The organism is Acinetobacter sp. LT1, from assembly GCF_059800965.1.
The window spans coordinates 229122-286322 of sequence record NZ_JBBAXE010000002.1; the positions used below are offsets into that span (position 1 = coordinate 229122).

The window sequence follows — 57201 nt, forward strand, 5'->3', positions numbered from 1 at the left end:
CTATGTGTTCGCGGTTATTCCGTGATGGCTGGTTATTGGGGTGAAGAAGAAAAGACCAAAGAGGTCATTGATGCTGCTGGCTGGATGCATACAGGTGATATTGCCGAAATGGATCAAGACGGTTTTATTAAAATTAAAGGCCGTATTAAAGATGTGGTGATTCGCGGTGGGGAAAATCTCTTTCCAAAAGAAATTGAAGACTTTTTATATACCCATCCCGATGTAAGCGATGTGCAAGTCATTGGCTTACCAGACGCCAGATATGGTGAAGAACTCTGTGCTTGTATTATTTTGCATGAGCATCATCAAATTGACGAAGACAGCATTCGTCAATTCTGCAAAGAGCATATTTCTCATAATAAAGTGCCGCGCTATGTCCGATTCTTTAATGAGTTTCCAATGACAGCTTCAGGCAAAGCGCAAAAGTTTAAATTGCAGGAAATTATGCGAGCTGAACTAAACTTAACTGGAAATGTCTTTGATTAAAGAAGTCGAAAGTTTGGTCAAAGTGCAGCAAACTATAAGTTGAAAGGCAGCTTAAATAGAGGATAAACAAAATGGCAAAAGACTTTAATAGCCCAAAGGTAGTCGAAGGATATGACGAACATATTCGTAAATTAATTCCGGGTTATGAAGTGATCCATCAACAGGTGGATGCCATTTTGCAATCGGTGTTGCCGCCAAATGCTCATATTTTAATTGTGGGTTGTGGCACGGGGTATGAACTCGAATATTTACTTAAACGTCATCCAAACTGGAAATTTACAGCAGTTGATCCATCTTTGACTATGCTGCAAAAAGCTCAGGAACAGGTTGAACTTTTAGATAAATCTTCTCAAGTCATCTTTGTTCACGGTGAAACGTCAGCTTTACCTCTTGAGAATTGCTTTGATGCTGCACTTTCTATTCTCGTGGCTCATTTTATTGTAGATGACATAAAACCTGTTTTTTTTAAGGATATTTATGATCGCTTAAAAGAAAAAGCGATTTTGCTGACCTACGATTTAATGACGTGTGTAAATCCACAGCATCTTCAAGCTTTACGTTATTTATGTTTGGCACAAGGCTTAACAGAAGAACAATGTCAAAAAATGTTAGAGCGTATGGCGCAAGACTTTTTTAGCCTAACCACTGAAGGATATATAAAACTTTTAGAAAAAACTGGTTTTGAAAGTGTGCATCCTTATACGCAAATTTTGACGTATCAAGGGTTTATTGCAAAAAAATAATGGATTTGGGAAAGCGTTAATACGGATATAAAACCTGCATATTCTCAATGAGGAAGAGAATATAAAAACTGAAAAGAATTAGAAGATTTGGCTTTACTTAAAACAAATTAAAAGTGGTTTTCAGGCCGCTTTAGGGAGGTTTTGTCTAAAAAATATGATCGAAGGTTTTTCTTGTGAAAGAAAGACAAATTTTAAGCACCTATTTTAGATGGGTACATAACAAAAAGGATGTTGAGATCTTTAAGTCTGATTAAAGATCAAAAGGAAAATTTCATGATGAAAGTTTTAAATACAACGGTTCAAAAAAGCCTGTTGGCTGTTTCTGTGACCCTGTTTATGTCTTCCGCTTTGGCAGGTCAAACAGATCCTGAAATAGCACAACTTCGCCAAGAAGTGAAAGAACTTCGGGCTATGTTACAAGCCAATATGCAGGCGCAAAAATCTTTATCGCAAGGACGAGTGGAGTTAGCAACTACTGCAACGCCCCAAGCTATTCAGCCTACAAAACAAGGTTTAACCAAGTCTGGTGCAGAATTTAACTTATATGGTTATATACGGGCAGATGCTTCTTATCAAATGAAGGGGGCATCTACGATGTATAACAATATTAGCGGTGTTCCACTTGAAAACACGCCAGAAGAATCTGCACAAAAAGACCAGTTGCACAGTACGGTTAATGTGACACGTTTCGGGTTGAATTTTAAAACCCCAACAGCCGCGGGTGATGTGGGCGGAAAGTTGGAAATGGACTTCTTTGGCGCAGCCACTCGTGATCAGTTTCGCATACGCCATGCTTATTTAACTTTTGATAAATGGCTTATTGGTCAAACGTGGTCAACATTTATCGCACCCGAATATTATCCGGAAACGATTGATGCGGGCACATTTGTAGGCAGTGCATTGTTAAGATCACCGCTAGTTCGCTATAGCGATAACTTAACGGCAAATACAAGCTTTGCAATATCGGTTGAAGATCCGAAATATACTGCGAGCTCAGACCCAGATAATAAAATGCGTTTACCAGCGTTGGTAGGGCGCTTAAATCATAAATTTGCCAATGGCTCGATGTTGTCGGGACGTAGTTTTGTTGCCGAAAAGAGAACTAATCATGATGAGGAAGTCGCTTGGGGCGTAGGCTTGGGCGGTAAATACCAAATTACGCCCGATACATTACTAAAAGCCGATTATTACCATGTCAAAGGAGATGGGCGTTTCCTGCTATGGACTAACAGCGGCTATGCAATAGATGATCAAAACAATATGCATAGCAATGAATTTGATACCGTTTCTTTCGGTATTACTCATCAATTTACGCCACAAATTCGTTCAACCTTAGCTTATGGCTATATGAAAGCCAAAGATGAGAACCGTTTTGCCGAATTACAACGTAATAGCACTACCCAAAATAAAGAGCTTTGGCAGGGCTGGGTGAATGCACTTTATAACCCATACAAACCAATTACCTTGGGCGTCGAATATGTGTATGGCGAACGAGAAACTTTTGATGGACGTAACGGAATTGATAACCGCTTCAATATGATGGCGAGTTATGACTTTTAATTTATTCAACAAAGCCTTGAATAATCTGTTTTTTCTTTAGGGTGCAGTATGTCGTTTTAAAAAATTGAATATGAATTTATCTCACAAAGGAGGTGAGTAAATGACAACATCTAAATTAAATGTAAATGAAGTTATTGATCAGGCCAGATTTACCCCTTTTCACTGGAGTATTTTACTTTGGTGTTTATTAATTATTATTTTTGATGGTTACGATCTGGTGATTTATGGCGTGGTACTGCCTTTGCTAATGCAAGAGTGGTCGTTAACAGCTGTACAAGCGGGGATGTTAGCAAGTACGGCACTATGTGGAATGATGTTTGGGGCAATGTTCTTTGGAACATTGGCAGACAAAATAGGCCGTAAAAAGGTAATTTTAATCTGTGTGACTTTTTTTAGTGGTTTTACCTTTTTAGGTGCTTTTGCATCAAGCCCACTTGAGTTTGGGGTACTTCGGTTCTTGGCGGGATTAGGCATTGGTGGGGTTATGCCTAATTTAGTTGCACTTACATCAGAATATGCACCTAAACGTATAAGAAGTACGCTGGTGGGGAGTATGTTCAGTGGTTATGCAATTGGGGGAATACTTTCAGCATTGATCGGTAGCTATTTGGTTGAAAGTCAGGGGTGGCAAATTATGTTTTTAATTGCCGGTATTCCATTATTTTTATTACCTGTCATTTGGAAGTTTTTACCTGAGTCTTTAACCTTTTTAGTTAAGACGGGTAAGACTGAGCAAGCACAGCGCATTATTCAAAAAATTTCGCCTGAACAAAACCTAACGATTAATACTCACTTAGTGCTTAATGAAGATAATGTTCCAACAGGTAGTTCTGTAAAGGGATTATTTCAACAAGGCCGTGCTTTCAATACACTCATGTTTTGGCTCGTGTTCTTTATGTGCTTACTCATGGTGTATGCCTTAAGTAGCTGGTTACCAAAACTCATGCTGGCAGCAGGGTATTCACTCGGAAAGAGTATTTTATTCTTGCTTGCTCTAAATGTTGGCGCAATGATCGGTTCAATCGGTGGCGGTATTTTGTCTGATAAATTCCATCTAAAACCTGTAATTATGGGAATGCTACTGGCAGGTGTTGTTGCTTTAGTCGGTTTAGGTTTTAAGTCACCAGCCTATGTTTTATATGGTTTGGTGACTGTGGCAGGAGCAGCAACGATTGGTACTTCAATTCTTCTTTATAGCTACGTTGCACAATATTATCCATTAAGTGTGCGTTCTACTGGAATTGGTTGTGCTTCTGGTGTAGGTCGAATTGGGGCTATTGTTGGACCTATCTTAACGGGCCTGTTATTAGGGTTGGAATTACCACATAAAATGAATTTTGTGATGATCGCAATCCCTGCAATTTTGGCGCTTTTCGCCGTCATGGTTTTAAGACGATATGCAGCTGAAAAACAGCCTATTACACCAAAGCTTAACGCCGAGTTAGAGGGGAATTAATCCATATGGATACGGGTAGGAAACAAATTCCTACCTGTATCTAGATGTTTTATTGTTTAACTAATTGGTTTAAATCAACCAGATTTGCCATTTGTTGATTCCCACGATCATTCGGATGTAAATGATCTCCCGAATCATAAATTGGATTTAATCGATCAGGATGTTTAGGGTCTTTTAAACCTTGCTCAAGATCAAGTACACCGTCAAATGTATGACTGGTTCTGATCCAGTGATTAATGCGCTGACGTAATTGGTCTTTATTCGGTTGGTAATAGTTATCAAGAGGAGTATTTGGTAAAGCTCCCGAAAATGGTAATAAGGTTGCTCCAATCACCTGAATACCTTGGCGGTGTGCTTCATCTACAACACGTTTATAACCTTGAGTGAGTGTTTCAAAAGTCGGTATTTGTTGTTTAGGTGCAAATGCGGTACCAGGCCATGAAATATCATTAATACCCACCAGCACAATTAATGTTTTCACACCTGAATATTGAAATACTTCTTTTTGTAAGCGTTCTAAAGCACTGTCACCCATACCGTTTGTAAGTAATCGATTCCCTGAAATTCCACTGTTAATGACCGCGACTTGATGTGGCGATAAGCTCTTAGCTAAAAAGTCGGTCCATCTTGTATTTGCGTCTAGAGTTGCAGTTGCTCCATCGGTAATTGAGTCTCCAATGACAGCAACAACATGGGCTTTACGCTTTGGCTTTACTTCTACAGCCGATAATAATAATCGTGCTGTTGTGGTTTTGGCACTGCTAGGCGTATTTAAGTTCGCAGTCTGGTTGCCCGTAATGAGCCAACTGGTTTGTTTCGCATCCCAATGAAAAGTTTTAAATGTAGTGGGCTTTTCAATAAAGCTATTTACCATTAACTGTGCATGATCTGGAACAGGGAGCTGGATTGGATCACTCATCAGTTGTTTGCCTGGTAAAATTTGTGCTTTAAGCTTTCCAGAGAAATAAACTGGATAAGCACTCTTTGATTTAAGACTTTGTCCTTTGACTAGCCCCACGGTAGTTTTATCAATATAAAGCGGTTGATCACCATATTGATTTGTAAAAACGAGTCTAATAGCTTCACCACCTAAACTAATGTGACTAATTTGTTTAATGGTCTGATTCGAGATTTGATCTGGAATATTTGTCGGGAAAACGAAATCTTTATTCCAGACTTTTTGTGGGCTAGCTGCCCAAGTGGTAACCCACTGGCTCTTTTGTACTTCTGCTTGTGCAAAGCTTGTAAATAAAACAAGAGAGAATAGGGCGGGTTGATAAAGTTTCATCTCGTGAACTCTTTAAAACGAATTAAAGTTATCTTGAAACAAATTGCTGGCTTGTTATAGCGACATAAGCGGAATAAGATTTGTGAATGAAATTCATAAATAGTTTTTGTTATGTCATATTTTGATATTAATCGGTCTGGCGAGTTGGCAATTTTTATTCGAGTGGTCGAGCTTGGAAGTTTCTCTGCCGTTGCAAGAGCTTGTGACATGACGCCGTCTGCGGTGAGTAAGTTAATTTCTCGGTTGGAAAAAAGACTTGGCATTAGGTTGCTTAATCGTTCAACACGCCAGTTTCAGCTTACCAGTGAAGGATGCCAATTTTATGAGCAAGGCATTCAAATACTTAATAATCTGGATGAACTAGAACAATCTATTACTGCAAATCACATGCCGCAAGGGCGTATTAGAATTCATACCAGTCTTTCATATTGGACACACTTTTTATTGCCTTGTATTTCTCTATTTAACGAGTGCTATCCACAAATTGAATTAGAAGCTCATTTGAGTGATGAGGTCATTAATTTAGTTGAGCAAAGAATTGATATCGCAATTCGCACAGGACCTTTGAAAAGCTCAAATTTGGTTGCTCGCTCACTCGGAAGCACTCAGAAACATTATATATGTTCACCTACCTATATTGAAAAGAATGGTTATCCGCAGCAACCAGAAGAGTTATACGAACATCAGCTTTTAGACGTAAGTTACCAACGTCAAAATAAAACGTGGCTTTTTAAAAAAGACGATCAAGAAATCACACTTGCTCCCACTAAGGTTTTAAGAGTAAATCATGGAGAAGCCATCTTACAGTTAGCGCTTGCAGGTGCTGGTATTGCACAGCTTAACCAATTCCAAATCAAAAAAGCTTTAGAACAAAAACAGCTGGTTAAAATCCTTGAAGACTGGAATATCAAGGCTTCAGAAGAATTTCATGCTGTTTGGATAGGACATGATAAATATGTCCCTAAGCGCGTAAGGGCTTTTTTAGATTTCTTGGTAGAGCATGCAAAAGTTAGTTAATGGAGTCTTTTCTGGCGCTTAACTGACATTGGTGCATAGTTTCATTCATAGTTTCCACAAAGTGCATATTCGCATTAATATTTTGTAAGCTTACTTTGGGTAAGTTCTCTACAAACTGCGGCGAATAATGTTTTTCTAAAGAGTTATAAATACAGTTGCATTGTGAAAATGCACGACCTGCCCAAACACAATGTGTATTAAATTCATTTTTACTGATAGACCTGCAACCTAATAAACTTATAGAACTTATTAATAGGGTGCAGATTAAAACAATACGATATAAAAAAAACATCATTATTGCTCTTCATTGGTTGTTGTTATCGTTAAGTCATGTTTATAGAAATTTTCTAGTCTTTATCCAGCGTTAAATATGGAAATATTTACTCTGAAAAGATAGGAAGGCAGAAACATAAAACTGTAGGATATTTTCTTGAAAATAGTTTCAGTTAAGTCGATAACGTGATGAAGAGTAGAAGAAAAAACACGATATAAAATAATAGTCATTAGAGACTCCTTGATGAAAGAAGTTGCGCCCAATCACTGCTATTAATTATGGTGGTGAAACGAAAGAGGGTTAGCAGACTGATACCTAAGAAACCAGCACACCCGAAGGTGTCCCACTCCCGTTCCTCCGTCAAAGGCACGAGGGGCTACACACCAAAAAACTTGTTTTTAGTGCGCTTAGGTAGACGGTCTGCTAAAACCGACTGACAAAATAGGTCAGCCGGAGCATCATAAGCTGAGCCTTAAAGCGGGTCAATTGCAAAAATAAAAGATTGGTTTATATAAACAAATATTAATATTTTTAAATTTTCATTAATAAAATAATGAGTTATTTAGAATTGAAAATATTGAATAATGGTTCAATAGAGGTTAAAAAATAATTTTTAATGTTTATATATCAAATATTTATTAATTGTTTATTTGTATAGTGTTTGCAAGTAATGACTTATTTCAACATAAGTCAAAAAAGAGCGGGAAATTTTGATTTTATGAATATCATGTAATTAAATAAATAGCCGTTGCCAAATTTTAATTAAAATATCAATTGCAAGAAAAGTAATTTTTTAACATTTATATTATTTAGATTTTTACAAAAGCTTGCACAACCTACAAAACTTAAGAGAACCACAGCGGTAGGCCAACATAAGATAATGTTATTCATAAGCCTACATCTTAAGATTTATAAGGGTGACCTCAATGTTAAGAATTTTTTGTGCAGTGAGTATGGTAGTTGCAATCGCAATGGGTATGAGTGCCTGCCAAGATCGAAATTCAACAGATGATGATGGAACACATGGCTCGAATGACCCAGCAACTACTCAACAAATGGAAAAAAACTCATAATTATTTCGCTTAAGAAAACTCACATTTATGTGGGTTTTCTTATCGTTATTTTCTATAAAATATGTAACATAATAAAAAAAGCAATTATATAAAAATATAAAATTAATCAATAAATTAGTGTGTTATAGCCTTTATATTAATTTGTTGTTATTGAATTGTTTTCTCAGTAAATTATAGTTTCAAAAAATTAATAAAATAAACACAATAAATACTTATATTCATCCAAAATTCATTTTAGTGAAAACAATTTTTAAAGGTAAGGATATGCCCCAGTACTTAAAATTAGCTGAGAAAATCTATCAAAATGTTAAGGAAAAAAAAGGGTTTGTAGATGATCCTATGGAAGATCTTAACAATTTAATGATTGAGCTTAGACATGAGATTAAGGGGACAAAACTTAAACTTTTATACAATTATATTGATTTTGCTGAATTGCTGATTAAGCCTCTTCAGGAATCTAAAATTAAATTAGATTTAAGTATTATTCCGAAGAGTAAAAACACACAAGAATTTGTATTGTGGCTTGCAGGTTTTATTGAGCGTATTACCACAGGTGGCCAAGAAAAGTTACCGCCAATTCGCGATAAAGTTGCATTACCTGCCTATGCTTATGAAGAAACATATCATGTTAAAGAAACTCCCGTAAATAACGGGGAAGAAATTATTGAATACTTTAAGAAAAACCAGAACTGATATTTCGTTTGAATCCGACCTAAGTATATTGTCAGGCTTTTGCGTTAAATAAATGGGAAAAACCAGTAACTTTAGTTAAGAGATAAGGTGGCGGTATGTTTGTGTATTTTACTGATGGAACTTGTATTAATGATTCTGAAATTTATGGTGTGAAAGCTAAGCAAGAACGAAACAGATATGTAGTAGAAGTTACGATCAAGCCAACACATACTCTATCTACAACGCCAGATGTACAATTTAAAAAAGAAATTTTTGATGATCCGAACCAAGCCAATCAATATCTTAGTAATAATTTTAATATGCCGCCGTTTTTCTAATTTATATATACTTCAAATAATAAAAAAAGCTTATTTCCCAGGGCCAATAGGAAATAAGCTATATGCTTCGGACCAATTAAGGATGTTACATGTCATCCCATGCATCTTTAATGGCTTGTTTTGCATGTTCCCATTTTAAGCGGGATTCAGCTTTGAGCTCTTCCCACTTTTGTTGCAAGCTACCTTCCATATCTTCAAACTGAGTTCCTTCTTTAGACTCTGAACGGGCACGGTGACCTAGTTCATAAGCTGCAGAAAAATCACGATCATAATCCAGATCGGGCGTAGTTAATTGAGCTTCTTGATAATAAGGTCGAGTAAGATAACTTTCCCGCCAGCGAGAGTCAGAATAATTATGGTCGCCAGCTACTAGTTGAGCATGGTCTGTATTTTGATCTGTCATCAGTTTTTCCTCTTCTCTTATTTAATTTTATGCTTATGTTAAATTTAGGAAGGTGAGGGCACCTTCCTAAATAAAATGAATGACCGCATCAAATGACATTTAAGTCAACAACGGATTAGCGTTGCTGATTGTTGTTATTTGAGTTTTGTTGGCCTGAATCTTTTTGATTAGAGCCTTGTTGTTGGCGGCGGTTGTCATTTTGCTGTTGTTGCTGATTGTTTTGACGCTGTTGATCGTTTTGCTGTTGGTTGCCTTGCTGCTGGTTGTTACGGTTGTCATTTTGCTGTTGTTGTTGCTGTTGATTATCGCGTTGATTGCTTTGATTATTAGTAGTGCTCATCTTTAATTACCTCATATCATTTATGATGTGTGTTTTATCTGAGAGCTTCAGATAGGTTCATTAAAACATGAAAATTTTTAATGTGTAGCATTGGGGTGTTACCCTATATTTAAATGTAAATTTAAAAATTAAATAAAACCTTGATTTCTATAAAATGTAATTTTAATGATTAAACATAATTAATATGAATATAGTTAAAATTACATTTGGGTACATAGAGGTTAAATAAAAACTATGATCATTTCTAAATGTGTATTTGTTATCTTTTATAAAAGAATTCTATTTTTTATTATCTAATATTATGCATTTAATATCTTGTGTAATGTAATAAAGGAGTTGTATAAGTTTAAGGCTAGGAGGTCCTTTAAATATACGTCTAAAATTATAAAAATTATCTTTATAATAAATAGAATAAAAAAAGGTGCCTACAGGCTTTTCTTGAGTTTCAGAGCCTCCTTTTTTTAATAAGCCAGTACAAGCGATATAAAGGTCGGCATGTAAAAGTTCTTTACCTTTTTTGATCATTTCTACAGTGACTTGCATCGACTCAGGTGTATATTTTTCAATGAGTTCAGGTGAAATGTGAAGTGTATTTTCTTTTACACGTAAGTCGTAGCTAACTAAGCTTCCAATAAGAATGTCACCAGAATAGGGACTTAAAGAGAAGCGATAAGCTAAATAGCCCGCTGAAGCACTTTCAAAAAAAGCGATTTTAATTTTTTCTTGTGCTAGTAATTTACAACATGAGTTAAACATTTTTCTCCCTAAAACTGTTTTTAATTTAGTTATAAGATTATTTTTAATTTATTTTTGTTAAGTTTTTAAACTTTATGATTTTAAAGGTAACTCAAGTGTAATTAAAATTTGTAGTTTATATATTTTTTATAAAAACATACAGTTAAATAATTCTAAAGGTGAGAATGTAATTTTGTGTTAATTGCTATCTGTTTGAATTTTAATAATTTAAAAATTATAAGTTATTTCTTAATAACGCAATATAACAAAGATAGGCTGGGATTATAGTTTAGCTGAAGTATGGTAATTTATAGCTCACTAAAGGAGAATAGAAATGCCTGTTGTAGTGAAAGAGAGATTATTAGACTTATTACAAGATAATCAACAGAACTATTACGAATTATTTGTTTTTTTCCTTGATCCTGATATTTCTAGTTTTGAAAAAGAAAATAAAGCCAGAGATTTTCTTAATAAAGAAATAGATAGAATAGATGAAAAGGGAATTGATTTTCCTGCAACTATAAATATGGTTAAAGAATGGTGTCAAAATGACAATAAAGAAAATTGTGAGTTATTTCAGGCTTATTTAAATCGTAGACAAAGTGGGGGTGAGAGAGAATACTTCCAGAATGTTGGTCAGGCATTTGAATTTTTAATTAAGGTCTCTCCAACTAAAAAGGTCGACGGTGCATGGCTCTATAGTTCAGTTCACTACTGGAACGATCCGGTTTTTCATGACCTTATTATTACCTATCTAGAAGAGCTTGGACTCGGTGAGCCGAAAGCAAATCACGTCTGTATCTATGAGGACTTGCTGCGTAGTCTAGGGCTCGATAGTTTTGACCTGCTTTTAGAGGATGAATACTATCATAATGCTGTGATTCAGCTGGCGCTTGGCTATGCTCCACCAGAGTTCATTCCCGAAATTGTCGGCTTCAATTTAGGTTATGAGCAACTGCCACTGCATCTACTCATCAGTAATTATGAACTTGCTGAACTGGGTATTGATTCTAAATATTTTAATTTGCACATCACTATCGATAACATTGATAACGGACATGCAGATAAAGCAATTAAAGTTATAGAAAATATTTATGATAAGTACAGAGATAAAGAAGCTTTCTTTAATAAATTAAAACGTGGTTTTGCTCTTAATAATCATGGTGTTTCTTCTTCAAAAATTATTAAAAATTTAAATCTTGAAGATTTAGTCCTTAAAATTTTAAAAAGAAAAGCGCTCGTGGGGCAGCTTATTCATAACGAAACTAGACAGTTTGGATGTAAAACCATTAACCAATGGTTATCAAACCCAGAAGACGTTAAAGGTTTGGTTACACATCTTATTGATCACAAATGGATTAAATTTAATACCGACCCTGAGCAGAGCGTGTTCTGGCGGATGATTAATGAAGAAAATGGAAAAATGTTTGGGGTATTTAACCCTGTGGAACGTCAAATTATTCATGACTGGATTGCTGGTACTGATCATTCTTCTAACTACTTGGCCTACAGCAGGGAACTTAAGAATAGCCAGCGTATTCAAGATTATCTGTTTAGCTATATTTCTGATGGCGAACTCGATGCACTCCAAGAGCGTATACGTCAGACACCTGATCTTGCCATAAAAATATGCAAGCTGACTCCGTTTTTGGCCCCAGATTCACACCATAAAAGCATTGGTCTTTGGAGTACACGTAAATATGTCGAGCTCCTTTTTCCATATTTAAGTTCCTTTAACAAAACTAACTCTTGAAGTTTTTAATTCACCCCACGTTTAACTTTAAAACATAGGTAATGAACATGACTGATAATGTTAAATCAACAAATAAAACAAGTGAAATGGCTGGTGCTGACGCTGCAAATAAAGCCAATACTACCCAAAAAACTGAACAATTAGACTCAGTCACAGACGATGCAACCAATGAAGCATTAACCACAAATCAAGGGGTTAAAATTGCTGATAACCAGAATAGTTTAAGAGCAGGTATTCGCGGTTCGACACTATTAGAAGATTTTATTTTACGAGAAAAGATTACTCATTTTGACCATGAACGTATTCCTGAGCGTATTGTGCATGCACGTGGCGTGGGTGCTCATGGTTACTTTCAGGCTTATGAAGGAAATGAGCGCTTAACAAAAGCTGGTTTTTTGACTGACCCAACCATTCAAACTCCAATTTTTGTACGCTTCTCAACAGTGCAGGGCCCACGTGGTTCTGCTGATACGGTCCGTGATATTCGTGGTTTTGCCATTAAATTTTATACCCAAGAGGGTAATTTTGATTTAGTCGGCAACAATGCGCCTGTGTTTTTTGTGCAAGATGGGATTAAGTTTCCAGACTTTGTTCATGCAGTAAAACCTGAACCAGATACAGAAATACCAACAGGAGCAACTGCACACGATACTTTTTGGGATTTTGTGTCTTTAGTACCTGAGTCAGCACACGCGGTGATTTGGGCTATGTCAGACCGTGCAATTCCACGTAATTTACGCTCAATCCAAGGGTTTGGGGTTCATACATTCCGACTCATTAATGCCGAAGGAAAATCACATTTTGTGAAATTCCACTGGACCCCTAAACAAGGTTTAAGTGCGTTAGTTTGGGATGAAGCTCAAAAGCTTGCTGGTAAAGATCCAGATTTCCACCGTCGCGATCTTTATGAAGCCATTGAAAATGGGGTTTATCCTGAATGGGAACTCGGTGTACAAATTGTTGAAGAAGAAGACGAGATGAACTTTGACTTCGACTTATTGGACCCGACAAAAATTATTCCTGAAGAATTGGTTCCAGTGACACCAATTGGCCGATTTGTTTTGAACAGAAATGTAGATAATTTCTTTGCAGAAACAGAGCAGGTGGCTTTCTGTCCGGGACATATTGTGCCAGGAATTGACTTTACAAATGACCCGCTTCTACAAGCACGACTATTTTCATATACCGATACACAGTTAAGTCGTTTGGGTGGACCCAACTTCCATCAAATTCCGATCAATAAACCTGTGTGCCCATTCCACAATAATCAACGTGATGGTATTCACCAGCATACGATTCATAAAGGGCAGGCTTCATATCAACCAAACTCAATTGATAATGATTGGCCAGCCGAAACCCCACCTGCTGCTTCAAACGGCGGTTTTGAAAGCTATCCTGAACAGATTAGCGGACACAAACTTCGTCAAAGAAGCGAAACTTTTTCTGATCATTTTTCTCAACCGCGCCTTTACTACAAGAGCCTTGCCCCTCATGAGCAAAAGCATGTGGTCGATGCCTATACTTTTGAATTAAGTAAAGTGCAACGAAAACACATTCGTGAGCGTCAAGTTGAACAAATTTTGGCAAATATTGATCTCGACTTAGCACGACAAGTAGGCGCTAATTTAGGAATTGAAGTGCCTGATTTGACGCTAGATTATAAAAAAACTGCAGTTGAAAAATCGGCTAAATTATCTTTCTTGGCTTTCCCGCCCCAAGATATTCAAGGCCGAAAAGTTGCAGTACTCATCCATAATTTAGTCAAATCTGATTCATTAGAAGCGATGAAAAACTGGGCAATTAAAGAAGGGGTGACTCTTCATTTATTAGCGCCAAGCTTAGCTCCTGTAAAAGACCATAAAGACAACATTATTGTGGCTGATGGCATGCAGATGGCTGAACCGTCAATTGCATATGATGCAGTGATTATTCCTGATGGAGATAACTTAAATGCCGTGCTGCAAGATGGCGTAGCGCGCCATTATCTATTAGAGGCTTACAAGCATTTAAAACCAATTGCGTTTTTAGGTAATAAATCTGATTTACTTGAACCGCTAGGTTTAGTTCCCGATGAAGGCACTCTAGTTGGAGATGAATTCCAGCCGATTGCTGAAAATTTCAAAAACCTGATTATGGCTCATCGTGTTTGGTCACGAGAACAAATAGCTGCTCAGATACCGGCTTAACAAACAAAAAAAGCCCTGAAAGTTTTAACTTTCAGGGCTTTTTTATATATTAGGGATTAACCATTTACGATTTGACCACCATTTACATGAATGACTTGACCTGTAATGTAACTTGCATCATCTGAGGCAAGGAAAAGATAAGCAGGTGCAACTTCACTTGGTTGTCCCATTCTTCCCATTGGGGTGTCTTTACCAAACTCCTTAACGGTTTCTGCATCGAAACTGCTTGGAATTAATGGTGTCCAGATGGGTCCCGGCGCAACACCATTTACTCGAATTCCTTTTTTCTGCTTCATTAAATTGTTCGATAAGCTACGCGTAAAAGTAGTAATCGCGCCTTTAGTACTTGCATAATCAATGAGCTCATCATGGCCTTGATAGCTGGTAATACTGGTCGTATTAATAATACTATCGCCTTCTTCCATATAAGGAATGGCTTCTTTAGTAAGATAAAACATTGGGAAAATATTAGTTTTAAAAGTTTTTTCTAATTGCTCATTACTAATGCTTTCAATTTCTTTTTGTTGATATTGCACACCAGCGTTATTCACTAAAATATTAATTTTACCATAATGTTGTAGAACTTTATCAATATCAAGTTTTGCCACATCTGGATCAGAAATATCACCTTTTAATAAAAGACAATGTTGTCCTTCTCTTTCAACGAGTTGTTTAGTGATTTCAGCATCTTGATCTTCTTCAAGATAAAGTATCGCAATATCGGCACCTTCACGGGCAAACAATACTGCGACAGAACGCCCGATACCGCTATCGCCACCACTAATAACAGCAACTTTACCTTTTAGCTTATCGCTACCTTTATGTGAACTTTTTATAATCTCAGGTTCAGGGTGCATTTTTTCCTGATCGCCTGGTTGATGAGATTGAACTTGTGCGGGGGCAGATGTTGGATACTGGTTTGTTGAGTTTTCCATTTTTAAATACCTCGGTTGTAATATCTAATTTTCATATAGTGAGCTGTTACCGCGTAAATGTGAGTAAAATGAATTTTTTAATAAGTTGTCTTTGTTATTTTATTTATAAGGATGTAAAAAAATATTTTATATTTGAGGGTTAAATAATATCGATTAACTTGATTTTGTTTTTATCAATCATGCTTTCAATAATAGATCTATTTCCTGTATCCTCTAACCAGTTTTCTATCGGTATATTATTAGATAAGTCTAATATTTTTTTAATAATTTCTTTTGCTCCATCTATATTTTCTGAATTTTTATTATTTTTAATAGCTATATTATCTAGCAACAGTTTTATATCTTCATGTTCTATATTTTTTGACTTAATAATATATAAGTCTCTTTGGAAGGGATGACTTGCATGAGGTGGGTCTAATCTATAGCTCCATTCTTTGTTATAGTCCTGCCATGAGTTTTTGGACTTAATATGTCCTAGTAAAATTTCAGGGATAGAAATATGGATATATTGTAGAGCTGACTGTTGATTTTTTAATTGCATAGTTAAGTTACTCAAACCATCTTATTAAAATTAGTTTTAAATATTCATATAAATCTCTCAAGTAAATTAATTCTGAAAATGTAATGATATATGTTATTGTTTTTTAATTAAAATAATTGTTTGTTTGTTATTTTCTCAATAGATCTGGTGTTGTGTTAGTTTACTGTTTTGTACAGTTTGAAATTTTTTGTTATCAGTTAAATTATTTTAACTGTGTTTGTAAAAATATATTGTAGTGTGCCCTTAGGTAATAATGAGTATATCCAATATTTAAAGAGTAAAATTATTAATAATTAAAATTTTTAAAATATTTTAAAAATAATGTGTTTATAAGAAATTTCATTTTTTGATAGATATACATTTAAAAGGATTGATACATCACTTGGGTGGGAAAATATTATAGATATTCTATTGTTATTAAATCCGTTAACCAAAAGCGGTAGTGACTATAATTAAATATAGGAAGATATAACTATGGCTAATACTAGATATGAAGATGACGATAACAATAGAACAGGTACTTCAAATCGTGGATTTGCAAGTATGGATCCTGAAAGAGTACGAGAAATAGCCAGCAAAGGTGGGCGAGCTGCTCACGCGAGTGGTAATGCACATGAGTTTACCTCTGAAGAAGCTCGTGAAGCTGGCCGAGCAGCCCATGCAAGTGGTAACGCTCATGAATTTACGTCTGAAGAAGCGCGTGAAGCGGGTGCATTAAGCCATAAAAATGATGGCCGTAATGGTCGTGGCCGCGGTCGTGATGATGACGACGATGATGACGATCGCGGTAGCCGCTCAGGTGGTCGCGGCCGAAGCCGTTACGACGACGATGATGACGATGATCGCGGTGGCCGTTCAGGCGGACTAGGTCGTGGTCGCAGCCGTGATGACGATGATGATGACGATCGCAGTGGCCGTTCAGGTGGTCGAGGCCGTGGCCGCAGCCGTGATGACGATGATGATGACGATCGCGGTGGCCGTTCAGGCGGACGAGGTCGTGGTCGCAGCCGTGATGACGATGATGATGACGATGATCGCGGTGGCCGCTCAGGTGGACGAGGTCGTGGTCGCAGCCGTGATGACGATGATGATGACGATCGTGGTGGCCGCTCAGGAGGCCGAGGCCGAGGTCGCAGTCGTGATGATGATGATGATGATCGTGGTGGCCGCTCAGGTGGACGAGGTCGTGGCCGCAGCCGTGATGACGATGATGATGACGATCGCGGTGGCCGCTCAGGTGGACGAGGTCGTGGCCGCAGCCGTGATGACGATGATGATGACGATCGCGGTGGCCGCTCAGGTGGTCGAGGCCGAGGTCGCAGTCGTGATGACGATGATGATGACGATCGCGGAGGCCGTTCAGGCGGACGAGGTCGAGGTCGCAGTCGTGATGACGATGATGATGACGATCGTGGTGGCCGCTCAGGTGGTCGAGGCCGAGGTCGCAGTCGTGATGACGATGATGATGACGATCGTGGTGGCCGCTCAGGAGGCCGAGGCCGAGGTCGTGATGACGATGATGATGACGATCGTGGTGGCCGCTCAGGTGGCCGAGGCCGTGGCCGTAGTCGTGATGACGACGACGATGATCGCGGAGGCCGTTCAGGCGGACGAGGCCGTGGTCGCAGCCGCGATGACGATGATGATGACGATCGTGGCCGCTCAGGTGGACGAGGTCGTGGTCGCAGCCGTGATGACGACGATGATTATGATGGCCGTGGTCAAAACTCTCGTAATCAAAAACGTGATGCCTACGGACGTTTTACGTCTTAAGCAGAATGTTTTAAAAACAAAGGAGGCTTTTGCCTCCTTTGTTTTTTAGCTTACTTATTTACTGAGGGAGAGGTTGTAGGCCTTTTACAATATCAAGGTATTCAGAACCGTTTAACCAAAAAGATTTTTTCAAAAAAAGTGTCGTCATAATACTTTCGGCTGCTTCGCTATCTGGATTTTCACAAAATAATCCGTAGCTTTCACCTAAAACCGCATCATTTTCAATTAGGCGGATATAGTAAGCATGTTGCTCATTTGCATAACCTAAAACCGCATCACGTTGATTTTTCATTTCGCATGTCTCCATACCAAAAACTGAATTTAACCAGAATGTTAAGTGTTCAGAATCTCATTTGATAAAAATCAAAAAACAGTCAGCGATAACGACTATTTCGAAATAGGTTTTGATTTTCTTCAAATTGCCATTTTGGTTAAAACATCCCTGTTAAAAGCAAAATGGATTAAAATCTGATCATGAGATTTATTGTTATGCAAAAAAAATATTTCGTCAACTTGAAAATGTAACTTTTTCAAGTTACATTGTTTGTGTAGGATTTGAACAGTGGAATGGAGGCAATATGCCAAAGAAAAAAGAGTTCGAGCATGGCGGTGCACGAGAAAATGCCGGACGTAAAGCACAGTTCAATGAACCCACCAAAGTCATTCGTGTTCCTGAGTCTCAAGTTAACTTTATCAAAAATTGGTTACTGAATAATGTCAAAACCAATAACTTGACCGACTTGAACTCAAAACTTAATGTCCAACAGGTCCACCCGAATAACGATAAAATTTACCATATTCCTTTGGCAACTGAACGTATTGCGGCAGGTTTTCCTTCGCCTGCGCAAGATGATATTGAGCAAGCACTCGATTTAAATGAATATTTAATTAGAAATGAAAATGCCACGTTTATTGTCAAAGCCAACTCTTTATCCATGTTAGATGCTGGAATTGATATTAATGATCCGCTTATTGTGGACCGTAGCATTCCCGCTAAATCGGGTGATATTGTGATTGCACTCATCGATAATGATTTCACTGTGAAGCGCTTAATGATTGATAGTCAATTTCAGCCACCTAAAGTTTGGCTAAAAGCAGAAAATCCTGATTATCAGAATATTTATATTGAAGAGGGGCAAGAACTGGTTATTTGGGGAGTCGTGACTTATAACCTCAAACGAATGAGATAATTTTTCTTATATTTTATTATTCAAGTTACTGACCCGAAAAGTGAGTCAGTAACTTTTTGCTGAATGACTTTTAAATTTGTCCAATCAATAAACATGTTGCGATAACAACCATCAAACCACCTGAAAAACGGCCGACTAATTGTGCTGCTTGTGGTCTGGTTTTCAAAATAGCCTCTGAACCATAACCCACCATTAAGTAAATTATCGCGCAGCTAATCATGTGGACAACACCGAAGGCAAGAATTTGTGTTGTCACTGTCCATGAAGCAGTAGTGTCAATAAATTGAGGAAGCAGTGCTAAAAAGAGCAAAAAAACTTTCGGGTTTAATCCACTCACGTAAACTCCTTTGGTTGCCCAGCTCAACCATGACTGAGCTTTTTCAGAACCTGACTCGTTCGGAGTAGGAGGGGTAAGTAATAAGTTTATTCCCATCCATAACAAATAAGCAGAACCTGCAATTGTTAAGATCATCAGAGCAGTTGGATTATTTGCTACCAGTAGGCCAACACCAGCCGCTACTAATAAAATCGTAATAAAGTGCCCAAATAGCATACCTGCAACAGCGGGTACGACGACTTTGCCTTTAATCCCTGCCGAAATGGCATAGGCCCAGTCTGCCCCTGGCGTAATAATAAAAAGAATGGAGACACTCCAAAATGCAATAAAAATGTTAAAAGCCATATGCTTATCTCGGCGAACTATTTTCCAAAGGTTTCACTCGTGGTTTAGAAAAAATCCCTATTTATTCGAGCTTGTTGAAAATAATATGCTCATGTATTTAGAATGTGCTTTTAAATGTTTGCTCATATCACACTCATTTGGGGTAAATTTTTCTAAATGGATCGCACAGATAAAAAGATTCTTGCTGAATTGCAATTAAATGGCCGATTATCTATCACCGAGCTGGCAGAAAAAGTCGGTTTGAGCATTTCACCTTGTCATAGACGAGTGAAGGCTTTAGAAGAGTCAGGAGCTATCAAAGGTTATCGGGCAGAACTCGACCCAAACTTAGTGGGATTTGAATTTTCAGCGATTGTTTTTATTACGCTTAAAGAGGGCGATAAACAGGCAGTCGAGAAGTTTGAAAATGCCGTGATAGACATCCCGCAAATTATTCAGGCGCAGCGCTTATTTGGTGAGCCAGACTATTTGCTGCATGTGGTGGCTAAAGATTTACCTGCTTTCCAGCGTTTGTACGATGAAAAATTATCTGCTATTCCCAGTGTGCAACGACTCATCTCAACCATTGTGATGAAAGATGTGGTGCCTGAACGTTTATTTCCGATTGGCTAAGAATCCTCAGATATAAAAAAGAAGCTTTAAAGCTTCTTTTTTAGTTTCGAGAGTATTTAAGCATCGAGTGTTTTACACAAAGAACAGATCGTACCGTTATGTTTGTGAGAGAACATAATATCTGGGCGCTCGTAACCTTGTTCACATACGCGGCAGTGGTAAACCGTTGCAACTGGTGTGCCTTCAGCATCGTAACGTGGTTCTTTAATACCGTCATCGTGTGACTTGATGTAGTATTTTCCTTTGGTTAATAAGCCCATGATTGGTGTTAATACAAAGGCAAGTACAAGTGCGATAAGCGGTGAGTAAGGCGCCAAGAAGCTACCAAGTAATCCGAAGAATGCTGCAATTGATAAGCCTGCTGATACAAGGAACGCAACCATACCGACAGGGTTTACGTTGTATAGCATGTCACGGCGGTATTCTGGTTCTTTCGGTGAAAGTTTTAACACATATTTGTTAATTGAAATATCTGTTGCAACAACCACAACCCAAGCAATCGCAAAGTTTGAATAGAACCCTAAGATTTTACCCAGTACCGCAAACATGTTGCCTTCCATTAAAGCAAGCGCAATTGCCAAGTTCACCATCACAAACACAATACGACCAGGATAATGTTTGCTAATACGTGTGTAGGCACTTGTCCATGCAAGGGAACCAGAGTAAGCATTGGTCACATTAATTTTAATTTGAGAAATAACCACCAAAATCACTGCAAGTGTTAAAGCAGCCCAACCCGGAAGCATGTCATGAAACGCCGCATTAAACTGTTGAACAGGTTCAGTACTGTTTACGCCCGGTATTTTAGTGAGTAAATAGAACCCTAAAAATGCCCCAATAATTTGTTTGATTGCCCCTAAAATCACCCAACCCGGACCCGCTGAAATAACCGCAGCCCACCATGCTTTGCTATTTTCTTTTGTTTTAGCAGGCATGAAGCGTAGATAGTCAATTTGCTCACCGATTTGCATGATGAGTGATAAACATATACCAGCACCCAACATGATTGCAGCCATGTCTACAGTTGCAAAACCTTCGTTACCTGTAAAAGTTGCAAACTGGCTGACTAAAGTAGGCTCTTGATAAATCAGATAGGCCACAGGACCAATCATCAGAACGAGCCAAAGCGGGGTAGTCCAGACTTGTAATTTACTTAAGGCTTTCATGCCGTAAATGACGAGTGGTATAACCATAACGGTTGAGATGAGATAACCTGCCCAAAGTGGAATGCCTAAACCAAGCAATAACCCTTGCGCCATGATTGAACCTTCAAGGGCAAAGAAAATAAAGGTAAAACTGGCGAAAATGATACTGGTCAGGACTGAGCCGATATAACCGAAACCTGCGCCGCGGGTAATCAAATCAAGATCGATGTTATAGCGCGCTGCGTAGTAGGCTAAAGGAATGCCGGTTAAGAAGATAATAATCGCTGCAAATAAAATGGAGAAAACAGCATTGGTTGTTCCGTAAGACATACCAATACTGGCGCCAATAGAAAAGTCAGCAAGATAGGCAATACCACCAAGTGCAGTAATAGCGACAACTTTGGGACTCCAGCGCCGAAAGCTGTGTGGAGCATAACGTAAAGTATAATCTTCTAAGGTTTCATTCACTGCTTTTTGTGAATCTGTACCTTGCACAGTGTCCAGATTTGGATGTTCAGATACACTCATAACATCAATCTCCCAATCATTTTCGGTCAATCAACACAAATATTGATCATTGTTTTTTGATGGTTTTGAGTGTGTGATTTTTGGGAAAAATTGAAAATACGTTATTTTGCGTATATGTGCGTATTCGAGAAAATCGCCATGATAAATGACTTTTGGCATAAGGATTGCTGGGTTTAATGCAGCCCCATCCAAAACATGAGTGTTATGCCAGATTCTTCACGTCCCCAACAAGCGCCACAACGTGTGATCAAAACACGCCGTGAATATAATATTTGGGTGGCAGATGAAAGTATCGAAGATTATGCACTCCGCTATGCACCTACCTCAGTACGTAAATGGTCACCTTGGACGGTAACTAATACCGCAATTTCGACAGTTAGCTTTTTGGCGATGGAAGCCATTGGGGCGACCATGCTTTGGCAGTATGGCTTTAGCAATGCGTTATGGGCAGCAATTGTCGTATGTACCATCATATTTTTGACCAGTTGGCCGATTAGTTACTACGCCGCAAAATATAATGTAGACGTTGATCTGCTTACTCGTGGTGCAGGTTTTGGCTACATTGGCTCGACCATTACATCTCTAATTTATGCCAGCTTTACCTTTATTTTGCTTGCGTTTGAAGCCGCAATTATGGCGATGGCACTTGAGCTTGCTTTAGGTATTCCGCAAGTTATTGGTTACTTAATTTCTGCCTTAGTGATTTTGCCTTTAGTAGTCAAAGGTATTGGTTTTATTAATAAAGTTCAGGCGATCACACAACCAATCTGGCTTTTATTGCTGTTGTTACCGTGGTTTTTTGTACTTTGGAAACAACCACAAATTTTAAGTAGTAGCCTGCATTTTGTTGGGGCGGTTTCAAACTCAACTGACTTTAATCTGTATTACTTTGGTGCGGCGTGCACTCTTATTTTTTCATTTGTGATCCAAATTGGTGAGCAAGCTGACTATTTACGTTTCTTACCGCAACAAGAAAAGAATAGAACTGCATGGCGTTTTGCTGTTTTTTTAGGTGGCCCATCTTGGATTATTTTTGGATTTCTAAAAGTCTTGATGGGCATGCTGCTGATGGTGTTGGCTTTTCAGCTGTTTATTCCTGTCTCTGAACTAGACAATCCAACTTATCTATATTGGGTCGCCTATCAACAGTTTATTCCAAACCCTCAGCTTGCTTTAATATTGACTCTAGCACTGGTTTGCTTGGCGCAAATTAAAATTAATATGACCAATGCCTACGCTGGCTCATTGGCATGGTCCAACTTTTTTGCTCGCTTAACTCATAGCCATCCGGGGCGAATTGTCTGGCTTCTTTTTAACGTTTTTATTGCTATTGTTTTGATGGAAATGGGCATTAGCCATGCAGTTGAGCGCATTTTGGGGCTATATAGCAATATTGCTTTGGCATGGATTGGTGCCGTTGTTGCCGATTTAATTATCTGTAAACCTTTAGGTTTAAGCCCAAAGGGAATTGAATTTCGCCGTGCTTATTTATATGACATTAACCCCGTAGGAGTGGGTGCCTTAATGATTGCCTCAGTGTTATCGATGCTCAGTTATTTGGGCTTTTTTGGACTCATGGCAAAAGGTTTGGCGAGTTTTATTGCTCTGGGGAGTGCTGTGTTATGCGTTCCTGTTATTGCTTACCTAACCAAAGGCAAATATTACATTGCACGTCAGCCTGAAAAAATTCAGGCGACTTCGGTTGCTACCTGTGTGGTATGTGAAAGGGACTATGAACTCGCTGATATGGCGGGTTGCCCAGCCTATAACGGTACGATTTGCTCTCTATGCTGTTCACTTGAAGCACGCTGCCACGATTTATGTAAACCCGATGCACGTTGGTCGGTACAGCTTAAAAAAGGCATCTGGCACTATCTACCAGAACGTTGGGCCAGCCGTTTAAATAGTCGGGTCAGTTTATATTTATTACTGACTTTAGGGCTGTCTATTGTTCTGGCAGTGAGTTTAAGTCTGGTTTATATCCAGGAAAAAACCTATTTAGAAACCATTAATGCGGCAGCCGTTCCTCAGCTATTTATGCTATTTGTCAAAATTTATACCATTTTATTTCTATTGATGAGTGTTGCTGCTTGGTGGCTCGTATTAAACGATGAAAGCCGTCGTAATGCTGAAATCGAAACACACCAGCAAACAGCATTATTGATTGATGAAATTGCTGCCCATGAAGTCACTTCAAAAGACTTACAAGACGCCAGAATTTCAGCAGAACGGGCAAATGATGCAAAAAGCCGTTATGTCATTGGTATTAGCCACGAATTAAGAACACCCCTAAATAGTATTTTGGGCTATAGCCAATTGCTTCAAAAACAAGAGCAGCTCTCAGAACAAGGCAAAATGGCGCTCGGCGTGATTAGCCGTAGTGGGCAACATCTGACTTCATTGATTGACGGTTTATTAGATTTAGCGCGAATTGAAACAGGCAAAATTTCTTTAAATGTAGTGGATGTGCATTTTCCAAATTTTATTGAACAAATTATTCAAATGTTTCAGCCACAGTTTGAACAGAAGAATTTACAGTTTGTTTATGAAATTGGAGAGAACCTACCGCACTATGTGCGTACCGACAAAAAACGCTTAGAGCAAGTGCTGATCAATTTGCTGGGCAATGCTTTAAAGTTTACAATGAGCGGCACAATTACTTTAAAAGTTGAGTACCGTTTTCAAACGGCTTATTTTGAAATTAGAGATACGGGCTGTGGTATTGCCGAGGCAGATTTAGAGCGAATCTTTAATCCGTTTGAACGGGGTAGCAATGTAGTGCAAGGCGGATTTACCGGAACAGGACTCGGATTACCCATTGTAAAATTGTTGGTCGATTTACTCGGCGGCCAACTATCTGTGACTAGTCAGCTCAATCAGGGTTCACAATTTAAGATTAAGTTTTACTTACCTTCAAAAGAAGTGGTTCATCCAATTTCTAATGTTTATTCCAACCAAATTACAGGCTATCAAGGCGAGCGAAAACGAATTTTGGTTGTCGATAATGAAGCGGTGGACCGAGGCCTAGTCGCTAATTTTCTAAAACCTTTAGGATTTATGATTGAAGAAGCCGAGTCGGGCATTGATTGTTTAAGACGAGTACCTATTTTTCAACCTAACCTGATTTTGATGGATTTAAATATGCCTTTGATGGGTGGGTGGGAAACAGCGCGGTTATTACGTCAGAATAATATTACTAATGTACCGATCTTAATTATTTCAGCGAATGCAGGCGAGCGTGAAGTCAATCCACAAGATGCCGTCTTAAGTGAAGACTTTATGTTAAAACCAATCGACCTCAATTTGTTGCTGAGTAAAATTGGAGACAAATTGGGTTTGGTGTGGATTGATTCTAAATCAGAGACATCCATAGAAAATAATGAAGTTCAAACACTTGATCTAAAGATATATAAACAAGAGCAAACCACTGTTCATACGCCAATCCAACAACCAGAAAATAATGATCTGCTCGATTTACCGCAAAGCTTGCAGCAATTAAATGATTTAATTGGACAGGGGTACATTCGTGGAATTCAACAGACTTTAATGCAATGCCGTCAAAATTTTCCAGAGCATAACGAGTTATGGGAACAGCTTGAACACGCTATTCAAAAGTTTGATTTAAAACACGCGCAACGATTAATTCAGGATAAGCAATGAGTACGCAACATGTTTCTTTTCAGCAAGCTTCGCCAAACGAGCAGGCTGTTATTCTGATTGTGGATGATGTGCCGGAAAATTTAGGCTTGCTACATGAAAGTCTGGATCAGGCAGGTTATCGCGTGCTTGTCACAACTGATGGGTTAAGTGCAATTGAAATAGCTCATCGATGCTTACCAGATATGATCTTGCTCGATGGCAATATGCCACATATGGACGGTTTTGAAAGTTGTATACAGCTTAAAGCGAGTCCAATTACGCAGTTTATTCCCGTTATTTTTATGACAGGTTTGTCTGAGACAGAACATATTGTGCGTGGTTTTCAGGTCGGTGGGGTAGACTATGTAACCAAACCTCTGAATATTGAAGAAGTATTAGCAAGGGTAAAAACACATTTGGCACATGCCAAACTATTGCAGCAACAAAAACAGGTGATTGATGCAACGGAAACAGCCATTCTTGCGCTAGATGTTCACGGTAAAATTGTTTGGAAAACCCAAAAAGCCAGTGATTTACTGAATCAATATTTACCCGAATTAGAGGGTTTTGAAGCAGGTTTAAAAGCTTGGTTTTCAGACTTAGAAAATGAAAAAGACCCTAAAAAATTAACCAGCTGTTCTTATTCAACGCCATCCCAGCAATTACAGCTTTTATTGCTTACACCGTGGCAAACTGAACCAAGCGTGGCAAAAAATTATCTTATCCAGATAAAAACTTCTACGCCAGCTTTGGAAATGGCTGATATTTTGAAATATTGCCCACAGTTGACTCAACGTGAGGCAGAAGTCATGCACTGGTTGTTGTTGGGCAAAACCAATAAAGATATTGCAGAAATCTTGGAGCTTAGCCCTCGGACAATAAACAAGCATTTAGAGCATGTTTTTGAAAAACTTTGTGTTGAAAACCGAACTGCTGCGGTGGCGCATATTAATAGTCTGGTACAAGAGTTTCATTGAGTTAATTGAAGATTGTATTTAAAAAGCATACAGACTCACTGCTAAAAATAGTCTATTTTTTTACACTTAAATTTGTTCTTATAGATAAAGATATATAAAGTCATTTTTAAATAAATTTGAGCCATAATACGAGGAATTCATTGTGAATATTCAACAAAAAGATGATGCAAAACACGGCAGCTTTAGCTTACTTGATGGTGAAACCGTTGCGGGTGAAATGACTTATACATGGGCAGGCGAAGGCATGCTGATTATTGACGCTACAGATGTAAATGAAAATTATCGGGGACAAGGTGTAGGTCGCCAATTACTTGATGCTTTGGTGGCTTTTGTTCGTGAAAAAGACGTAAAAGTAATTCCGCTTTGCCCATATGCTAAATCGGTTTTTGATAAAGACCCAAGCATTGGTGATGTACTTAGAAAGTAAGCAATAGATTAAAAATCATTTAATAGGAATCGGGCGTTAGTGTCCGATTTTTTTTATTCATCTTTGTTTGAGTGAATATGTTTTGAGCGGTTGTATTCAACTGATTTGAAGATTTTCGATTGCCAGATCGAATTTATCAAACTTATAGAAAAGCTTATCTAATAAAAATAGTTTTAGACCAATTGGGAAAAAAATAAACTCGTTGCACAAATATTTAATAGCTGACGAAAGCTAAATATTTATAACGTTTTAATATTATTTTTGGAATTTTCCTTGAACTGGCAGTATATCCATAGTGTGTTGCCGCAATTTTTCTCTGCAACTTTGACCACGCTGAAAATTTCAATTATCAGCATTATTTTGGCAATTATTGTAGGGCTAATTTGCAGCATTTTAATCACATATCGCGTGCGGGTGCTAAATAGAATTGCCCAGTTCTATATTGAGTTATCTCGAAATACCCCTTTATTAATTCAACTGTTCTTTTTGTATTACGGTTTGCCAAAGCTTGGCATCAAAATCGATGGTTTTGCCTGTGGTGTGATCGGACTGACCTTCTTAGGTGGAAGCTATATGGCTGAAGCCTTCCGAGCAGGTTTGCAGTCTGTTGCAAAAGGGCAGATTGACTCTGCAAAAAGTATTGGTCTACAACCGATTCAAATTTTTAGATATGTCATTTTCCCTCAAGCACTGGCTATTTCAATTCCGGCAATAGGGGCAAATTGTCTATTTCTAATTAAAGAAAGTTCTGTGGTCAGTGCAATTGCTGTCGTTGAATTGCTTTTTGTCACCAAAGACTTAATTGGCATGGACTATAAAACTACCGAAGCTTTGTTCTTACTCATCATGGCTTATCTGATTATTTTATTGCCCGTGTCTATTTTAACCAGTTATCTGGAGCACAGAAGTCGGAAGGTGAGCCATGGAACTTGATTATTTATTTCAAGCGAGTCACCTCGAACGTTTAATGTGGGGACTTTGGGCAACTGCAAAAATTGCATTTATTTCAGTGTTTTTCTCTGCAATTTTCGGCACAGTTTTCGGCGTCATTATGACTTCTAAAAACATAGTCGTTAAAGCATTGTGCCGCCTGTACTTAGAAGCCATTCGAATCATTCCGATTTTAGTTTTGCTATTTGTGTTTTATTTCGGCTTTGCGACATGGTTTAACTGGCAGTTTTCTGCAATGTGGGTATGCGTTGTTGTATTTGTTTTATGGGGTACGGCAGAAATGGGCGATTTGGTTCGTGCAGCCATTACTTCAATTGATCAACATCAACGCGATTCAGCTTATGCGCTCGGACTTACCCATGTTCAAGCCTTGGTCTACGTCATTTTTCCGCAAAGTCTAAAACGAGTAACTCCAGGCGCGATTAACTTATTTACCCGAATGGTGAAAACCAGCTCTTTGGCAGTCCTGATTGGGGTGGTTGAGGTCATTAAAGTTGGTCAGCAAATTATTGAAAATTCGCTGTTGACCGTGCCGAGCGCTTCTCTTTGGATTTATGGCTTTATTTTTATTTTGTATTTTCTGATTTGCTATCCCTTATCTCGTTTGGCAGCACATTTAGAAAAGGTCTGGGAGTAATTATGCCTTTGTTATCGATACAACAATTACAGAAATCATTTGCACAAAGTCATATTTTACAGGGCATTGATCTGGATGTAGAACAAGGAGAGGTGGTTGTTATTTTAGGTCCATCGGGCTGCGGTAAAAGTACCTTATTACGCTGTATTAATGGCCTAGAACCGATTCAGGGCGGTGAAATCCGTTTAACCGGTTCAGGTGTGCTTGGTAAAGATGTGGACTGGACTAATGCTCGTCAAAAAATTGGCATGGTTTTTCAGAACTATGAGCTATTTGGGCATATGAACGTTATTGACAACATTTTGCTCGGGCCACTTAAAGTACAAAAACGCCATCGCGACGAAGCAGAACAAGTAGCAGATGAGTTGTTAAAGCGAGTGGGACTGTTTGAGCGAAAACTTGATTATCCACGACAACTTTCTGGCGGACAAAAACAGCGTATTGCCATTGTTCGTTCACTGGTCATGCAACCTAAAGTCATTTTGCTTGATGAAATTACCGCTGCGCTTGACCCAGAAATGGTCAGAGAAGTGCTTGATGTAGTCCTTAAATTGGCGAATGAAGGAATGACCATGTTGATTGTGACACATGAGATGTCCTTTGCCCGCAAGGTTGCTGACCGCATTATTTTTATGGATAAGGGCAAGATTATTGAACAGGCTTCACCAGAAGAATTTTTTGAACAGCCGAAAACAGAACGAGCGAAAGCCTTTCTAAATATTTTGTCGTACTAAATTTTTATTATTTGAATCATGAGGAAGTGAATGTTTAAACGTAATTCAATAAAAATATTAAGCAGTCTTGCCGTTGCTGGGGTTTTATTAACTGCATGTAGTAAAACGCCATCAACTGAACAGGCAAGTAATGCTCAAGAAGACCATTCTTTAGAACAAGTCAAAAAAAATGGGGTTCTACGCGTTGCCGTTTTTGCCGATGATCCGCCGTTTGGTTATGTAGATAGTGCGGGGAATAATCAGGGCTTCGATGTAGCTCTAGCAAAACGGGTGACTAAAGATTTGCTTGGTGATGAAAAGAAAGTTGAGTTTATTGTGACTGAAGCTTCAAATCGGGTGGAGTTTTTAAAATCAAATCGAGCTGATGTTGTATTCGCGACATTTACGGTAACGCCAGAACGTAAGGAAGTTGTCGATTTTGCCGAGCCTTATTTAAAAGGGGCTTTTGGCATTGTCTCACCTAAAGCCAAGCCGATTACCGACATTGCCCAATTAGAAGGTAAAACCTTAATTGTAAATAAAGGCACAAGTTCAGATACCTACTTTACCAAGCATTATCCGAAAGTAAATTTACTGAAGTTTGAACGAAATTCGGATGCTTTCAAAGCTTTAACCGACGGTCGTGGTGACGCGATTTCACAAGATAGTACCTATGCTTTGGCATGGGCCGCGAAGAACCCAAGTTATGTTGCAGGTATTCAGTCTATTGGTGATCAAGAGTTTATTGCACCAGCAGTTAAAAAGGGCAATACCCAATTATTGAATTGGCTCAATACTGAAATTAAGCAGCTCAGAACAAGCGGTGAAATTAAGAAAATTTATGATGAAACCTTGAAGCCAATTTACGGTGACTCAGTCAATCCGAATGTGTTTTTAGATGTAGACCAATAATTTTCGATATCGCTAGAGCAGTGCCTAAAAGTAGGTGCTGCGATTTTAAATAAGACTTTTACAAGAACGAGAGGGTGAAATAATGACAACATTAACATTTCAAAACGTGAAGCATATTTTGGCTGCATCTTTGCTGAGTTTAGGTTTAGTTGCATGTGACAAAGGAACTCAGTCTACTGAAAAAACGGCCGATACCACACAAACTGTGTCGAGTATTGAGCAGATCAAAAAGAATGGCGTGGTACGAATTGGTGTATTTAGTGATAAACCGCCGTTTGGATATTTAGATGCTCAAGGTAAAAACCAAGGCTTTGATGTAGAGATTGCCAAGCATGTCGCTAAAGATCTGCTGGGTGATGAAAACAAAGTTGAGTTTGTTTTAACTGAAGCTGCGAACCGTGTCGAATATTTAAAAGCCAATAAAGTGGATATTATTTTTGCCAACTTTACTGTTACGCCAGAACGTAAGGAAGTTGTCGATTTTGCTAAACCTTATTTAAAAGTGGCACTAGGTGTGGTTTCTCCTAAAAGTCATCCAATTACCGATGTGGCTCAACTTAAAGATAAAACTTTACTGGTCAACAAAGGTACAACGGCTGATTCATTCTTCACCAAGACTCATCCAGAAATTAAGCTACAAAAATATGAGCAAAACACTGAAACTTTTGATGCTTTAAAAGATGGTCGTGGTGCTGCGCTTGCCCATGATAACTTGCTGGTTTTAGCTTGGGCTAAAGAAAATCCAAATTACACCGTTGGCATTACCAATTTAGGTGAACAGTACTTAATTGCACCAGCAGTGAAAAAGGGGGATAAAGAGTTATTGGACTGGTTAAATCAAGATTTAGAGAAACTGGCGAAAGAAGGCGTGATTCATCAAGCTTATGAAAAAACTTTAAAACCAGTGTATGGCGATACGATTAATCCAAAAGATTTATTGGTTGAATAGTTGTACTCATAGCCTCTAATGATCAGGACTCTAGATACTATTTACTCGAGTTAGGAGCCGACTAGATTTTTAAAGTCGGTTCTGCTGCTAATTTATCTGCCAAATATTGAATCAATACACTTAATTTAGGCGGGACATGCCTTGTCGGTGGATAAAGTAACCACAGCCCACCACTGTAATAGGTTTTAAAATACCAATCTGGTAAAACCTGAACTAAGGTACCTTGTTGTAGAGCATGGCGTGCAACGAAGTAAGGTAAGCTCGCAATACCTAAATGCTGTAATGCCGCACTCAAACGCACACCTGTATGGTTTGCTGCATAACGCCCACGCACAGCCACACTGATCGATTTGTTTCCTTGCTGAAATTTCCATTTTGAGTCACTGGCTTGTTCGCCCAAGTAAATACATTCATGCTGCTTTAAATCATGAGGGTGGTTCGGTGTACCGTGCTTGGACAAATATTCAGGTGTAGAACAAACCAAGTGATCAATATCAATCAGCTTTCGACCCATAAGGCCACCCGGTGGTTGCTCTGTAATTCGAAGTGCTAAATCTACTCCATCATCAATCAGGTCTACATAGCGATCTTCTAAAAGCATTTGTATATCAATTTTCGGGTAGCGTTCTAAAAACTCGGGTAAATGCGGATGAATCATAAAATGCCCCACAGCTTTCGGAACACTCATGCGAATAATACCTTCGGGTTCAACATGAAATTGACCCGAACTTTCCATGACTGCTTGTGCCGCATTCACCATATCTAAACAACGTTGATAAACCTGTTGTCCACTTTCACTTAAACGAAGTTTTCGTGTAGTCCGATAGAGTAAGCGGGTGCCTAAAGCACGTTCTAAACGGGCAATCGCGCGGCTGATAGCTGAAGGTGTAGTACCAAGTTGCCTTGCAGTTTCAGAAAAGCTTTCCGACTCGACAACCTTCACGAAAGTCGCCATTTCATTTAACAGAACCAGACTTTGATTTGTGCTCATGAGGCAAAAGTTATTTGGATTTTAATTGGATTATCGCGTCTAAAAAAACGCAATACAATCGTTTAAGTGATTTTCAGGAAACTAAATTGTTATGTGGCAGTTGTATGGGCATGAGTTTTTAACGCTAGCTCTTATTCACTTTATGGCGGTGATTTTACCAGGACCAGATTTTGTGATTACGGTAAGGCAAAGTGTACGTTATGGCTACTTAATTGGATGTCTAACGGCAATTGGTATTGGTGTCGGGATTTCAGTGCATGTGTTTTATACACTTGTTGGTATTGGCTTTTTGATTCAGCAAAGTGAATGGCTCATGTCACTGATCAGAACAGCAGGGGCAGCTTATTTGATTTATTTAGGATGGCAGTGTTTACGTAGCCAGCCGAATACTAATATTGAAATTAATGGCCAAGCAAACGGTGATACGCCAAGTTTATTTAAAGCTTTTACTATGGGTTTTCTTACCAATGCATTAAACCCAAAAGCCACTATCTTTTTTCTGGCAATTTTTACAACGATTGTAAGTACAACCACACCAATGAAAGTTCAGGTTTTTTATGGTGTGTGGATGTGTATGGTCAATGCCATCTGGTTTATGGTGGTGAGCGTACTGTTTGCACAGCCTATCGTACGTAAAAGATTTTTGGAGTTTGGGGTTTATTTTGAGCGGGTGATGGGGGTGTTGTTGATTGGAATTGCATTGAGATTGATTTGGAGTTTGTTTGTTTAAGTTGGTTGTATTTATAAGTGGATGGGGTAGCACGACGGAGTCTTACCGTTTATACGTCATAATAAAGTAGCTAATTCTGTTACTTTTTTTGGAAAAAGTAACCAAAAAACTTTGTCATCTACAGAACCTGTTCACTGTTTTCATCTATCAAAAAATGTTGCAAAAACATTATTTTTATAAATTATGGGCAGGCTGTAGATGACTCTTAGCACGAGCCGAAGGCTAATTCAGAAATCGAAATTAAAATAACAAGACTCTGAGGTGATAGCTACTTTGAGTTGTCCGAACTATTGATGACTCTTAATTCGAGCTAAAATCATCTGCAACCTGCGTGGTATTAAATAGTTTATGTTTCTGCGATATATCGATTAGATATAAGAAGAAGACAGGTTTTGCAGATGAAAATGCTTTTGCTTACTTTGGGCGAAACCAAAGTAAGTCTAGCCGAAGGCTAATTCAGAAATTGAATTTAAAATAATAAGACTCCTCTGTGATAGCTACTTTGACTTGTTACTTCATATATAACTTTTGAGCTCAAGTAGCTTCAATAAAGAATCCATAAAAAAAGACCGCTCGAAAGCAGTCCTTTTTGCAAAAATAAATTTAACTCGTACGTCGATTACGCGTCAGTTGATGTAATACCGACACCAATAAATCAATTTCTTCCGTCGTATTATAAAAAGCCAAAGACGGACGCACGGTCTGTTCGACGCCAAAGCGACGTAAAATCGGCTGAGCACAGTGATGACCTGAACGTACGGCAATACCATGTTGATTTAAAGCTTTACCGACTTGTTCAGTTGAATAGCCTTGTAAAGTAAAGGACATAACACTGGCTTTATGATGTGCAGTTCCAATCAAACGCAAACCTGACACACTACTCAGCGCATTTTGACCATATTCGAGTAGATCATGTTCATAGCGAGCAATGTTATGAATACCTAGACTTTCGACATATTCAAGTGCAGCGCCTAGACCAACGGCATCGGCAATGTTTCCAGTTCCAGCTTCAAACTTGTTTGGTGCAGGTTGGTAAACTACTTGTTCGAAGGTCACATCTTGAATCATGTTGCCACCGCCTTCCCAAACAGGCATGCTTTCAAGTAGTTCTGGTTTTGCATAGACCACACCAATACCCGTTGGACCAAATACTTTATGTCCAGAAAATACAAAAAAGTCTGCATCGAGAGCTTGTACATCGGTAGGGATGTGCGAAACAGATTGCGCGCCGTCAACTAAAACACGTACACCTTTGGCATGGGCAATTTTAATGACTTCAGCAACAGGTGTAACTGTGCCTAAAGCATTCGAAACTTGAGTAATTGACAGCAGTTTAGTGCGCTCATTAATCAGTTTTGGCAACTCTTCTAAAATAATCTGGCCCGTGTCATCCACAGGAATGACTCTTAATTTAGCTCCAGTTTTTTTACTGAGTTGATACCAAGGTACAATATTGGCATGGTGTTCTAAGTGAGAAACGATAATTTCATCACCTTCACCAATATTTTGCTCGCCCCATGTTTTTGCAATCAGGTTAATCCCTTCGGTTGTTCCTCGAACAAAGATAATTTCTTTAGAAGAGGGTGCACCAATAAATCGGGCAACTACATTTCTTGCATGCTCATAGGCATCAGTTGCACGAGCCGCTAACTCATGTGCAGCACGGTGAATATTTGAATTTTCATGCTGATAAAAATAAGCAATCCGGTCAATCACACGCTGCGGTTTTTGTGTGGTGGCAGCATTATCCAACCAAACTAGAGGTCGACCATTGACGCGTTCCTGTAAAATTGGAAAATCGCGACGTATGGCATGTACATCGAGTGGTTGAGCACTGCTTGCTACAAAGGTGGGTTGCGATGGTTGATAGTGACTATAACTTTGTCCAGTTTGAGGCAAGTCTAAAAAATAAAATGCAGAGCTTGCCGAACTTTGGAGAGGCGTGTTTGTTACAAAACGATCTTCCGTCAGCAATGATTTCAGCTGGTCACCATGTGGCAATTGAAAAGACTGTACAACTGAATAATTATCTTCAACACCTTTAACAGACGGTTCTGCTGTATTGGGAGCAGAAAAATCATTTAAAAAATAATAAGGTGATTCACCTGCACCAGTGGGTAAGCTGGGTGCAATGCGTGGCACATTGGGTTCACTATGAGCAGCTTGTGGCAAATGTGGTTCAAATGGTGGGCGTGGCAAATTAGCTCCACCAACCACAGGCGCAGACGCTACAATTCGGCGTTCAGGGTAGTCTGGCAAATTTGGAATATGCTCAGGATATTCTGGATTAAGACTTTTCTGAAAGGCGATATTGGGCGCACGACCACTGAGAGCAGAGAATGGTTCACCCGGTTGTGGAGGGTGCGGTGGCGCTCCGACAGGTAAGTCCAAGTTAAGGCCCGATGGTGAAGCTGAACTGCTTGAGCTTGGTAATGCTGAAAAAAACTCATTAGCAAGACGAGCAATGGTGGACTCATCAGGGAAGTTGGCTGGTGGATTAACACCAGTCACTTCAGGCCCCGTTGGACTACCTTGCAGATTACTTGTAGTTAACTGGGTAGTCATGATATTTGTCCACCTCCACATCATCTAATACTGCCAACGCATCATCAGTGAGTACTGCAAGTGAGCAATATAACGAGATTAGATACGACGCAATCGCGTTACGGTTGATTCCCATAAAGCGTACTGAAAGCCCTGGTGACTGTTCACCAGCAAGACCCGGTTGGAATAAACCAACAATGCCTTGACGCTTTTCACCTACACGAAGCAGCAAGATTTTAGTTTTGCCATCTTCTACAGGAATTTTATTTGATGGAATGAGTGGAATACCGCGCCATGTAATGAATTGCGAACCGAACAGACTAACCGTTGGAGGCGGTACACCACGGCGTGTACATTCACGTCCAAATGCTGCAATCGCATCAGGGTGTGCTAGGAAAAATCCCGGTTCTTTCCAGACTTTACGTAGCAAATCATCAAGATCATCTGGAGTAGGTGGGCCATTTAAGGTCGAAATACGTTGGTCATCTGTCACACTTGCCAGTAAACCATATTCAGGGTTATTGATGAGCTCACTTTCTTGACGTTCTTTAATGGTTTCAATGGTTAAGCGAAGCTGTTCTTTAATTTGGTCGTGTGGGCTGCTGTAAAGGTCGGCTACACGTGTATGCACATCTAAAACTGTAGATACACCATTTAAAAAGTATTCACGCGGTTCTGGATCATAATCGACAAAAGTTTGCGGTAAAGTTGCTTCATCACGTTGTGTACAAGCCACCTGAATATCATCGGTATTATTGACACGGTTTAGGCGATAGATACCTGCTTCAACAGGAAGCCATTGCAGTAAATGAGTCAGCCATCGGGGAGTAATTGTAGAAAGTTGGGGAGCTGTCTTGGTTGCATTGGCCAGTTGGCGAGCTGCGTGGTCCCCAAGTGCAAGTTGGGCTTTATCTGTATTTTTCGCCATGAATCATTTTTCCTTATTACATTGGCTTTTTGAAAATAAAAATTCTAGGATGCATATAAACTAGAATTAGTTCTGGTTTTAAAATTAAAATCGCGTTATAAATTTTTTAAATACTGAGCTTATTAATGAGTTATCTATTTTCTAAATAAAAATATATTTAAACTAGAAATAAGCATTTTATTAATCTGCACGTTCTTTGTTTATTTATCTCCTTATCTATTTATTTCACATCTATAGTTTTTAACCGGCAATATGATTTTTTTGATAAGACTCATTCGGTGACTGTAAAATCTGGCTACCTGCGGCCACACTATGGGTTAGCCAAACATTCCCCCCAATAATTGACCCTCGACCAATGGTAATACGGCCTAAAATAGTGGCACCTGCATAAATCACGACATCATCTTCAACAATCGGATGGCGTATATAATCTTTTTTCAAACCACCATCATCATTGGTTTCAAAGCGTTTTGCTCCAAGGGTCACGGCCTGATAAATACGAACGCGTTCTCCAATCACACAAGTCTCACCAATCACCACACCCGTACCATGATCAATGAAAAATCCTTTGCCGATTTGCGCACCCGGATGAATATCAATGCCTGTTGTAGAGTGGGCCAACTCGGAAATAATGCGCGACAATAAAGGCACTTGGGCATACAGTTGATGCGCAATTCGGTGATAAATAATCGCAAATATGCCCGGATAGCAAAGTAATACTTCATCCACACTATGTGCCGCCGGATCGCCTTCATAAGCAGCACGCACATCGCCGTCTAAAAGGCGCCGTATAGAGGGCAAAGTGTTGGCAAAATCCTGCACAATAGTTTGAGCAAGTTCTTGTGGCTGCTGCACTGGGCTTGAATGACTCAAATGTCGTTTCGCTTCATAATTTAAAGCCAGTTGTACTTGAGCATGTAAAGCTGTCAGCACCCGATTTAAAGTATAGGCAATATAAGAATCTTCAGTTTCTTGACGTAAGTCAGCAGGGCCTAAACGCATTGGAAATAAAATTCCACACAAGTCATCTAAAATGACTTTTAAAGCTTCTTTAGATGGAAGTTCACGGCCTCCAAATTCTTTTGTTCTGTGCTGTTGCTGACGCCAGTCATGCCTTGCTTGTTGTAAACCTTGTACAACCGCATTAATGTTCCATTGAGTCACAAGCTTTCCTTGATTCACTGAAAATTGATTGAAGTATTAGTCTTGTTGCCAAGGAAGTTGGTGGATGCGCCAGCCATTTTTCTGATTACGCTGTTGCTGATCATTTAGGTCGCCTTCGAAGCCTTCAAGAACGTTATAAATGTGCTCAAAACCTGCATTAAATGCGGCTTCTGCTGCCTGTGCTGAACGGTTGCCACTACGACATAACAAAAGAATGGTTTTGTCTTTGCCAACTTTTGATTCAAGTTCTTTTAAAAAGCGTGGATTACGGTTAAACGATGTGCCTGTTGCCCAAGCGACATGAACACTTTCAGGGACATAACCCACAAATTTACGTTCTTCATTGGTACGTACATCAACTAAAACAGCTTCGCCTTGTTGTACGAGCTGCCATGCATCAACAGGTGATAAACTGCCACTAAAATTTAATTCGTGTTCTTGTGCATATTGCTGTGCTTTAGCAAGGATATCTTCGGCTGAAAAGGACGTATTTGAACCATTTGAGATAAAACTTTGCGGAGTTTCAGTATTTAATTTAGCGTTCATTGAATATATCCTTATCTTTGATTCAGATTGTTAAGGTTCAATTTACGCGGTTTTAAATATAAGCAAAAATAAGGAATATCTATTTATATATATTATTTTGATAAATAAGAGCGGTGAATATTTTATATAAATTAGTATTAGTTAATCTTATAAAGTTATTAAAATAAAATAGATTTAAGAAATTTTATTATTTAGTAAAAACCGTGAGAATTAAAATAATCCACACGGTTTTAAAAATTAAGCAAATCCACCATTTACTCGAATGACTTGTGAATTTACCCAACGTCCATCTGGACCAGCTAGCATGGCAACTACGTCAGCAATTTCGTCAGGTGTTCCGATTCGTTCCAATGGAGCAAGTTTTGCAATAGCCGCTACTTGCTCTTCATTTTTTCCATTGTAAAAAAGGTCAGTGCCTGTCGGGCCGGGTGCAACGGCATTTACGGTAATATTGCGCCCACGTAACTCATTTGCTAACACATGTACCAAACCTTCGACACCTGCTTTTGAAGCAATATAAGGACCATATGCCGGAAAAGATTTGGCAATTACACTAGTTGAAAGCGCAATAATCCGACCACCATCTGGCACTGTTTCGTCCGCATGCGCCAATATTAAAAACGCACCACGTAAATTGGTATGAATTACTTTGTCGAAATCTGGCAGGTTTTCAGGTGTAATTTTTGCCATAGGCATAATACCAGCACTATGAACTACCACATCTACTTGACCATTAATCGCTTTTGCTTCTTGAAATAAACGGCTCACCTCATGTTCATTTGCAACGTCCGCTTGAATAGCTGAGGCTTGACCACCTTGCTCAATAATATGTTCTACAGTGGCTTGGGCATGCACTTTATTGCCAGCATAGTTAACAATCACATAAAAACCATCTTGAGCTAAATGTTCTGCAATAGCACGGCCAATACCACGTGATGCACCAGTAACCAGAGCTATTTTTCTTGAAATATTCATTTTTAGATTGCCTGTTTGAGTAAGTATGGCTTATTTTAATAATATAGAAATATGGGATAAATCTTCAGAATTGGATAAGATAATTCCATATACATTAATAATGGATAGGGTTAAATGCGAGCACCATGGACAAATTTGATACCTTGCAACTTTTTACCCGCATCGTAGAGCTGGGTAGTTTTAGTCAGGCAGCCGATCAGCTAAATATCCCACGTGCTACTGCAAGTAATGCCATTAAGGAGTTAGAGAGTAATTTACAGTGCCGTTTGCTAGAACGGACGACTCGGCATGTAAGACCATCACTAGATGGACAAGCATTTTATGAACGCTGCACACAAATATTATCGGAACTTGATGATGCAGAATCGTCTTTACGTAATGTAATTGCTCAGCCCCGTGGTTTATTACGAGTCGATTTATCAGGCGCACATGCGACTAAAATTGTTTTACCCAGTATCGACCAATTTCACGAGTTATATCCCGATATTGAACTGGTAATCAGTACGGGTGATCGCTTGGTTGATCTGATTAGGGAAGGGATAGACTGCGTGGTGCGAGCGGGGCGTTTGGATGATTCCACTTTAATTGCTAGACATTTGGTCGATATGCCACAAGTGATTTGTGCAAGTCCTGACTATTTAAATAAACATGGAATGCCACAGCAACCAGAGGATTTGTTATCACATTATTGTGTTAATTTCTTCTCGACATCAGGCGGACGGAATTATCCATTTGAATTAATGGTGAATGGCAAAAAACAAGATTATTTTTTGAAAAGCTGGATCGCGGTAAATGATGCTGAAAACTATGTATTATCTGCTTTACGTGGGGCAGGTTTAATTCAGGTCCCGCGCTACCATGTGGCAAATGAATTAAAAAATGGGCGACTGGTTGAGGTTTTATGTGAGTGGGAAATCCCGAAGATGTCAGTTTCTGCTTTATATCCACAGCATCGGCAGCTCTCGCCACGCGTACGAGTTTTTGTTGCTTGGCTGAGTGAGTTATATACGGGGTATTTTTCAAAATAACCATAGCGTATAACGTATAGGTAGAATGCTCTCTAGCACATATAAAATTCTGGTGAATATGTGATTGAATTACCTAATGCAAATGATTGGATCGTCAGAAATTCTGACCCTAACAGTCTCGAACGAATTGAAGCCTTTTTTACCGATCATGCTTATGAGTCGCATCGCCACGATACTTTTGCAATTGGTCGAACATTAACAGGTGTTCAAAGCTTTCATTATCGTGGAGAGATGAAACATAGCTTGCCAGGTATGACGATGGTTTTGCATCCTGATGAAAAACATGATGGCGAGTCAGGTAGTCGAGACGGTTTTAGATATCGGATGGTGTACGTAGAACCTGCAACACTACAGGAAATTATGAAGGGTAAACCTTTACCATTTTTTGAGAATGGGTTGAGTCAGGATCCTCGATTATTTAAAGCAACTGATGTTCTATTACAAGGGATGGACCAGCATATTGATCCTTTAGAAAAACAAGATGCTTTATATGATCTGGCAACCACACTTTACGAAATTTCTGGTAATCATCAGCGCACCTCACATGCTTATGACTATGTCGCAGCGGAGCGCGCTAGAGAGTTTATACATGCCTCTTTATATGAAAATATCTCTTTAGATGATATTGAAAAAAATGTGGGACGAGACCGCTGGAGTCTTTCACGTGATTTTCGACTACTGTTTGGTACAAGTCCACATCGATATATGACTATGCGTAGGTTGGAAGTTGTGAAGTCCTGTTTGATGTATGGAGAGTCCTTAACTCAAGCTTCATTGATTGCAGGATTTTTTGATCAAAGCCACATGACACGTCATTTTCTAAAAGCATTTGGATTGACTCCAGCCCGATGGCGGATGATCAATAAACTCTCTTCTTAAGCAAGTTATTTAAAAGCCAGCCTGTTTAGGCTGACATAGACTTTATCTTAAATTAGGTTCATGCCTTTCAAAAAATCATAAAGCATAAATATGCCGGAAATGATCAACATCATTCCCATGGCTTGGTTTATACGATTAAACCAGATTTTATTTTTGATTCTTTTACCTAATACTGCACCTGCCCAAGAGTAAAGGCAGGGCGCGCCTGCGGCACCCAATGAAATGAGTAATGATACGAAGAATATTTGTACACCAATGATATGTGCTGTGGGATACATAATGGTTGTAACAGGCAAAATGACTAAAATCCCTTTGGGGTTTAAAGCTTGTATCCAAAAACCATTCCAGAACGAAAGCACCTGAACTTCAGTGGCTTCGTCACTAATATCAATATCTGACTTTAACATTTGGTATGAAAGATAAAATGTATAAAGCGCACCGAATAACGCAATATAGTGCAAGGCATTTTGTGGAATGATTGCAGCCCCAAGATATCCAAAAATCATGAATAACATCAGCATTGCACAACCGACGCCCATAAAAAAATAAATCGTTTTTTTGAATTGTCCGGTAAGCCCAGCATTTAGCCCCATAAAATTTACTGGACCGGGGCTATACATCACACTCAAGGTATAAAAAAAGATTTCCATAACGTATCTACTGAAACAAAAACAACCCAGCATAGTGGCTCGTAAATTTAGGGTCTTGTACGTTTGTGATGGCTCTTGCACAAACGTACAAGACGAGAAAAATCCGGATGAGTCATGATGAGCGGTCTAAAATAAATGATTCAGGAAAGAGATTTATGTTTGATACAAAAATTGCGCTGATTGTCCGTAATGATCTTGCGACGTGGCAGAGATTAAATGTGGTGGCTTTTTTGGCAACGGGGATTGCCTCTGCTGCACCTGAAATGTTGGGGAAACCTTATGTCGATACAAATGGCTATGAGTATGGCAACATGCTAGGGCAACCGATGTTGGTATTTGAGGGGGATTTATCTGGTCTACAAAAAGCACATCGCAAAGGAATAGAGCAAGATTTAACGATAATTCCCTATGTACATGCCATGTTTTCTACAGGCAATGATGAGGATAATCGAGCTGTATTTTTGGCCGAAGATGCGAATCAATTAAATTTGGTCGGAGTAGCGTTAAGAGGACCTAAAAAGGCAGTTGATAAGGCTATTAAGGGACTTTCTTTGCATCAATAAGATTTTTATTGGAAGAATGATAAAACCCACTTTTTGGGCAAAAGTGGGTTTTATTTAAAAATGATGATTAAACTTTATCTTGAGTCTTGGTCTCAAAATCACTCGCATCATGGCGTTCATGCAACTGCGTAGCTAAATCACCAAAAGTACGGTTGACCATACGCCCGCGTTGAACCGCAGGACGCGCTAAAATCGCATCTGCCCAACGTTGAACATTTTTATATTGATCGACACCTAAAAACTCCGCGCCGTTATATACCCAGTTTTTAACAAGACCGCCATACCAAGGGAATGCTGCAATATCAGCGATGCTATATTCAGAACCCGCCAAATATTCGTTTTTTGCCAGATGCTGATCTAATACATCAAGTAAGCGTTTTGTTTCCATTGCAAAGCGGTTAATCGCATATTCAATTTTAACAGGGGCATAAGCATAAAAATGCCCAAAACCACCACCTAGGTAAGGCGCGCTGCCCATTTGCCAAAATAACCAATTAAGGCATTCAGTACGTGCAGCAATATCAGTTGGAATGAAAGCCTTAAATTTTTCAGCTAAATAAAGCAAAATTGAGCCAGACTCAAATACTCTTAATGGCGGGTTTTGGCTATGGTCAACCAATGCTGGAATTTTAGAGTTGGGATTAATTTCTACAAAGCCACTACCAAATTGCTGTCCTTCACCGATTTTAATCAGCCATGCATCATATTCAGCATCTTGGTGTCCTAGAGCTAAAAGCTCTTCTAATAAAATAGTGACTTTTTGACCATTAGGCGTTGCTAAAGAATAGAGCTGGAGCGGATGTTTCCCTACTGGAAGTGTATGCTCGTAACGTGCACCTGAGGTAGGTTGGTTTAAATCGGTTTTTTCTCCAGTCCGTTGCCAAACTTGTGGAGGAATATAGTTTGAATCACTCATTTTTTATCTCATGTTTGGTGTAAATATAAGAATTTATTTATGTCGCAAGGCAAGCCATTTTTGTACGGTCGGTCTTTGCCATTGCTGTAATGCATAGTTTTTTAAACGTTCTGGTACAGCATCACCATTTTGAATAAGGCGTTGCAGCATTAGGGCAAGTTCAGCATCCACAATGCTCCATGAACCAAAAAGAAATTCGGCATCAGACGCAAGAAGTTTTTCTGCAACAAAGAAAAGTTTCTCCGCAGCTTTTTTGCCTTCTTCTGAAAGTGGAGTGGACTTGGGCTGAAAAAAAATAACATCGGTTGGACGCTCAGTTCTTAGTGCAACTAAGTCTGATCGGAGCCATGCCTGAATTTGTCTTGCTCTTGCGCGTGCTTGAATATCTTTTGGATAAATAGATGTGTTTGGATAAAGCTCTTCAAGATATTCCAAAATGGCAGATGATTCTGATAATGCAAAATGATTGTGCTCAAGTACAGGCACTTTGGCAGTTAATGACTTTGCGACATAAGATTTTTCAAACTGGCCTTGCTGGCCTAAGTTGATGGTCGCAATTTCAAATGGAATTTGCTTTTCATGTAGTCCTACAAAAACTGTAAACGCATAGGGGCTTAGAAATTGTGAATCTGTGTACAGCTTAAAATGTTCATTATTCATTGTTATTGTCCATGTCATAAAACAATCGGATCTAGTCTAAGTGAGCTGATCCAAGATTGGGTAGCTTTTTTGTGGAAAAGCTTTATCGGTTTTTGAATTAAGCCATTTCAACGTTAGGGCTTAATGTGCTGAAAATGTTGACGGACAATGCTAAGCCAAGCTTGTACTGCTGGTGAAACAGGAAGATTCTTTTTCCAAGCCATGACTAAATGCCACTGAATATTTGGTTTTTCAAGCGGTACTGCTGCAAATAAACTAGGGTCAAGCATGTCGGTATAATACTGCGGGAGAAGTGCAATCCCCATACGTTGTAGCACCATATCTGCCAAGAGGTGCCATTGGCTGGTACGGCAAGCAATGGTTGGGTAAAAACCATGCTGCTTACAGGCATCGAGAATAATACTGTTTAAAGAGAAATTTTCAGGAAACATTAAAAACGATTGGTGTTGTAGCTCTTCTAGATTTATTTTTTTGCGTGTTGCCCAAGTCGCATCCCGACGTAAAAGAACCATTAAAGGGTAGTTACACAGCTCAATGCTATTGAAAATTTGCGTATCAAAGGGCTGCAATAAAACGCCAACGTCTAACTCGTTATTGAGTAAGGCTTGTTCAATACCACGTGAACCCACTTCCATAAAAGCCAATTCAATATCTGGTAATTGCTGATGATAATCAAATAGGGCAGTCGTTAAAAGCTGTGAACCTAAGGGTGGAACGCCAAGTTTTAAAGTCCCTGTTTTTAATTGTTGGTAGTTTTCAATTTCAAGAAAGATGTTTTGTTCTACTTGAAGAAGCTCGATTGCATGTTGATAAATGCGCTCTCCAATTTCGGTTAACTCAATTTGTCTTTTACGGCCATGATCAGGTTTAACTAACAGCTGTACCTGAAGTTGCTCTTCAAGCTGCTGTAATATTTTACTAATAGTGGGTTGAGTCAGATACAACTCTTCAGCAGTACGGGTAAAACTTTTAGTTTTGACCAATGTAACGAAGCACTGTAATGATTTTAGTGAAAGCATAATAAAGAATAAATTATTCCATTTTTGAATAATATTAACATGAATAATTCATATTTAGCAGCTTTAACCAAGCTAGCATAATAGTGTAGTTAACCATTTAATTTCGAAAAATGAGTACTGAATCTGCTTCTGGCACACCCACACAACCTTCACTTTTAGTTTTAGTTAAACAAATTTTGATTTTGGCTGGATTTTGGTGGGTCGGATATCTCTTACATCAAAAACTTGGTGTGCCTGTATCGGCAGGCATTTTAGGTATGTTTTTATTGCTTTTATGCCTGTTCTTTAAAATTATCAAAATGGATCAGGTGGCAGTGGGAGCAACTGTTGTTTTAGGTGAACTGTTGCTGTTTTTCGTGCCTGTTGTAGTCGCCGTTGTTCAGTATAAAACCTTGTTTATGACCGAAGGATGGCAAATTGTGTTGAGCATTGCGGTTGGGACTATTTCGGTCATGCTCAGTACGTGTCTGACGATTCACTACTACAATCGTTTAAAGGCTTATTTACAGGCTCGAAAACGTCTTCAACATAAGCATATCTAAGAGAAAATGACATGAATATTTGGTCAATTCTTTGTCTGATCTGGACTTTGGCAGCCTATGTTGTGGCAAAGCGAATCTATCAGAAAAATCCAAAACTTTGGTTGTCACCCGCGATTAGTGTGCCTGTACTCACTATCATTTTGATGACGATTTTTGGAATTTCATATCAAACTTATTCAGAAGATACGCAGTGGATTGTTAATTTATTAGGACCAGCAACGGTTGCTTTCGCTATACCGATTTATCGTTATCGGGAAACGATTCGTAAAAATCTTGGAGTCCTTTCGATTGCGATTATTGTGGGGATGAGTGTAGGTGTGATGTCAGCCTATGAGATGGCGCAGTGGTTCCACTTTAGCCCTGAAGTCACCAATAGTTTGATGGCCCGTTCTATTTCAACACCATTTGCCATGATTTTAGCGGAAGATATTCATGGTTCGGCAGCATTGGTTTCACTATTTACGGTCATTACTGGTTTGGTCGGTATGATTTGCGGCGATGCGATTTTAGCGATTACTAAAATCCGTTCTAATGTGGCAAATGGAGCAGCCTTTGGCAATGCAGCCCACGGTTTTGGTACAGTTAGAGCACAGCAGCGTAATAGCGAAGAAGGTGTGATTGCCAGTTTAACCATGGTCATTGCAGGTATTTTAATGGTACTGATTGGGCCATTTGCGATTCATCTATGGCTGTTATTGTAGGTTTTGTCTAAGTCGGCTTGTCATATTGTTGAATAATCTTTGATAGTTTTTTTATGGCTTGTTGCATCAGTTCGGGTTCAAAATCGCCTAAGCCGACAATTAAACCCGAACGTTGCCGCTCTTTTGAAAATGTCGGTGAAATTGCTTTGATGGCAATGCCTGCATCGATTGCCGAACTTGCAACGTCAATATCATTAATATGCTGAGCAAGCCATAACACCATATGCATGCCTTGATCGCCCGGCTGTAACCAAGCCAGTTCTCGAGGTATGTATTTTTCAATCAAGCCAATAATGTATTCTCGAACTTCTGCATAGACATTTCGAGTACGTCGAATATGTCGTTCCAAATAACCCTCTTGAATAAAAGCAGCCAAAACGTGCTGGTCAGCTGCAGGTGGATGTCGATCAATTAAGACTCTAAGCCCACAAAAAGGTGCTACCAATTCTTTAGGTAATACTGCATAGCCAAGTCTAAGGGAAGGAAATAGTACTTTGCTGAAAGTACCCAGATAAATGACTTGGTCGGGTGCCATGCCTTGTAAAGATGGGAAGGGTTGACCGTTATAACGGAGTTCGCTGTCATAGTCATCTTCAATGATCCATGCATTTTGCTGTTTTGCCCAAGCCAATAAAGCTGTACGCCTTGCTAGACTCATTGGCATGCCAAGTGGATATTGGTGAGACGGCGTCACAAAAGCAGCACGTGCATGTTTAGAAAGTTTAATTCCAGTTTCAACTTGAATACCTTCTTCATCAACAGGAACACGCACCATGTGAATGTTCTGTACAGCATGTTCAAAAATGGCTGTTGTACCTCGATAAGCTGGATCTTCTATCCAGACTTCATCTTTTGCTTCAAATAAAATCTGGCTACAAATATAAAGTGATTGCTGAATACCGGGAGTAATCACAATTTGGTCAGGTTCGCAGTGGACAGAACGTGACCGTCGGACATAGTCTGCTATAGCGACTCTTAGTGATAACACGCCTTGAGGTTCGCCATAACCCGAAGGGGCACCTGTACCTCGTGATCTATATTTATTACCAAATTTACGCCAGATGTCGCTCGGTTGAGTACGACCGACGGGGACAGATACCGCAAAAGGAACATGAGGAAGTGGCTTAAATTCATCAAGCACTTTGGCATAAGAACGTGCCGATTTGGTCAAAGATATCGAGTTAGGTTTATTTTCTTTTGATGAATGTTGTATTACAGATGTTTTAACCAAAGAATGAGACACATAAGTACCAGTTCGTGGTTGAGAGTCAAACACACCTTCAGCTAAAAGCTGATCGTAAGCTTCAATAATGGTTCCGCGAGCGACCCCAAGTGTTTGAGCCAGTTCACGTGAAGAAGGCAACGGATCGCCGGGCTGTAAATCACCACTTTGTACAGCTTCTCGCAAAGCTTGGGTCAGTTGAGCACTTATCTTTCCTTGGCTTTTATCAATCTTTGCAATAGACGGAAGTTCAACAACTTTTGCAATTCTTGCCATAATTCTGGTCTACTTAAAAAAATACAAAGTGGTTCTTTTTAATAAACCACAGAAACCAGAAAATTTACAACACAAAATATAAATAACCCTGATCTTTACAGTGAGGTTTTGAGCCATGTATATCCCCGATGATTTTGCAGAAAACCGTTTGGATATATTGCATTCTCTTATTACTGAACATCCGTTTGGTGTGCTTTTTACTCATGGAAGTAATGGCTTAGATGCAAATCATCTCCCATTTGAATTACAGGCAAGCGAAGGGGAATTGGGTTTGCTACATGCGCATGTTTCTAGAGTTAATCCTGTCTGGCAGGACATTAAAAATGGAGATGTTGTACTCGTCGTGTTTCAAGCAGGCGATGCTTATATTTCACCAAACTGGTACCCATCCAAACATGAACAGCATAGACAAGTACCGACATGGAACTATAGGGTTGTGCATGCCTATGGCAAAGTGACGATTCGCGATGATGAACGTTACGTCCGTGGGGTTGTGGCTCGTTTAACCCGTACTCATGAAGCATCTCAACCTGAACCATGGAAAATATCCGATGCACCAAAGGACTATCTTGAACCGATGTTAAAAGCCATTGTAGGTATTGAGATTGAAATTACCAAGCTACGAGGAAAATCAAAACTTGGGCAAAACAAAGAACGCCGAGATATTTTAGGCGCGGCAGATGGCCTATCGAAATCTGGTCATCAAACCATAGCAGACGCTATGTATAGTGTGGCTGAGTTAAATAAATAATTTTGAAAATATAAAAGCTTAAGATCAATTGAGGAGATAAAGATGTCTTTGACTACACCTGTTGAGTTGCTAGGTAAACACGTTATTTTAAAGCCGTTAGATGTAACTCAAGCTGAAGCGCTCAAAGAGGCCGTTTCCGATGGGGAACTCTATAATCTTTGGTATACCCGTGTGCCAAGACCTGAACAAATGGTTGCTGAAATTGAAAGACGTCTCGGTTTACAAAGTTCTGGTTCTATGTTGCCTTTTTATATTGAAGACCGAAAAACGGGGCGAGCGCTTGGCATGACGACCCTCATGCATATTGAAGAAGCACATCGCCGTGTAGAAATTGGTTCAACGTGGTACCGCAAATCTGCACAACGTACGCCTGTAAATACGGAATGTAAAAAGCTATTGTTGGCTCACGCATTTGAGACTTTAAACTGTATTGCGGTTGAGTTACGCACATCTTCTTTAAATGTTCAAAGTCAAGCCGCGATTGTACGGTTGGGTGCAAAGCTCGATGGCGTGCTGAGAAGTCATCAAATTGTAAAAGATGATATTTTACGGGACACTCACGTTTATAGCATTTTAAAACATGAGTGGCCTGCGGTTCGCCAAAATCTGGAATGGTTATTGAATAAACCGCGTTAAAAGGAATTTTAAGCAAGCTGTTTTTCTCTTTTTTGGCTTAGCCAGAAGAGAGAAGCTGTGATAATCATTAACCTGAAGTTAATAACAACTCATCTAGGTTGATTGATCGAAACTCCATAAAGCGTTTTTATAGATTCAGAACAAAACTGCGATCTATAGGTAAGCACATGGAAGGATCAGTTCAGAATAAAGAACGGTTATGGACAAAGCGGCGTCATGCCAAACAACTAAAACTAGAGATGGCAAACCAATATACCGATGGTGTGGTCATTCCAACTCAGGACATTATTAAAGTTTTAGAAACCTTAATTACACCGGGTGACAAGGTTGTACTCGAAGGGAATAACCAAAAACAAGCAGATTTCTTATCGCGCTCTTTGGCTCAAACCAATCCAGATATTTTGCACGATTTGCATATGATTATGCCAAGTGTCGGGCGTTCGGAACATCTTGATCTGTTTGAAAAAGGGATTGCGCGTAAGCTCGATTTTTCTTTTGCTGGCCCACAAAGTTTACGTATTAGTCAGTTAATTGAAGATGGTTTACTAGAGATTGGTGCCATTCATACCTATATCGAGTTGTATTCACGTTTGGTGGTTGACCTCATTCCAAATGTGGTGCTTTCTGCGGGCTTTATGGCAGACCGTCAAGGCAATATCTATACAGGGCCAAGTACTGAAGATTCTCCGGCACTGATTGAACCTGCGGCTTTTAGTGACGGTATTGTGATTGTTCAGGTGAATGAGCTGGTTGATGATGTCTCGGAGTTACCACGTGTCGATATTCCTGCTTCTTGGGTTGATTATGTGGTGGTGGCAGATCAGCCATTTTATATCGAACCGTTATTTACTCGAGACCCGAAACATATCAAGCCAGTGCATGTGCTCATGGCGATGATGGCAATTCGCGGAATTTATGAAAAGCATAATGTGCAATCGTTAAACCATGGTATTGGTTTTAACACTGCGGCAATTGAACTAATTTTACCGACCTATGGTGAGTCTTTAGGTTTAAAAGGAAAAATCTGCCGGAACTGGACTCTGAATCCGCATCCAACCTTAATTCCAGCGATTGAAACAGGTTGGGTTGAAAGCGTGCATTGTTTTGGTACTGAACTCGGTATGGAAAAATATGTTGCAGCTCGTCCAGATGTTTTCTTTACAGGTCGTGATGGCGCTTTACGTTCCAACCGTATGATGTGTCAGCTTGCAGGTCAGTACGCCGTTGATTTGTTTATTGGCGCAACTTTGCAAGTTGATGGCATGGGCCATTCTTCGACTGTTACCAAAGGTCGTTTGGCTGGTTTCGGTGGTGCGCCAAATATGGGACATGATCCGCGTGGACGTCGTCACGATACGCCAGCATGGCTAGATATGCGTTTGCAAGGTGCTAATGAAACCGAAACTTATTTGGCACGTGGTAAAAAGTTAGTTGTTCAAATGGTGGAAACCTTCCAAGAGGGTGGCAAGCCAACTTTTCTAGAGCGCCTTGATGCGATTGAAGTGGCTAAAACCGCAGGTTTGCCTTTAGCCCCGATCATGATTTATGGCGATGATGTGACCCATTTACTGACCGAAGAAGGCATTGCTTATTTATATAAAGCAAGCAGCCAAGAAGAGCGCCAAGCCATGATTGCTGCTGTAGCAGGTGTGACCAGTATTGGTTTAACTCAAGACCCAAAAACAACAGCACGTTTAAGAAGTGAAGGCTTGGTGGTGTTCCCTGAAGATTTGGGTATTCGCCGCACCGATGCAACACGTGAACTTTTAGCGGCGAAAAATATTGCCGACTTGGTGACATGGTCAGATGGCTTATATCAACCCCCTGCAAAGTTTAGGAGTTGGTAATGATGGCACAAGTTCAATATCAAACGTTCAGCGATAGTCAGCTTTTGGCAGATATGGCAGTCGAAGCGTTAATTGATGAAGTTAATCTGACACCGAAACCAGCATTGGTTGATCGTCGTGGCAGTGGTGCACACAATGACCTGACTTTGGAGTTAATGGAGCGCTCTGCGAAAAGTTTAGGACCCATGTTTGAGGCAATGGCCCAAGCTGCAAAGCATCATGGAAAAGTCGGTTTAGCTTTGCGTGAAGACATTGGAGAAATTGGCCGCAAAGGTGAAAACACCATGATGTTGGCGACAGATGGTGTAAACACACATCGCGGTGCAATTTGGGCATTAGGGTTAATGGTTACGGCAGCAGCATTGGCGCGCACCAATCAACTGTACTTATCGGCTGTTGAGCTATGCCAGTTAGCAGGCCAGATTGCTCAGCTTGAAGATCGTTTTATTCCGAAGCAGGCCTTGAGTCATGGTCAACAAGTACAAAAGAAATTAGGCATCTTAGGTGCCAAAGAACAGGCTCAACAAGGTTTTCCAACTATTGTGAAATTTGGTTTAAAGCAACTTCATCAAAGTCGTAGTAAACCAATGAAAGAAGAGTTCGCGCGTTTAGATGCCTTACTTGCCATGATGACGGATTTGACCGATACCTGTGTGCTTTATAGATCTGGAACATCTGGCTTAAAGCGTATGCAACAAGGTGCTCAGCAAGTACTTGATTTGGGCGGCAGCTCAAGCTTGGAAGGTCGACGTGCTTTGCATCTTTTAGAGATTGATCTGCTTCGGATGAAAGCTTCTGCAGGTGGTGCCGCAGACTTATTAGCAGCAACACTATTTATAGATCGTGTTGAGCAGTCATCTTTAAAAAATAAAGAGGGATTTTGATGATGGAAACACTTCATTTTGAATTTGTGGCGACAGAGCCACCTGTAAAAAAAGCATTGGTAGGATGTGTTGGCTCGGGCGATTTAGAAATTTTAATGGAACCTGGTGAAACAGGAAAAACTTCTATTCAGGTAGTAACTTCGGTAGATGGGAGTGCAGCACGTTGGCACAATCTTTTTGAACGAATTTTTACTGCGCAAATACCACCAGCGGTCAATATTGATATTCATGACTTTGGTGCAACTCCCGGTGTCGTTCGCTTACGTCTGGAACAAGCATTAGAGGAGATTGCTCATGACTGATATCGAGAGCTTATTAAATAAACAAGATTTTATTGAACTCAGCGCAAGAGAACGTGCCAAAGCATTATTAGATGAAGGGACTTTTCGAGAGTTACTCGACCCATTTGCCCGTGTTATGTCGCCTTGGTTGATTCAGCAAAATATTGTCCCACAAGCCGATGATGGTGTAGTGATTGCAAAAGGATCTATTCAAAAGCGCCCAGTGGTTTTAATTTCAATTGAAGGCTTATTTCAAGGTGGAAGTTTAGGCGAGGTGGGCGGTGCCAAAATTGCGGGAGCCTTAGAGCTTGCAGTTGAAGACAACCTGAAAGGCATTCCAACAGCTGCAATTTTATTGTTGGAAACGGGTGGCGTTCGCTTACAAGAAGCAAATCTAGGCTTGGCTGCAATTGCTGAAATTCAGGCTAGCATTGTGAACTTACGTCAGTATCAACCCGTCATTGCTGTAGTTGCAGGCAGTGTAGGGTGCTTTGGCGGTATGTCAATTGCGGCTGGCCTATGTAGCTATATTGTAATGACACAAGAAGGGCGTTTAGGCTTAAATGGCCCGCAAGTAATTGAACAAGAAGCTGGTGTTCAAGAATATAACGCCAAAGATCGCCCATTTATATGGAGTATTACTGGTGGTAATCAGCGCTTCACTAGTGGTTTGGCAGATGCTTATGTAGACGATGATCGCCAGAAAATTCGTCAGCAAGTCATCGATTATTTAACTCAAGGCGTACCTCATCAGCATCGTAGTTCAAATTACACATTCTATTTAGAAAAGCTGCAACAAGTTGATACTGCTGAGCAGATTACCCCAGCACAGGTTCAAGCTTTGTATCAAGGAGAGCAAGCATGAATATCGCCGTTGATACATTAAAAGCATCTACTCGTGGTGCACATTGGTTTAAAGCATTTACACAGGACTTTAAGACAGTTGAAGGTTTTCCAGCTTCTGTTTGGGTAGCTGATGGTCAGATTGATCAGCAAGCGGTACGTGTTATTGCAGTTGTCCAAGACAGCAATAATCTGTTCCCACGCGCGAGACAAGGTGAAGTTGGACTGCTGGAAGGTTGGAGTCTGGCAAAAGCGGTTGATGACGTGATTCAAGTCGATGCACAGGCTGAAACTAAACGCGCTATTTTATGTTTGGTTGATGTTCCAAGTCAGGCCTATGGACGCCGCGAAGAATTATTAGGTATTCATCAAGCTTTAGCAGGTGCAGTAGATAGTTATACCAGGGCCAGATTGGCAGGCCATCCTATTGTGAGTTTATTGGTTGGTAGGTCGATGTCGGGTGCTTTCTTGGCGCATGGATACCAAGCCAATCGTATTATTGCCTTAAAAGATTCAGGTGTTATGGTGCATGCGATGGGTAAGGAATCTGCTGCACGTGTTACCTTGCGATCGGTTGATGAGTTAGAGCAATTGGCATCAAGCATTCCGCCAATGGCTTATGACATTGAAAGTTATGCAACTCTAGGTTTGTTATCTGAACTGTTATCTGTTGAAAACCCTGAACAACCGACAAACGATGATCTTTTGTTAGCGAAGCAGACAATTGCTCAAGCATTTAAAGAAATTAATGCTGATCAATCGAGAGGACTTGAACAAAGACTTCATGGCCAAAACCGTCAAATGTCTAAAAAAGTCCGTGAATTATTGCGTGAGCAATGGTCATGAAACTTAAGCTCGAAGCCCATGATTTGTTGTGGGGTATGACGGTCGATTGCTTGGTCGATGATGCCCCACTTTGGGTGAAAGAGGTGTTACTACGCGGTGATCCCGTTGTAGTTCGACGGGAAATTACTCCTGAAGATCAGGTGGCTGTGGGTATAAGAGGACAATTTCGCTATCAACGATATGCAGCTCAAATGCCACGATCAGCAATCAGCAAACAGCTTAAGCCAGAAGCGCTGACTCGCATAGATACGCAACAGTTTGCACACTTGGCAGAACGTTTACAAAGCATTTCCAGCATTATGAAAAACTTTTCAGGATGTTGGGGATATACAGGAAGTTTCGGGTTTGAGCTGGCAACTGGTATTAAAACGGTAACTCAGCAAAGTGATATAGATTTGTTGATCCGAGCTGAACAACCTTTTGCCAAAAAGCAGGCGATTGAGCTACTCGAAACTTTTCAGCAAGCAGGACTCAATGTGGATGTACAGCTACAACTTTCACAAGGTGGGTTGGCGTTAAAAGAATGGGCTAGGAATAGCGAAAAAGTTCTATTGAAACGACCTGATGGTGCAGTTTTAGTAGAAAACCCATGGAATTAGGGAATAGATATCATGGCTTCAATTTGGGTATATCCGGGACAAGGTGTGCAACGAAGCAATATGCTGCACGACTTACCTCAAACCGCTCTGGTCAAAGAATACCTTGAGCGTGCATCAGATGCACTCAAAGAAGATGTCTTGATGCTAGATAGTCCAGCTGCATTGCAATCGACACGTGCAGTACAGCTTTGTTTACTGATTTCAGGTGTGGTGAGTTCTGCACTATTCACTGAGGAAAACTTAATACCTGATTATGTGGCTGGTCTATCGATTGGTGCATGGTCGGCTGCTGTTGTAGCGGGAGTTTTAGCCTTTGAGGATGCCGTTCGTTTGGTTGCCTATCGAGGTGAACTCATGCAAAACGCCTATCCAACTGGATATGGTATGACTGCTCTGATTGGTACAGACCGTGCAGCTGTTGAAACGTGGGTCAAACAGATTTATGAAATAACGCCAGAGGTGTTTGTCGCAAATATTAATGCACATAACCAGATCGTTATTTCAGGAGGCTTTGAAGCCATGAACCAAGTTGCTGTTTTGGCAAAGCAACAAGGCGTGGTGGCAAAAAAATTAGATGTATCGGTGCCATCGCACTGTGAATTATTAAGTCAGCAAGCAAAGCAACTTGCAGCGTCTATGGAGGGAGTGACTTTAAAGCAGCCTAAAATACGATATTTAAGTGGTACAACGGCTCGTACGCTTATCAGGCCAGAACAGATTGGTGATGACTTGGCTTTTAATATGAGTCGAACTGTAGATTGGGAAAGTACTATCCAAGCTGCATGGGAGCGAGGTGTAAGGTTACAGATAGAAGCTTTGCCGGGAACGGTACTTACTGCACTTGCACGTCGAACGTTTAAAGAAGGAACTGTATTGTCATTTCAGGGAACACGTTTAGACAGCATTCATTTAGCAATGCAAAATGAAAATAATGCTTCTTTGTAATTACAATACAAATTAAAAATTGAGTAATAACCCAAGGATATGAGGGATTTACAATGATTATATATGGAACAGCAATATTAGCGATCTGCCATTTATTAGGCGACTATCTTGGCAACACCTTAGGCATGGTGCTAGGTGTTAAAGCGAATGTCGGTGGCGTTGCTATTTCAATGATTCTTTTGATTTTATCTAAAGAATTATTGGCAAAAAAAGGTTACTTACCTCAAGTCACACAATTTGGCGTCTTGTATTGGTCAGGTATGTATATTCCGATCGTAGTTGCGATGTCGGCAGGTCAAAATGTCGTTGCAGCTTTATCGGGTGGCATGTTAGGGCTGATTGTCTCTATTGCATCGTTAATTGGCACGGTTTTAGTCATCCGTTATTTAAATAGAATTAGTGGCGACTATGAAACCTATGAATGGACGATAGAATCCAAGGGAAAAATAGCCTAAGCAACATAAACTACAAAAAGTTCAATCAAAAAGGATTTAAATGATGGACGCTATAATTGCTGTGTTATCAAAAAATGCATTAGTTACTGCTCTTGCCGTAACGGGTTTAATGATGTTCGTTTCCCATCTACTCTCAAAATATTTAACGAAGGGAAAATTACAAAGCTCTGCAATCGCGATTACTTTAGGTTTGGTTGTTGCTTACTTCGCAGGGGTTTATACGCAAGGAACCAAAGGCGTTTCTGACATCGCTATTTTTTCTGGTTTTGCGCTGTTGGGCGGAGCCATGATTCGTGATTTAGCTATTGCTTCAACTGCATTTGAGGTTGATGTGAAAGAAGTGAAGAAAGCAGGCAAAATTGGTCTAATTGCATTAATGCTTGGTTGTGTTGTGCCTTTTGCAATTGGGATTATGGTTGCATGGGTCATGGGGTATCGAGATCCAATTTCGATGACAACGATTGGTGCAGGCGCAATGACTTATATTGTCGGTCCAATTACAGGAACCGCAATTGGCGCAAGCTCTGATGTAATCGCACTTTCTATTGCAATTGGGTTAATCAAGTCAGTTTTCTTTATGGTCGGTACGCCGCTGCTTGCTAAATTCATGTACTTAAAAAGTCCACGCTCTGCCATGGTCTTTGGCGGTTTGGCAGGAACAACCAGTGGTACAGCTGCTGGATTGGCAGGTACAGATGTACGATTGGTACCTTATGGCGCTTTAGTTGCAACCTTCTATACAGGACTTGGCTGTTTACTTGGACCTTCTGTCTTTTTCTTAACGGTTAATGCGATTTTTGGATAAATTTTTGAAAATCCTATAACGGCAACTCATTATTCTTTAATAAGTTGCCGATATTTATCTTTTAAAATTAGAGGCAAACATTCGACATTCAGCAATCAGAGCAAGTAAGTTAGGGTCGCGCTCTTTACTTTTTAAAAAGACGAGACCGATTTCTTGTTGCATGTGATATTGCTGTTTTAGTGGAATAAGTTTTACTGAACTTTCATAAACTGCAGAAATACGACCGGGTAGTAGAGCAAAACCGACACCTGAGCTGACCATACTAATTAAGGTAAAAATATCATTGACCTGTAAAGCAACTTTTGGTGAAAAACCAGCTTTTTTAAAAATGATGTCGCTGTCGTTATGAGTTGCAAAACCCTTGGTTAAAGTTAAAAAAGTTTCTTCTTTTAAAAGGCTTAAATCAATATCTTTAAAATCGGCATATTTTGAATCTTTATTGACTGCCAGAAAAATGTCGTCGGAAAACATCGGCAAAATTTCAAAGTCATCATCTTGAGTGGTTTCATTTAAAGCCACGATAATGGCATCAAGCTCCGTGGCTTTCAGCTTTTTTACCAAATCCTGATTTGAACTCAGCAACAGTTGAATATCAAGCTCACTACGTCTGAGTTTAAGACCGCTAATCACATTTGGAATCGTATTTACAGTTAAAGAATAAAGAGAACCTAAATGTAAAACCTTGGCTGCAAAGCCTGCGGCTTCTCTGGTTTTATTTACGGTAATAAAAATGTCTTGTACGATTTTTTGTGCCCGTTCTTCAAAGACATAAGCACTTTTTAAAGGAATGAGGTTACGGCCTTCATTTTTAAAAAGAGGACAACGTAAAGCGCTTTCTAAGGAGTGTAGTGCTTTGTGAACACTGACATTACTTAGCTGCATTTCTGTGGCTGTTTTAGACAAATTTCCACAGCGCATAAAAGCTAAAAAAATCTGTATTTTTTTAAGGGTGAGTTCTTCATCAATTTCCATATTAATCCTTTGAACCTGTTTCCCTAAAAACTATAGATTTGAGCTATAAAGTTACCACAAAATAAAGT

61 protein-coding genes (1 of these 61 cut by a window edge) are annotated in these 57201 nt (G+C 39.6%); 38 read left to right on the forward strand and 23 right to left on the reverse strand.

The window, feature by feature from the left end:
• From WBW42_RS02780 to WBW42_RS02795, 4 genes are all read left to right on the forward strand, one after another.
• On the forward strand, positions 1–486 hold the 3' end of the coding sequence (locus WBW42_RS02780; protein WP_032056421.1) for an AMP-binding protein. Its footprint begins 1209 nt before the window's first position; only the last 486 of its 1695 coding nucleotides appear in the window; the start codon falls outside the window, past its left edge; its stop codon occupies positions 484–486.
• Between the two features lie 71 nt (positions 487–557).
• A complete protein-coding gene (locus tag WBW42_RS02785; RefSeq protein ID WP_032056419.1) occupies positions 558–1229 on the forward strand; it encodes a class I SAM-dependent methyltransferase in 672 nt (223 codons plus the stop codon).
• 276 nt (positions 1230–1505) lie between these two features.
• Positions 1506–2789: a DcaP family trimeric outer membrane transporter gene (locus WBW42_RS02790; protein ID WP_080776917.1), complete on the forward strand. Its 1284-nt coding sequence runs from the start codon at positions 1506–1508 to the stop codon at positions 2787–2789.
• Positions 2790–2889: 100 nt separating this feature from the next.
• A complete protein-coding gene (locus tag WBW42_RS02795) occupies positions 2890–4245 on the forward strand; it encodes an MFS transporter (RefSeq protein ID WP_032056416.1) in 1356 nt (451 codons plus the stop codon).
• Positions 4246–4294: 49 nt separating this feature from the next.
• Here the strand turns inward: WBW42_RS02795 and WBW42_RS02800 are convergent, their stop codons facing one another.
• Entirely contained in the window at positions 4295–5533 is a 1239-nt protein-coding gene (locus WBW42_RS02800; RefSeq protein WP_032056414.1) for an SGNH/GDSL hydrolase family protein, read from the reverse strand.
• A gap of 111 nt (positions 5534–5644) precedes the next feature.
• Between WBW42_RS02800 and WBW42_RS02805 the strand changes: the two genes are divergently transcribed.
• Positions 5645–6550, forward strand: a complete 906-nt coding sequence (locus WBW42_RS02805; RefSeq protein WP_032056412.1) for a LysR family transcriptional regulator — start codon at positions 5645–5647, stop codon at positions 6548–6550.
• Here WBW42_RS02805 and WBW42_RS02810 read toward each other — a convergent pair.
• The gene (locus WBW42_RS02810) at positions 6543–6845 is read right to left on the reverse strand and encodes a hypothetical protein (RefSeq protein ID WP_068981518.1); all 303 of its coding nucleotides are present in this window, start codon (positions 6843–6845) and stop codon (positions 6543–6545) included. The genes WBW42_RS02805 and WBW42_RS02810 overlap by 8 nt on opposite strands.
• Before the next feature lie 905 nt (positions 6846–7750).
• On the opposite strand from WBW42_RS02810, the gene WBW42_RS02815 reads away from it, so the two are divergent.
• From WBW42_RS02815 to WBW42_RS02825, 3 genes are all read left to right on the forward strand, one after another.
• A complete protein-coding gene (locus WBW42_RS02815; RefSeq protein WP_005069891.1) occupies positions 7751–7897 on the forward strand; it encodes a hypothetical protein in 147 nt (48 codons plus the stop codon).
• A gap of 264 nt (positions 7898–8161) precedes the next feature.
• Positions 8162–8590: a hypothetical protein gene (locus WBW42_RS02820; RefSeq protein ID WP_032056408.1), complete on the forward strand. Its 429-nt coding sequence runs from the start codon at positions 8162–8164 to the stop codon at positions 8588–8590.
• A 95-nt stretch (positions 8591–8685) separates the two neighbouring features.
• The gene (locus WBW42_RS02825) at positions 8686–8907 is read left to right on the forward strand and encodes a hypothetical protein (protein ID WP_032056406.1); all 222 of its coding nucleotides are present in this window, start codon (positions 8686–8688) and stop codon (positions 8905–8907) included.
• An 85-nt stretch (positions 8908–8992) separates the two neighbouring features.
• Here WBW42_RS02825 and surA1 read toward each other — a convergent pair whose 3' ends face one another.
• The 3 genes from surA1 to WBW42_RS02840 all read right to left on the reverse strand — a co-directional run bounded on the left by surA1 (position 8993) and on the right by WBW42_RS02840 (position 10406).
• The gene (gene surA1 / locus WBW42_RS02830; RefSeq protein ID WP_000132045.1) at positions 8993–9310 is read right to left on the reverse strand and encodes a surface antigen protein 1; all 318 of its coding nucleotides are present in this window, start codon (positions 9308–9310) and stop codon (positions 8993–8995) included.
• 115 nt (positions 9311–9425) lie between these two features.
• Positions 9426–9650 carry a hypothetical protein gene (locus tag WBW42_RS02835; protein ID WP_032056403.1) on the reverse strand — a complete coding sequence of 75 codons (225 nt, stop codon included), beginning with the start codon at positions 9648–9650 and terminating at the stop codon, positions 9426–9428.
• A 279-nt stretch (positions 9651–9929) separates the two neighbouring features.
• On the reverse strand, positions 9930–10406 hold the full coding sequence (locus WBW42_RS02840) for a CinA family protein (protein ID WP_032003402.1): 477 nt from the start codon (positions 10404–10406) through the stop codon (positions 9930–9932).
• Between the two features lie 313 nt (positions 10407–10719).
• Between WBW42_RS02840 and WBW42_RS02845 the strand changes: the two genes are divergently transcribed.
• A complete protein-coding gene (locus tag WBW42_RS02845) occupies positions 10720–12138 on the forward strand; it encodes an iron-containing redox enzyme family protein (protein ID WP_032056401.1) in 1419 nt (472 codons plus the stop codon).
• A 41-nt stretch (positions 12139–12179) separates the two neighbouring features.
• Positions 12180–14324: a catalase HPII gene (gene katE, locus WBW42_RS02850; RefSeq protein WP_080776908.1), complete on the forward strand. Its 2145-nt coding sequence runs from the start codon at positions 12180–12182 to the stop codon at positions 14322–14324.
• Between the two features lie 56 nt (positions 14325–14380).
• Here katE and WBW42_RS02855 read toward each other — a convergent pair whose 3' ends face one another.
• Positions 14381–15259, reverse strand: coding sequence for an SDR family oxidoreductase (locus WBW42_RS02855; protein ID WP_032056399.1), 879 nt, complete (start codon positions 15257–15259; stop codon positions 14381–14383).
• 139 nt (positions 15260–15398) lie between these two features.
• The gene (locus tag WBW42_RS02860; protein WP_032056398.1) at positions 15399–15800 is read right to left on the reverse strand and encodes a DUF6367 family protein; all 402 of its coding nucleotides are present in this window, start codon (positions 15798–15800) and stop codon (positions 15399–15401) included.
• 474 nt (positions 15801–16274) lie between these two features.
• Between WBW42_RS02860 and WBW42_RS02865 the strand changes: the two genes are divergently transcribed.
• Positions 16275–17573 (forward strand): KGG domain-containing protein, encoded by a 1299-nt coding sequence (locus WBW42_RS02865; RefSeq protein ID WP_284105157.1) that lies wholly within the window; start codon positions 16275–16277, stop codon positions 17571–17573.
• A gap of 58 nt (positions 17574–17631) precedes the next feature.
• Here the strand turns inward: WBW42_RS02865 and WBW42_RS02870 are convergent, their stop codons facing one another.
• Entirely contained in the window at positions 17632–17865 is a 234-nt protein-coding gene (locus tag WBW42_RS02870) for a hypothetical protein (RefSeq protein WP_002114518.1), read from the reverse strand.
• Positions 17866–18151: 286 nt separating this feature from the next.
• Between WBW42_RS02870 and WBW42_RS02875 the strand changes: the two genes are divergently transcribed.
• Positions 18152–18763: a LexA family protein gene (locus tag WBW42_RS02875; RefSeq protein WP_032056394.1), complete on the forward strand. Its 612-nt coding sequence runs from the start codon at positions 18152–18154 to the stop codon at positions 18761–18763.
• A gap of 70 nt (positions 18764–18833) precedes the next feature.
• On the opposite strand, the gene WBW42_RS02880 is transcribed toward WBW42_RS02875, so the two are convergent.
• A complete protein-coding gene (locus tag WBW42_RS02880; protein ID WP_032056392.1) occupies positions 18834–19445 on the reverse strand; it encodes a LysE family translocator in 612 nt (203 codons plus the stop codon).
• A 156-nt stretch (positions 19446–19601) separates the two neighbouring features.
• Here WBW42_RS02880 and WBW42_RS02885 point away from each other — a divergent pair, with 156 nt between their 5' ends.
• A complete protein-coding gene (locus WBW42_RS02885) occupies positions 19602–20057 on the forward strand; it encodes an Lrp/AsnC family transcriptional regulator (RefSeq protein ID WP_000376211.1) in 456 nt (151 codons plus the stop codon).
• 56 nt (positions 20058–20113) lie between these two features.
• Here WBW42_RS02885 and WBW42_RS02890 read toward each other — a convergent pair whose 3' ends face one another.
• Positions 20114–21730 (reverse strand): purine-cytosine permease family protein, encoded by a 1617-nt coding sequence (locus tag WBW42_RS02890; protein ID WP_002114289.1) that lies wholly within the window; start codon positions 21728–21730, stop codon positions 20114–20116.
• A 195-nt stretch (positions 21731–21925) separates the two neighbouring features.
• On the opposite strand from WBW42_RS02890, the gene WBW42_RS02895 reads away from it, so the two are divergent.
• The 3 genes from WBW42_RS02895 to WBW42_RS02905 all read left to right on the forward strand — a co-directional run bounded on the left by WBW42_RS02895 (position 21926) and on the right by WBW42_RS02905 (position 26773).
• Positions 21926–25390 (forward strand): hybrid sensor histidine kinase/response regulator, encoded by a 3465-nt coding sequence (locus tag WBW42_RS02895; RefSeq protein WP_032056389.1) that lies wholly within the window; start codon positions 21926–21928, stop codon positions 25388–25390.
• Positions 25387–26346: a response regulator transcription factor gene (locus WBW42_RS02900; RefSeq protein ID WP_032056388.1), complete on the forward strand. Its 960-nt coding sequence runs from the start codon at positions 25387–25389 to the stop codon at positions 26344–26346. Before WBW42_RS02895 ends, WBW42_RS02900 begins: the two co-directional genes overlap by 4 nt.
• 142 nt (positions 26347–26488) lie before the next feature.
• Positions 26489–26773 carry a GNAT family N-acetyltransferase gene (locus WBW42_RS02905; protein WP_005069864.1) on the forward strand — a complete coding sequence of 95 codons (285 nt, stop codon included), beginning with the start codon at positions 26489–26491 and terminating at the stop codon, positions 26771–26773.
• A gap of 96 nt (positions 26774–26869) precedes the next feature.
• Here the strand turns inward: WBW42_RS02905 and WBW42_RS02910 are convergent, their stop codons facing one another.
• Positions 26870–26983: a hypothetical protein gene (locus tag WBW42_RS02910; protein WP_014206469.1), complete on the reverse strand. Its 114-nt coding sequence runs from the start codon at positions 26981–26983 to the stop codon at positions 26870–26872.
• Between the two features lie 63 nt (positions 26984–27046).
• Between WBW42_RS02910 and WBW42_RS02915 the strand changes: the two genes are divergently transcribed.
• The 5 genes from WBW42_RS02915 (at position 27047) to WBW42_RS02935 (ending at position 30935) form a co-directional block, all read left to right on the forward strand.
• Positions 27047–27706 (forward strand): amino acid ABC transporter permease, encoded by a 660-nt coding sequence (locus tag WBW42_RS02915; RefSeq protein WP_002114214.1) that lies wholly within the window; start codon positions 27047–27049, stop codon positions 27704–27706.
• Positions 27696–28361: an amino acid ABC transporter permease gene (locus WBW42_RS02920; protein WP_000418067.1), complete on the forward strand. Its 666-nt coding sequence runs from the start codon at positions 27696–27698 to the stop codon at positions 28359–28361. The genes WBW42_RS02915 and WBW42_RS02920 overlap by 11 nt, the downstream gene beginning before the upstream one ends.
• A gap of 2 nt (positions 28362–28363) precedes the next feature.
• Positions 28364–29095, forward strand: coding sequence for an amino acid ABC transporter ATP-binding protein (locus WBW42_RS02925; RefSeq protein WP_001130360.1), 732 nt, complete (start codon positions 28364–28366; stop codon positions 29093–29095).
• A gap of 30 nt (positions 29096–29125) precedes the next feature.
• Complete coding sequence (locus WBW42_RS02930) at positions 29126–29986, forward strand: transporter substrate-binding domain-containing protein (RefSeq protein ID WP_032056384.1); 861 nt, start codon at positions 29126–29128, stop codon at positions 29984–29986.
• Positions 29987–30068: 82 nt separating this feature from the next.
• Positions 30069–30935 (forward strand): cysteine ABC transporter substrate-binding protein, encoded by an 867-nt coding sequence (locus tag WBW42_RS02935; protein ID WP_032056382.1) that lies wholly within the window; start codon positions 30069–30071, stop codon positions 30933–30935.
• Between the two features lie 61 nt (positions 30936–30996).
• Here the strand turns inward: WBW42_RS02935 and WBW42_RS02940 are convergent, their stop codons facing one another.
• Complete coding sequence (locus tag WBW42_RS02940; RefSeq protein WP_284105158.1) at positions 30997–31926, reverse strand: LysR family transcriptional regulator; 930 nt, start codon at positions 31924–31926, stop codon at positions 30997–30999.
• A 91-nt stretch (positions 31927–32017) separates the two neighbouring features.
• Here WBW42_RS02940 and WBW42_RS02945 point away from each other — a divergent pair, with 91 nt between their 5' ends.
• The gene (locus tag WBW42_RS02945; RefSeq protein ID WP_032056377.1) at positions 32018–32656 is read left to right on the forward strand and encodes a LysE family translocator; all 639 of its coding nucleotides are present in this window, start codon (positions 32018–32020) and stop codon (positions 32654–32656) included.
• Positions 32657–33259: 603 nt separating this feature from the next.
• Here WBW42_RS02945 and WBW42_RS02950 read toward each other — a convergent pair.
• The 5 genes from WBW42_RS02950 to WBW42_RS02970 form a co-directional block, all read right to left on the reverse strand.
• Complete coding sequence (locus WBW42_RS02950) at positions 33260–35221, reverse strand: family 2A encapsulin nanocompartment cargo protein cysteine desulfurase (protein WP_032056375.1); 1962 nt, start codon at positions 35219–35221, stop codon at positions 33260–33262.
• A complete protein-coding gene (locus tag WBW42_RS02955) occupies positions 35196–36128 on the reverse strand; it encodes a family 2A encapsulin nanocompartment shell protein (protein WP_001107602.1) in 933 nt (310 codons plus the stop codon). Before WBW42_RS02955 ends, WBW42_RS02950 begins: the two co-directional genes overlap by 26 nt.
• Before the next feature lie 240 nt (positions 36129–36368).
• Complete coding sequence (gene epsC, locus WBW42_RS02960; RefSeq protein WP_080776906.1) at positions 36369–37310, reverse strand: serine O-acetyltransferase EpsC; 942 nt, start codon at positions 37308–37310, stop codon at positions 36369–36371.
• A gap of 18 nt (positions 37311–37328) precedes the next feature.
• Positions 37329–37838 carry a rhodanese-like domain-containing protein gene (locus tag WBW42_RS02965; RefSeq protein WP_000992245.1) on the reverse strand — a complete coding sequence of 170 codons (510 nt, stop codon included), beginning with the start codon at positions 37836–37838 and terminating at the stop codon, positions 37329–37331.
• Between the two features lie 237 nt (positions 37839–38075).
• Complete coding sequence (locus WBW42_RS02970; RefSeq protein ID WP_163114366.1) at positions 38076–38813, reverse strand: SDR family oxidoreductase; 738 nt, start codon at positions 38811–38813, stop codon at positions 38076–38078.
• 125 nt (positions 38814–38938) lie between these two features.
• Here WBW42_RS02970 and WBW42_RS02975 point away from each other — a divergent pair, with 125 nt between their 5' ends.
• A complete protein-coding gene (locus tag WBW42_RS02975; RefSeq protein ID WP_032056367.1) occupies positions 38939–39841 on the forward strand; it encodes a LysR family transcriptional regulator in 903 nt (300 codons plus the stop codon).
• A gap of 60 nt (positions 39842–39901) precedes the next feature.
• Entirely contained in the window at positions 39902–40720 is an 819-nt protein-coding gene (locus WBW42_RS02980) for an AraC family transcriptional regulator (protein ID WP_032056365.1), read from the forward strand.
• Between the two features lie 47 nt (positions 40721–40767).
• Here the strand turns inward: WBW42_RS02980 and WBW42_RS02985 are convergent, their stop codons facing one another.
• Positions 40768–41370 carry a LysE family translocator gene (locus tag WBW42_RS02985; protein WP_032056363.1) on the reverse strand — a complete coding sequence of 201 codons (603 nt, stop codon included), beginning with the start codon at positions 41368–41370 and terminating at the stop codon, positions 40768–40770.
• Positions 41371–41525: 155 nt separating this feature from the next.
• On the opposite strand from WBW42_RS02985, the gene WBW42_RS02990 reads away from it, so the two are divergent.
• A complete protein-coding gene (locus WBW42_RS02990; protein WP_032056361.1) occupies positions 41526–41933 on the forward strand; it encodes a DUF2000 domain-containing protein in 408 nt (135 codons plus the stop codon).
• 67 nt (positions 41934–42000) lie between these two features.
• Here WBW42_RS02990 and yghU read toward each other — a convergent pair whose 3' ends face one another.
• From yghU to WBW42_RS03005, 3 genes are all read right to left on the reverse strand, one after another.
• On the reverse strand, positions 42001–42849 hold the full coding sequence (gene yghU / locus WBW42_RS02995) for a glutathione-dependent disulfide-bond oxidoreductase (protein ID WP_032070501.1): 849 nt from the start codon (positions 42847–42849) through the stop codon (positions 42001–42003).
• Between the two features lie 33 nt (positions 42850–42882).
• Positions 42883–43509, reverse strand: coding sequence for a glutathione transferase (gene yfcF / locus WBW42_RS03000; protein ID WP_032056358.1), 627 nt, complete (start codon positions 43507–43509; stop codon positions 42883–42885).
• A gap of 113 nt (positions 43510–43622) precedes the next feature.
• Entirely contained in the window at positions 43623–44528 is a 906-nt protein-coding gene (locus WBW42_RS03005) for a LysR family transcriptional regulator (RefSeq protein WP_017386123.1), read from the reverse strand.
• A gap of 110 nt (positions 44529–44638) precedes the next feature.
• Here WBW42_RS03005 and WBW42_RS03010 point away from each other — a divergent pair, with 110 nt between their 5' ends.
• Positions 44639–45070: a CidA/LrgA family protein gene (locus WBW42_RS03010; RefSeq protein ID WP_017386124.1), complete on the forward strand. Its 432-nt coding sequence runs from the start codon at positions 44639–44641 to the stop codon at positions 45068–45070.
• Positions 45071–45081: 11 nt separating this feature from the next.
• Entirely contained in the window at positions 45082–45771 is a 690-nt protein-coding gene (locus tag WBW42_RS03015) for an LrgB family protein (RefSeq protein ID WP_032056355.1), read from the forward strand.
• Positions 45772–45778: 7 nt separating this feature from the next.
• Here WBW42_RS03015 and pdxR read toward each other — a convergent pair whose 3' ends face one another.
• Complete coding sequence (gene pdxR / locus WBW42_RS03020; RefSeq protein ID WP_045126436.1) at positions 45779–47269, reverse strand: MocR-like pyridoxine biosynthesis transcription factor PdxR; 1491 nt, start codon at positions 47267–47269, stop codon at positions 45779–45781.
• A 115-nt stretch (positions 47270–47384) separates the two neighbouring features.
• Between pdxR and WBW42_RS03025 the strand changes: the two genes are divergently transcribed.
• From WBW42_RS03025 to madM, 11 genes are all read left to right on the forward strand, one after another.
• Entirely contained in the window at positions 47385–48020 is a 636-nt protein-coding gene (locus WBW42_RS03025; protein ID WP_032056353.1) for an FMN-binding negative transcriptional regulator, read from the forward strand.
• A 42-nt stretch (positions 48021–48062) separates the two neighbouring features.
• Positions 48063–48656 carry a GNAT family N-acetyltransferase gene (locus WBW42_RS03030; RefSeq protein ID WP_032056352.1) on the forward strand — a complete coding sequence of 198 codons (594 nt, stop codon included), beginning with the start codon at positions 48063–48065 and terminating at the stop codon, positions 48654–48656.
• Positions 48657–48823: 167 nt separating this feature from the next.
• Positions 48824–50503, forward strand: a complete 1680-nt coding sequence (gene mdcA / locus WBW42_RS03035) for a malonate decarboxylase subunit alpha (RefSeq protein ID WP_032056350.1) — start codon at positions 48824–48826, stop codon at positions 50501–50503.
• Positions 50503–51387 (forward strand): triphosphoribosyl-dephospho-CoA synthase, encoded by an 885-nt coding sequence (locus WBW42_RS03040; RefSeq protein ID WP_032056349.1) that lies wholly within the window; start codon positions 50503–50505, stop codon positions 51385–51387. The genes mdcA and WBW42_RS03040 overlap by 1 nt, the downstream gene beginning before the upstream one ends.
• 2 nt (positions 51388–51389) lie before the next feature.
• Positions 51390–51689, forward strand: a complete 300-nt coding sequence (locus WBW42_RS03045; RefSeq protein ID WP_019458882.1) for a malonate decarboxylase subunit delta — start codon at positions 51390–51392, stop codon at positions 51687–51689.
• Positions 51682–52533: a biotin-independent malonate decarboxylase subunit beta gene (locus WBW42_RS03050; protein ID WP_032056347.1), complete on the forward strand. Its 852-nt coding sequence runs from the start codon at positions 51682–51684 to the stop codon at positions 52531–52533. Before WBW42_RS03045 ends, WBW42_RS03050 begins: the two co-directional genes overlap by 8 nt.
• Positions 52530–53357 carry a biotin-independent malonate decarboxylase subunit gamma gene (gene mdcE, locus WBW42_RS03055; protein ID WP_032056346.1) on the forward strand — a complete coding sequence of 276 codons (828 nt, stop codon included), beginning with the start codon at positions 52530–52532 and terminating at the stop codon, positions 53355–53357. Before WBW42_RS03050 ends, mdcE begins: the two co-directional genes overlap by 4 nt.
• Entirely contained in the window at positions 53348–53956 is a 609-nt protein-coding gene (locus WBW42_RS03060; RefSeq protein ID WP_080776904.1) for a malonate decarboxylase holo-ACP synthase, read from the forward strand. Before mdcE ends, WBW42_RS03060 begins: the two co-directional genes overlap by 10 nt.
• Before the next feature lie 12 nt (positions 53957–53968).
• Entirely contained in the window at positions 53969–54901 is a 933-nt protein-coding gene (mdcH, locus tag WBW42_RS03065) for a malonate decarboxylase subunit epsilon (RefSeq protein ID WP_032056343.1), read from the forward strand.
• A 53-nt stretch (positions 54902–54954) separates the two neighbouring features.
• Entirely contained in the window at positions 54955–55356 is a 402-nt protein-coding gene (madL, locus tag WBW42_RS03070) for a malonate transporter subunit MadL (protein ID WP_017399085.1), read from the forward strand.
• 43 nt (positions 55357–55399) lie between these two features.
• Positions 55400–56161, forward strand: a complete 762-nt coding sequence (gene madM, locus WBW42_RS03075) for a malonate transporter subunit MadM (RefSeq protein ID WP_032056342.1) — start codon at positions 55400–55402, stop codon at positions 56159–56161.
• Positions 56162–56215: 54 nt separating this feature from the next.
• Here madM and WBW42_RS03080 read toward each other — a convergent pair whose 3' ends face one another.
• On the reverse strand, positions 56216–57133 hold the full coding sequence (locus WBW42_RS03080; RefSeq protein ID WP_002114202.1) for a LysR family transcriptional regulator: 918 nt from the start codon (positions 57131–57133) through the stop codon (positions 56216–56218).
• Positions 57134–57201: the final 68 nt, after the last annotated feature.

Bases quoted from the DNA above. Each gene is read 5' to 3' on its own strand.
- WBW42_RS02785 (WP_032056419.1), top strand. From the start codon at position 558: ATGGCAAAAGACTTTAATAGCCCAAAGGTAGTCGAAGGATATGACGAA.
- WBW42_RS02790 (WP_080776917.1), top strand. From the start codon at position 1,506: ATGAAAGTTTTAAATACAACGGTTCAAAAAAGCCTGTTGGCTGTTTCT.
- WBW42_RS02795 (WP_032056416.1), top strand. From the start codon at position 2,890: ATGACAACATCTAAATTAAATGTAAATGAAGTTATTGATCAGGCCAGA.
- WBW42_RS02800 (WP_032056414.1), bottom strand. From the start codon at position 5,533: ATGAAACTTTATCAACCCGCCCTATTCTCTCTTGTTTTATTTACAAGC.
- WBW42_RS02805 (WP_032056412.1), top strand. From the start codon at position 5,645: ATGTCATATTTTGATATTAATCGGTCTGGCGAGTTGGCAATTTTTATT.
- WBW42_RS02810 (WP_068981518.1), bottom strand. From the start codon at position 6,845: ATGATGTTTTTTTTATATCGTATTGTTTTAATCTGCACCCTATTAATA.
- WBW42_RS02815 (WP_005069891.1), top strand. From the start codon at position 7,751: ATGTTAAGAATTTTTTGTGCAGTGAGTATGGTAGTTGCAATCGCAATG.
- WBW42_RS02820 (WP_032056408.1), top strand. From the start codon at position 8,162: ATGCCCCAGTACTTAAAATTAGCTGAGAAAATCTATCAAAATGTTAAG.
- WBW42_RS02825 (WP_032056406.1), top strand. From the start codon at position 8,686: ATGTTTGTGTATTTTACTGATGGAACTTGTATTAATGATTCTGAAATT.
- surA1 (WP_000132045.1), bottom strand. From the start codon at position 9,310: ATGACAGATCAAAATACAGACCATGCTCAACTAGTAGCTGGCGACCAT.
- WBW42_RS02835 (WP_032056403.1), bottom strand. From the start codon at position 9,650: ATGAGCACTACTAATAATCAAAGCAATCAACGCGATAATCAACAGCAA.
- WBW42_RS02840 (WP_032003402.1), bottom strand. From the start codon at position 10,406: ATGTTTAACTCATGTTGTAAATTACTAGCACAAGAAAAAATTAAAATC.
- WBW42_RS02845 (WP_032056401.1), top strand. From the start codon at position 10,720: ATGCCTGTTGTAGTGAAAGAGAGATTATTAGACTTATTACAAGATAAT.
- katE (WP_080776908.1), top strand. From the start codon at position 12,180: ATGAACATGACTGATAATGTTAAATCAACAAATAAAACAAGTGAAATG.
- WBW42_RS02855 (WP_032056399.1), bottom strand. From the start codon at position 15,259: ATGGAAAACTCAACAAACCAGTATCCAACATCTGCCCCCGCACAAGTT.
- WBW42_RS02860 (WP_032056398.1), bottom strand. From the start codon at position 15,800: ATGCAATTAAAAAATCAACAGTCAGCTCTACAATATATCCATATTTCT.
- WBW42_RS02865 (WP_284105157.1), top strand. From the start codon at position 16,275: ATGGCTAATACTAGATATGAAGATGACGATAACAATAGAACAGGTACT.
- WBW42_RS02870 (WP_002114518.1), bottom strand. From the start codon at position 17,865: ATGAAAAATCAACGTGATGCGGTTTTAGGTTATGCAAATGAGCAACAT.
- WBW42_RS02875 (WP_032056394.1), top strand. From the start codon at position 18,152: ATGCCAAAGAAAAAAGAGTTCGAGCATGGCGGTGCACGAGAAAATGCC.
- WBW42_RS02880 (WP_032056392.1), bottom strand. From the start codon at position 19,445: ATGGCTTTTAACATTTTTATTGCATTTTGGAGTGTCTCCATTCTTTTT.
- WBW42_RS02885 (WP_000376211.1), top strand. From the start codon at position 19,602: ATGGATCGCACAGATAAAAAGATTCTTGCTGAATTGCAATTAAATGGC.
- WBW42_RS02890 (WP_002114289.1), bottom strand. From the start codon at position 21,730: ATGAGTGTATCTGAACATCCAAATCTGGACACTGTGCAAGGTACAGAT.
- WBW42_RS02895 (WP_032056389.1), top strand. From the start codon at position 21,926: ATGAGTGTTATGCCAGATTCTTCACGTCCCCAACAAGCGCCACAACGT.
- WBW42_RS02900 (WP_032056388.1), top strand. From the start codon at position 25,387: ATGAGTACGCAACATGTTTCTTTTCAGCAAGCTTCGCCAAACGAGCAG.
- WBW42_RS02920 (WP_000418067.1), top strand. From the start codon at position 27,696: ATGGAACTTGATTATTTATTTCAAGCGAGTCACCTCGAACGTTTAATG.
- WBW42_RS02925 (WP_001130360.1), top strand. From the start codon at position 28,364: ATGCCTTTGTTATCGATACAACAATTACAGAAATCATTTGCACAAAGT.
- WBW42_RS02930 (WP_032056384.1), top strand. From the start codon at position 29,126: ATGTTTAAACGTAATTCAATAAAAATATTAAGCAGTCTTGCCGTTGCT.
- WBW42_RS02935 (WP_032056382.1), top strand. From the start codon at position 30,069: ATGACAACATTAACATTTCAAAACGTGAAGCATATTTTGGCTGCATCT.
- WBW42_RS02940 (WP_284105158.1), bottom strand. From the start codon at position 31,926: ATGAGCACAAATCAAAGTCTGGTTCTGTTAAATGAAATGGCGACTTTC.
- WBW42_RS02945 (WP_032056377.1), top strand. From the start codon at position 32,018: ATGTGGCAGTTGTATGGGCATGAGTTTTTAACGCTAGCTCTTATTCAC.
- WBW42_RS02950 (WP_032056375.1), bottom strand. From the start codon at position 35,221: ATGACTACCCAGTTAACTACAAGTAATCTGCAAGGTAGTCCAACGGGG.
- WBW42_RS02955 (WP_001107602.1), bottom strand. From the start codon at position 36,128: ATGGCGAAAAATACAGATAAAGCCCAACTTGCACTTGGGGACCACGCA.
- WBW42_RS02965 (WP_000992245.1), bottom strand. From the start codon at position 37,838: ATGAACGCTAAATTAAATACTGAAACTCCGCAAAGTTTTATCTCAAAT.
- WBW42_RS02970 (WP_163114366.1), bottom strand. From the start codon at position 38,813: ATGAATATTTCAAGAAAAATAGCTCTGGTTACTGGTGCATCACGTGGT.
- WBW42_RS02975 (WP_032056367.1), top strand. From the start codon at position 38,939: ATGGACAAATTTGATACCTTGCAACTTTTTACCCGCATCGTAGAGCTG.
- WBW42_RS02985 (WP_032056363.1), bottom strand. From the start codon at position 41,370: ATGGAAATCTTTTTTTATACCTTGAGTGTGATGTATAGCCCCGGTCCA.
- WBW42_RS02990 (WP_032056361.1), top strand. From the start codon at position 41,526: ATGTTTGATACAAAAATTGCGCTGATTGTCCGTAATGATCTTGCGACG.
- yghU (WP_032070501.1), bottom strand. From the start codon at position 42,849: ATGAGTGATTCAAACTATATTCCTCCACAAGTTTGGCAACGGACTGGA.
- yfcF (WP_032056358.1), bottom strand. From the start codon at position 43,509: ATGAATAATGAACATTTTAAGCTGTACACAGATTCACAATTTCTAAGC.
- WBW42_RS03005 (WP_017386123.1), bottom strand. From the start codon at position 44,528: ATGCTTTCACTAAAATCATTACAGTGCTTCGTTACATTGGTCAAAACT.
- WBW42_RS03010 (WP_017386124.1), top strand. From the start codon at position 44,639: ATGAGTACTGAATCTGCTTCTGGCACACCCACACAACCTTCACTTTTA.
- WBW42_RS03015 (WP_032056355.1), top strand. From the start codon at position 45,082: ATGAATATTTGGTCAATTCTTTGTCTGATCTGGACTTTGGCAGCCTAT.
- pdxR (WP_045126436.1), bottom strand. From the start codon at position 47,269: ATGGCAAGAATTGCAAAAGTTGTTGAACTTCCGTCTATTGCAAAGATT.
- WBW42_RS03025 (WP_032056353.1), top strand. From the start codon at position 47,385: ATGTATATCCCCGATGATTTTGCAGAAAACCGTTTGGATATATTGCAT.
- WBW42_RS03030 (WP_032056352.1), top strand. From the start codon at position 48,063: ATGTCTTTGACTACACCTGTTGAGTTGCTAGGTAAACACGTTATTTTA.
- mdcA (WP_032056350.1), top strand. From the start codon at position 48,824: ATGGAAGGATCAGTTCAGAATAAAGAACGGTTATGGACAAAGCGGCGT.
- WBW42_RS03040 (WP_032056349.1), top strand. From the start codon at position 50,503: ATGATGGCACAAGTTCAATATCAAACGTTCAGCGATAGTCAGCTTTTG.
- WBW42_RS03045 (WP_019458882.1), top strand. From the start codon at position 51,390: ATGGAAACACTTCATTTTGAATTTGTGGCGACAGAGCCACCTGTAAAA.
- WBW42_RS03050 (WP_032056347.1), top strand. From the start codon at position 51,682: ATGACTGATATCGAGAGCTTATTAAATAAACAAGATTTTATTGAACTC.
- mdcE (WP_032056346.1), top strand. From the start codon at position 52,530: ATGAATATCGCCGTTGATACATTAAAAGCATCTACTCGTGGTGCACAT.
- WBW42_RS03060 (WP_080776904.1), top strand. From the start codon at position 53,348: ATGGTCATGAAACTTAAGCTCGAAGCCCATGATTTGTTGTGGGGTATG.
- mdcH (WP_032056343.1), top strand. From the start codon at position 53,969: ATGGCTTCAATTTGGGTATATCCGGGACAAGGTGTGCAACGAAGCAAT.
- madL (WP_017399085.1), top strand. From the start codon at position 54,955: ATGATTATATATGGAACAGCAATATTAGCGATCTGCCATTTATTAGGC.
- madM (WP_032056342.1), top strand. From the start codon at position 55,400: ATGGACGCTATAATTGCTGTGTTATCAAAAAATGCATTAGTTACTGCT.
- WBW42_RS03080 (WP_002114202.1), bottom strand. From the start codon at position 57,133: ATGGAAATTGATGAAGAACTCACCCTTAAAAAAATACAGATTTTTTTA.